Below are 57671 nucleotides of genomic sequence, written 5' to 3'. Positions count from 1 at the left end.
CTGGCGCGCCCGCGTGGGCGAGCTCAGCGGCGGCGACCCCGGAGAGCCGCCTCCGACCCTCACGCCGATCGGCCTGCAGTTCGAGCTGCGCCGCCTGGTCCGGCGCGCCGACGACCCGTGGCGCGCGCCGACGAGCGAGCGCGTCACCGCCGCGACCTACGACCCCGCCGAGCGCGACGACCACCGCCTCGCCACCCGCCCGGTCGTGCCCGGCCGCGGCGGCGCCTGGAACCGGACGACCCTCACCTGGAAGTCGCTGAACTTCCAGACCCACCGGCTCTCGCTGGATCCGGCGCACCAGCGCTGGTTCGCCGAGTTCGCCGCGCTGCACCGGGCCACCCGCACCGTGCACCTCGGCCAGGACCCGGACTGGATCCACCTCGACGACTACGAGAGCCCGCTGCTCTGGCGGCTGCTCGAGCAGGCGGAGGGCCTGCGCATCCCGCTGCTGACCACCGGCACGGGTGCTCTCGCGCGCTCCGCCTCCGCGCACGTCGCCCTGGTCGCCTCCGAGCTGGCGGGCGCCCTGGAGCTCACCCCCGTCCTCCGGCTCGACGCCGGCGAGCGCCCGCTCGAGGCCGCCAGGCCCATCGCCCGGCACGGCGTCTACCTGGTGGAGGCCGGCGACCCGACCGCGCTGCTGCTCGCCCCGACCCCGCAGCCGCTCGACGAGGAGGAGCTGCGGCTGCTCCGCCATCCCGAGCCGACGGGCATCCCGGCGGAGGACGTCGCCGAGTTCCTGGCGGAGCACCTGCCGACCCTGCGCGGCCGAGTCGCTGTGCGGGGCGCGGACGCCGGGATGGAGCTGGACGAGCCCGAGCCGCCCCGGCTGGTTTGCACCGTCTCGTTCGAGCCGCGCCGCGTCGTCCGCGTCGGCTTCCACTGGCGGCGCAGCGCCGACCGGGCGCGCGAGCTCGACGGTGCCGGCGACCACGCGCTCGAGGACTCGATCCTCCGCCGCGCCCGGACCGTCCTGGCGGCCGCGCAGTCGGACGTCGTCCCCGACGTCGACCGGCCCGCGGTCCTGCGCGGCGCGGCGGCGGCGGTCTTCGTCGTCGAGCAGCTGCCGCTCATGGAGGGCGTCGGCGGCGTGCGGATCGAGCGCGAGGGCAAGCAGCCCGACTACCGGCTGCTGAACGGACCGCTCACCCTCACGCTCACCGCGGCCGACACCGAGAGCGCCGACTGGTTCGATCTCGGCGTCGTGGTCACGATCGGCGACGCGAGCGTCCCCTTCGGCCCGCTGTTCCGCGCGCTCGCGAACGGCGGCGACCGGATCCGGCTCGTCGACCACTCCTACCTCTCGCTCGCCCATCCCGGCCTCGACCGGCTCCGCGAGCTGCTGCAGCGCGCCGACGAGCTCGAGGAGTGGGAGACCGGCCCGCGGATCGGCCGCCACCAGACCGCGCTCTGGGAGGAGCTGGACGAGCTCGCCGACGCGAGTACCCCCTCCGACGCCTGGAAGGTCGTGCTCGAGAACGCGCTGGCCGCGGGTGCGCCGGTCGACGTCGAGCCGCCGGCCGGCCTCACCGGCGAGCTGCGCTCGTACCAGCGCGAGGGCTACTCCTGGCTCGTGCACCGCCGCCGCCATGGGCTCGGCGGGATCCTCGCCGACGACATGGGGCTGGGCAAGACGCTGCAGACCCTCGCGATGATGCTGCAGGCGGTCGAGGAGGCGCGCGCCGCCGGAGTCCGCGCCGCGCCCTTCCTCGTGGTCGCGCCGACCTCGGTGCTGCCCGGCTGGCTCTCGGAGGCGGCCCGCTTCGCCCCGTCGCTCCGGGTCGCAGCGGTGACCAGCACCCGGGACGGGCGCGGCGACACCCTCGCCGCCCTGCCGGCCGACCTCGACGTCGTGGTCACCAGCTACGCGGTGCTCCGCCTGGCCGGCGAGCAGTGGGCCGAGCGGGAGTGGTCGGCGCTCGTCCTCGACGAGGCGCAGTTCGTGAAGAACCCGTCCTCGCAGGCGCACCGGGCCGCCCGCGGCGTCGGCGCGCCGATCACCCTCGCCCTCACGGGCACGCCGCTCGAGAACTCGCTCGACGAGCTGTGGGCCGTCCTCGCGCTGACCGCGCCCGGTCTCCTGCCGTCGCTCCGCCGCTTCCGCGAGGAGTTCACCCGCCCGATCCTGCACGCGGACGAGCCGGTCGGCATCGTCTCGCCGGACCTGTCGGCGGGGCGCACGGTCTCGCACTCCGAGGGTGCGCGGCGGCGCCTCGAGAGGCTGCGCCGCCGGATCCGCCCGTTCCTGCTGCGCCGGACGAAGGAGGCGGTGGCGCCCGAGCTGCCCGAGAAGCAGGAGCAGACCCTCGAGGTCACCCTCGCTCCGAGCCACCGCGTGCTCTACGACGGCTATCTGCAGCGCGAGCGGCGGAAGCTCCTCGGGCTCGTCGACGACCTCGACCGCCAGCGCTTCACCGTGTTCCGCTCCCTCACGCTGCTCCGGCTGCTCGCCCTCGACGCCTCGCTGGTCGATCCCGCGTACCGGCACGTGCCCTCGGCCAAGCTCGACGCGCTGATCGAGCAGCTCGACGACGTTCTGGCGGAGGGGCGCCGGGCGCTCGTCTTCAGCACCTTCACCTCGTACCTGGAGCGCGCGGCCGAGCGGCTGCGGCGGCGAGGGATCCCGTTCGTGCAGCTCGACGGCTCCACCCGCGACCGGGGTGCGGTGATCGACGAGTTCCGCTCCGGAGCCGCGCCGGTGTTCCTGATCAGCCTGAAGGCGGGCGGGACCGGGCTCACGTTGACCGAGGCCGACCACGTCTTCATCCTCGACCCCTGGTGGAACCCCGCCGCCGAGGCCCAGGCGGTGGACCGCGCGCACCGCATCGGCCAGGAGCGCCGGGTCAACGTCTACCGACTGGTCGCGAAGGACACGATCGAGGAGAAGATCGTCCGGCTGAAGGAGCGCAAGGCGCGCCTGAGCACCGCCGTCCTCGACGAGGGCGAGCTGTTCGCGCAGGCGCTCACCGCCGACGACCTGCGGGAGCTGCTGGGGGAGTGAGGCGGGCCCGGCACCCCCGGCGTGATCCGAGGACCTCGGACGAGCCCGGCGGCCCGGGAACCTCCTGCCCTGTAGCACCCCTGGCGGAGTGAGGGAAGAGACGGTCGCACCCAGGATCCGAGCGCAGACTCGATGGATGAGTCGACGCCGCCCCCGCCCCCGCCCCGACTGGGTCGCCGCCCTTGAGACGGGCGACGACGCGGGCCTCTTCGGCCCCGGCAGCGCCGTCTGGGCCGTCAACGGCGCGATGCCGACGATGGTCGCCGGCGTCCGCGCCCTGCTGATGCAGACGCTGCACGCGGGCGCGATGGCCGGCGTGCACGACCACTCCCGCTACCGCGAGGACCCGATGGGCCGCCTCGACAACACCGTGCGCTGGGTGCTCACCACCAGCTTCGGCGACACCGCCACCGCCTCCGGAGCCGCCCGCTGGGTGACCGGCGTGCACGAGCGGATCGTCGGCACCTACCAGGACGCGACCGACGTCGAGCGGCACTACTCGGCGCAGGATCCGCGGCTGCTGCTCTGGGTGCACGACGCCTTCACCGACGCGTTCCTCGGCGCGCACGAGCTTTGGGGCGGCCCGATCCCGGGCGGTGCCGACGCCTACGTCCGCGAGTGGGCCGCGTCGGGCCGCCTGCTCGGGGTGGAGAACCCGCCCGAGAGCGTCGCCGAGCTGCGCGAGCAGCTGGCCGGGTTCGCGGGGGAGCTGCGTCCCGACGAGCGCGTGCACGAGGCGGTCGAGTTCCTCCGGACGGTGAAGCTCCCCGGGGAGGCCGGGCTGATCTACCCGCTGCTCTTCGCCGGCGCCACCGCGTCGCTGTCGCCCGAGGTGCGCCGCCTCCTCGGCCTCCGCCGCCCGTGGTGGCCCGCGATCACCGCGACCCGCCTGCTGATGCGCTCCCTCGAGCTCTACCTCGGCACGGTGTCGCCCAGCGAGCGCGCGGCACGCACCCGCCTCGGCCGCCTCGCCGCGACCCGCACCGCTGCGAGCTGACCCGGGCTCGGACGCCGCCGTTCTGCCGCGGCCCATTCCGCGCACCTCCGGCTCGCGGAATCGCTCCCGGCACGCCGGAACCGCTCGTTCCCGTGTGCCGAACCCGCTTCTACGAGCCGGAGGTGGCGCGCGGAGCAGCCGACTGCCCGTTCGGCTCGCAGAATTACGTCCGGCACGTCGGATCGGCTCGTTCCCGCGTGCCGAAGCCGGTTTCGCGAGCCGGAGGTGGTGCGGGGAGTGGCCGCGTACCCGTTCGGCTCGCGGATTCACGTCTGGCACGTCGGATCGGTGCGTTCCCGCGTGCCGAAGGCGGTTTCGCGAGCCGGAGGTGGTGCGGGGAGTGGCCGCGTACCCGTTCGGCTCGCGGATTCACGTCCGGCACGTCGGAACTGCTCGTTCCCGCGTGCCCAACTCGGTCTCACGAGCCGGAGGTGGTGGGGGAGTAGCCGCGGGCAGGTTCGGCTCGTGGAATGGCGCTCGGCTCGCCGTACCTGCTGGTCTCCGCGTGCCGAGGCCGGTTCCGCGTGCCACAGGTGATGGCGCGAGCAGCCGCGCACGCCTCCGGCACGCTGAAACGCGTCGGGCACGACGGATCTACCGGATCCCGCGTGCCGAACCGCTTCTCGCGAGCCGGAGCCGACCGGCCCACCAGTCTCCGGGTTTTCCGAACACCTGTCCGGGAAGTGGTAGACTGCCGAAGATGTCTTCCGCTCGAGCCGCCTCTCCGCACGGAGTGGAGGCACCCGTCACCCCGGGGCCCGCGTCGGCCGATCCGCGCACGCGCCGCACCCGCCGCCGGGTCTTCGACGCAGTCGAGCGGCTCGTCATGCAGACCGACGGCGGCCGTGCCGAGGGCATCGCGGTCAGCGACATCGTCCGCGAGGCCGGTATCAGCCGCAGCTCGTTCTACTCGCACTTCGAGGACGCGGCGGCCGTCGCCTCCGCCCTCCTCCGCGAGGACCTCGTCGTCGCGGACGTCGCCGCTCCCGACCCCGCGGACGGCTCCGGCGCCCGCGCGCTCCGGCGCGGCTACGTCCGCCTCGTCGACCGGCTGGTCGACCGGCACGCCTTCCACGCCCGGCTCCGCGCCCGCGCCTCGGCCCGGGTCGCCTCGGACGACGCCGTCCTCGACACCGTGCTCGCCCTCCACCGCGAGGTGCTCGCTCGCGTCGACGCCCCCGCCGGCGTCGATCCCGAGCTGACGGCGACCTTCGCGGCCGGCGGCGTGCTCGCCGTGGTCGGCGCCTGGCTCGCGGGCGGACTCGACGGCACCGACGAGGAGCTCGTCGAGCAGCTCGTCGCGCTCCTCCCGCCCTGGCTGGCCGACGCGCCGCTGCGGGCCCCGGACTCCTCCTCCCTCCCACCACGCCCCACGACGAAAGGCACGACATGATGACATTCGAGGTCGGCGAGACCCTGGTCTACCCGCACCACGGAGCGGTGACGATCACCGGGCTCGAGAAGCGCTCGGTCAAGGGCGTCGAGAAGACGTTCATGACGATGAACGTGCACACCAGCGAGCTCACGATCACCCTGCCCGTCGAGAACGCCGAGCTCGTGGGGGTCCGCGAGATCATCGACGACGCCGGCGTGCAGGCCGTCTACGACGTGCTCCGCAGCGACGTGGCCGAGGAGGCCAGCAACTGGTCGCGCCGGTTCAAGGCCAACCAGGAGAAGATGGCGAGCGGCAGCGTCTACCGCGTCAGCGAGGTCGTCCGCGACCTCTGGCGCCGCGAGCAGGCCGGCGGAGTCTCGGCCGGCGAGAAGCGCATGCTGCTCAAGGCCCGCCAGATCCTGGTCTCGGAGCTCTCGCTCGCGCTGAAGGCCACCGACGAGGAGGCCTCCGCGAAGCTCGACGAGGTCCTCGCCTCGGCGATCTGATCCGCCCCGACGGCGCGTCCACCCTCCGGGGCGGGCGCGCCGTCGGCGTCTCCGGACCCCGGCTCGCCGCCGTCGTCAGCCGTCCTAGGCTGGTGGAGCCGGCCGGACGCGGTCGCGCGCAGGGGAGCGGACGGGAGCGCGGTCGATGACGGCATCGGACGAGGCGACGAGCGCCGCCGCCGCGCTGCAGGAGCTGCTCGCGCAGACCGTCGTCGAGCTCGAGCTCCGCGGTGTGCCCGATCAGGCCCTCGCCGAGCTCCGCCGGCCGCGCGCGATCCTCGGCTTCCGCCGCGCGCCCGTGATGGCCCCGGTCACCCGGGCCTGGCGACTCGGCGTCCTGCTGCTCGGGCACGACGGCGACGTCTTCGCGACCGGCTCGGTCACCCGCTCCGTCGCGCCGCTGCACGCCAACAACCAGTCGGAGTCGCAGGAGGCGCGCCGGGAGATCCGGAAGGCCGCCTTCGACGGACCCTTCCAGGAGGGCGAGATCGTCAACCACGGCTGGCGCCGCCTGGCGATCGACGCCGAGAGCCTCGCCGCCGGTCAGGAGCCGCTGTCGCTCCGCGGCGACCGGGTGGTGGTCCGCTGGGCACCCGGCCTCGGCGAGCAGGGCCTCATGCCGCTCGAGCGCTACCTCGCCGACCGGCTCGACCTGCTCGAGGGGGCGTAGGAGCCGACCGCTCCGGCCGACTCCGCCGCATCACTCCGCCGCGTCACTCCTCTTCGGCGACCGGGTGGAACCAGGGCGGGTAGACCGCGACGCGGGGAGAGGCTCCGCTGTTCTCGAACATCGCCTTGACCTTGTTCTTCATGGTGACCGACGGCACGCCGACGACGGCGATCTCCTCGATCGGGAAGCGGTCCGGCACGAGCGCCTCGGCGCTGCGCAGCGCGGGCTCGTCGACGAGGAGCCGCGCGAAGGTGCGCACGAGCGCGTCGCCCTCGGTGAAGCGGGTGAGCACGTGCGACGCGTCGCCGTCGCTCAGCACGGGCGCGGAGGACAGCGAGCCGACCAGGACGACGAACTGCGACGCGGTGGTGGTGTGCGCGCGGGGCGACCAGTGCGGGAGCACGCGGTCGCCGCGGAGGTCGGCCCAGAGCGCGGCGTCGGGGGAGAGGAAGAACGGCACGTAGCCCGCGACGCTGACCCCGTCCTTGACCTGGACGGCGCGGCGGTGCTCGCGGGTCGTCTCGGCGCTGACGTCGACCGCGGGGCGGCCCTCGAGGTTCTGGTCGGCCAGGACGGCGCCGGCGGCGACGATCGCCTCGAGGTTGTCGAGGTGGGTCACGTGGTAGATGCGCTGCGCGGTGATGTCCACCTGGGGGAGCGGCTTCTCGCGGGCGGTGCCGCGGGCGGCGGCGCGCGCGGTGGCCGCACGGGACGTCCCCGGCACGCGCACCGGTGCGCGCGTGCGCCCCTGCGGCTCGGGGAGCTTGGCGGGGGAGCAGACGTCGCAGAGGGCGATGTCGAGACCGTGGATGCATTCTTCGGGCACGCGTGTAATCCTTCTGCGCGCGGTCTCGGGATTCCGGCGCAAGGTCGACGTTACGCGACCGCGGCGACCCCGTGCCGTCCCGGCGGTGATCCGCGGACCTCCGACGTGCCCGGCCGCGCATCGCCTGGGAGCGGGAGAGGCGCCGCCGCCCGCCCGCGTAGCGTGGGCCGGATGAAGCGCACACCCCCCGCCGAGGGACAGGAATCCGTCTGGGACTACCCGCGACCGCCCAGGGTCGAGCCGACCGCCGAGCACGTCGTGGTCCGGCTCGGCGGCGTCGTCGTCGCCGACACCCGGGAGGCGTTCCGCGTCCTCGAGACCAGCCACCCGCCCGTCTACTACCTGCCGCGCAGCGCGTTCGCGGAGGGCGCGCTCGAGCCCGCCCCCGGTCGCAGCATCTGCGAGTTCAAGGGCGCGGCCTCCTACCTGACGATCCGCGGCGGCGGAGCGGTCGCCGAGGCGGCCGGCTGGATCTACCCGGAGCCGATGCCGGGCTTCGAGCAGCTCGTCGACACGGTCGCGCTCTACCCGGGGCGGATGGACTCCTGCACCGTCGACGGCGAGACCGTGCAGCCGCAGCCGGGTGACTTCTACGGCGGCTGGATCACCTCCCGCGTGGTCGGACCGTTCAAGGGCGCGCCCGGGACGATGTTCTGGTGACGCTCGGGCGTAACGCCGGGTAACGGCCGGACGCGCCGCCCTCCTCCTCTGCCACGGTGGTGCCCACTGCCGGAGGGCGGGCACGAGGGAGGCGGATCATGGCACGGCACGGGCACGCGAGCGAGGACGGCTGGGGCTTCTCGACCCGGCAGCTGCACGCCGGAGCGGTCGAGGACGCGCTGCACGCGCGGCGCACCCCGATCTACCTCACGGCCGGCTTCAGCTTCGACTCCTTCGACGAGGCGCGCGACCGCTTCGCCGGCGCGGACGGCTACACCTACACGCGGGTCGGCAACCCGACCACCGACGCCGTCGAGCGCCGCCTCGCCGCCCTCGAGGGCGGCGTCGACGCGCTCGTGGTCGGCAGCGGCCAGGCGGCCGTCTCGGTCGCCCTGCTCGCGCTCGCCTCCGCGGGCGATCACGTGGTCGCCGCCGCGAGCCTCTACGAGGGCACCCGCAACCTCCTGCTGGAGAACCTCGCCCGCCTCGGCGTCGGCGCCACGTTCGTCGAGGACGCCGACGATCCGCTCGCCTGGGCCACCGCGATCACCCAGCGCACCCGCGCCGTCCTGATCGAATCGATCCCGAATCCGCGCAACGACGTGGTGGACGTCCGGCTCGTCGCCGAGGTCGCGCACCGCGCCGGTGTCCCCGTGGTCGTCGACAACACCTTCGCGACCCCGTACCTCCTCCGCCCGCTCGAGCACGGGGCCGACATCGTCGTGCACTCGGCGAGCAAGTTCCTGGCCGGGCACGGCGCCGTGATCGCCGGCGTGATCGTGGACGGCGGCCGCTTCGACTGGCGCACGCCGCAGTATCCGCACCTCGCCGCCGCGATCGAGCGCGGCGGCGATCCCGAGCGCGCCTTCGCCGACTACGCCCGCCACGTCGTCGCCGGCCGGATGGGGCCGACCGTCTCGCCGCTCACCGCCTTCCTGCTCGAGCAGGGCCTCGAGACGCTGTCGCTGCGCGTCCGCCACCAGTCGCGCAGCGCCCTCGCCGTCGCGCGCTGGCTGGAGGAGCGGCCCGAGGTCGCGAGCGTCGACTACAGCGGACTCGCCTCCAGCCCCTCGCACGCGCTCGCCCGCCGCCTGCTGCCGCTCGGGCAGGGCTCGGTCTTCTCCTTCACGCTGCACGGCGGGGAGGAGGCGGCGCGCCGCTTCTCCGACGCGCTCGGCCTCTTCACCCGGATGACCCACCTCGGTGACGTCCGCTCGCTCGTGCTGCACCCGGCCTCCACCACGCACGTCGGCCGCACCGCCGAGCAGCTCGAGGCCGCGGGGATCGGCCCCGGTCTGCTGCGGCTCTCCATCGGCATCGAGGACGTCGAGGACCTGCTCGCCGACCTCGAGCTCGGACTGCGCGCCGCGGCCGTCCGGCCGCTCGTGCTGGCGGAGGCGTCGTGAGCCGGCCGCAGCACTTCGCCTGGTTCCTCTCCCGCGGCTTCGGGCCGCAGGCCTGGGGGCAGCCCGGCTGGGAGTGGGACCACTCCTGGACGACGGCGGAGGTCTACCGGCGAAGCGCCCGCGAGCTCGAGCAGGCCGGCTTCGACCTCGTCATCATCGAGGACGCGCTGTCGCTCGGGAACGCGAGCACCCTCGATCTCCGGATCCGCCGGGCCTACGGCGGACCCAAGCACGACCCGCTGCTGCTGGCGCCGTCGCTCTTCGAGGCGACGCGGTACCTCGGCGTCGCGCCGACCGTGAACCCGATGGCCTACAGCCCGTATCAGGCGGCGCGCCAGTTCGCCACGCTGCAGCACCTCAGCGGCGGCCGGCTCGGGCTCAACGTCGTCACCGACGTCGGCAGCAGCCGGCACTTCGGCCTCGAGCCGCTCCCGCACGACGGCGCCTACGACCGCGCGCACGAGTGGCTCGACTCCCTGCGCGAGCTCTGGCGCAGCTGGGACGACGGCGCGCTGATCCAGGACGAGGCGACCGGCCGCTTCGCCGACGGCGACCGGCTGCACGCGCTGCAGCACCGCGGGACGCACTACTCCTTCGACGGCCCGCTGAACGCGCTGCCGTTCGGCACCGGATCCTCAGCGGGGGCCGCCGCGGCACCCGGCGAGCCGGTCATCGTCTCGCCCGGCGGCTCGCCGCGCGGCATCGACTTCGCCGGCGCGCAGTCCGAGATCCAGCTGGCCCTCGCCTCGCTCGACACCGCGACGGTCCGCGCCTACCGCGAGCGGGCCCGCGCCGCGGCCGCCGCGCACGGCCGGAACCCCGACGACCTGACGATCCTGTTCGTCTTCAAGCCGATCATCGTCTCGAGCCGGGAGGAGGCGCAGCGCCTCGTCGACGCCTCCGCGCACCCCGACGACGCGGCGCTGCTCACCGCCGCGGCCGCCTGGTCGAGCGACCTCGAGACCGACCTGACCGCGCTGGACCTCGACCGCCCGGTCGACCCGGCGGTCTTCGGCGAGCACGTCTCGCGCGGCAGCATCGCCGGCCTCTACGGCGGTGCCGACGAGGACGCTCCGCTGCGCGCCCTTCTCACCGCGAAGGCCCGGCTCGGCCTGATCGCCGACCGCAGCGGAGTGGTGGGCACCGCGGAGGAGGTCGCCGACTTCGTCCAGGAGCTCGGCGACGACGCGGACAACGACGGCGTCGCGTTCTCCGGCGACTTCCACCCGGTGACGCTGCACCGGATGCTCGACGAGCTGGTGCCGATCCTGCGCCGCCGCGGGATCCTGCGGCGGGAGTACCCCGGGGGCGGCCTGCGCGGGAGCCTCGCGGAGTTCTGAGCGGCTCGGCTCGCCGGTTCTCGCTAGGAGTCCGCCGCCGGCTCGGCGATCAGGAGCGCGCGGGCCGCCTCGAGGCCGGACACCTCGAGCTCCCACTCCGGGCGGCGGAACGTCTCGGGCGTGACGCGGAACCGGATCTCCTCGACCGCCACTCCGTCGGCGCCGACCGTGCGCTGGGTGCCGTTGGGCTCGTAGCCGAGCCCGGTCGACACCCGGATCGACGCCGCGTTCCAGGCCAGCGCGCTGCTCTCCGCCACCTCCGCACCGAGGTGGTCGAAGGCGAGCAGCAGGGCCGCCGCCCGCATCTCCCGGCCGAGACCGCGCCCCTGCGCCGCGCGCGTGAGCCACGAGCCGGAGGAGACGGTGCGCCGCGCCGCGAACTCGTCGGCGAGCAGGTCCTGGCAGCCGATCACCGCGCCGTCCTCGACGATCGCGAAGGCCACGCGCCAGGAGTCCGGCCGCGTCGCCGCACGGAGCGACCACTGGTAGCGGGCGAGATCGGCGGGCAGCTGCTCGGCGGGCGCCTCGGCCCAGGCCGCGGGGAACGGCGATCGGCCGGGTTCGTGGATCCCGGCGACGGCGGCCGCGGCGAGGGCCGGCAGATCGGCGTCGCGGACCGGGTGCAGCTCGAGGCGCGGCGTGCGCAGCACGAGGGAGAAGAGCGGCCAGGCCGCCGAGGAATCGTCCATCCGACGACGCTAGCGAAGTGGCGACGCGCGCGGGGCGCCTGCGGTACCGGTGGTGGGACTCGAACCCACAAGCCCTCTCGGACAGAGCATTTTGAGTGCCCCGCGTCTGCCATTCCGCCACACCGGCTCATCACGAGCCTGTCGAGAATACCGTAGGCTCTTCGGCGTGACAGACCAGGAAACTCCGCAGACCGCACCCCGTCGGGTCGTCGTCGCAGAGGACGAATCGCTCATCCGCATGGACATCGTGGAGATCCTCCGCGACAACGGCTTCGAGGTCGTCGGTGAGGCGGGCGACGGCGAGACGGCCGTGGCCCTCGCCACCGAGCTGCGCCCCGATCTGGTGATCATGGACGTGAAGATGCCCCAGCTCGACGGCATCTCCGCCGCCGAGCGCCTCTCGAAGGCGCACATCGCTCCGGTGGTCCTGCTGACCGCCTTCAGCCAGAAGGAGCTGGTCGAGCGCGCGAGCGAGGCCGGCGCGCTGGCCTACGTGGTCAAGCCGTTCACGCCGAACGACCTGCTGCCGGCGATCGAGATCGCCCTCTCCCGCTACGCCCAGATCCTCACCCTCGAGGCCGAGGTCGCCGACATGGTCGAGCGCTTCGAGACCCGCAAGCTCGTCGACCGGGCCAAGGGCCTGCTCAACGAGAAGATGGGCCTCTCCGAGCCCGAGGCGTTCCGCTGGATCCAGAAGGCGTCGATGGACCGCCGCCTCACCATGCATGACGTCGCCCAGGCGATCATCGAGCAGCTCAGCCCCAAGAAGTAGGGCGGCGGCGGCCCGAGGGCCGCGCCGTCACGGCCAGAGGCGGGTGCGCTCCCACGGGGAGCCGCCCGCCTCCGTCGTTCCCGCCCCGGGTGCGCTGTACAGCAGGCGGGTGTGGTCCTGCTCCGCCCTGGTCGAGCCCTGCCAGAACTCGATCCGCTCGGGCACGACGTGGTAGACGGCCCAGTCGCGGTCGAGCGTCGCGGGGGAGCAGGCGACGGCGACGCCGGTCTGCAGCGTCACCAGGTCGAAGTCCTCGGCGCGCTTCATCGGCTCGCTCTGCCGGCCGACCAGCAGTGCCGTGCGCGCCGCCTCGGAGCGCCGCTGGAAGTCCTTCTTCGACTCCTCGGCGGACGCGCGCTCGACGCGGCCCTCCACCCGGACCTGCCGGCCCTGCACCGGCCAGAAGAAGGTCAGCGCGGCGTGCGGATTCGCCGCCATCGCCCGCCCCTTGGGGCTGGAGGCGTGGGTCGAGAACGCCCAGCCGGCGTCGTCGATGTCGCGCAGCACGAGCACCCGCGCCGAGACGGTCCCGTCGGCGTCGGCGGTCGACAGCGTCGCGCCGTGGGGGAGGAGCTGGCCGGCGTCCTTCGCCGCCTCCAGCCACTGCCCGAACAGCTCGACCGGGTCGGCCGGAGCCGCCTCCGCGTCGAAGTCGGGCAGCTCGGAGGGCATGGACGGCAGGGAGCGCAGCAGATCGCGGAAGGTCACGCCCCGAGCCTAGGTCGCCCGCCCCGCCGCAGCAGGGGCTTGCGGACCCGTCGCGGGCTCCTCGTCCGGAGCGGCTGACCATCGACCTGCGCCGGCTCTGTCGCGTGACGACCGGCACAGGGCGACAGCGGTTGCACCCGGTCGGATCTCGTTGCTATCAATGCCATACCAGGATGGTCGTGGGTCTCGCGGAAATGGTCCGCCTTCTCCGATGACGACACCGAGGCATCCGGGTGGAGAGATCATCGTTCGAGTTCGACGAGGCCCAGCGACCGCAGGTGCAAGCTTTCTCGTGCGATGTCGACGCAATGGAGCGCACGATGAAATCACTGACCAGGCCTTCCTCCGTTCTTCTCACCGCTCTCGTCTTCGCGGCCGCTGCGCTCGGGAGCGCCCCTGCGGAGGCGAGTCCACGGTCGCTGTCGGAGTCGTCGGCGGCGAGTACCGCCGAGGACGGCAGGGATGCGCTGAACGCCCTGGATGAGCGCGACCTCCTGGCTTCCGGAGTGACGGGACCCGAGGCGGGCATCGTCGCGGGCGAGTCCGTGCCCTCACACGAGGGGATCCACTCGGAAGGAGGGCGTGACCTCGCCTCCGAGGAACTCGACGATGTCGACGGACTGACGGTGTCCACACCGCAGGGGTCGCTCTCGCTGGCACCGGTGACGGAGTCGACCGGCGAGGAGGTGCAGCCCGGTGTCCTCCTCTACGAGGGCGAGCACGCCGACTACGTGCTCACCAGTTCTGAGAAGACCGCGGCCGCCGCCGGCTACGTGGTCGTCAAGGGAGCGGCGGCGCCGGAGGAGTACCGCTTCGCGGTCACCGCTGCAGGCGCTGACGCGCACCTCGAGCTCACGAGCAGTGGCGGCATCACCGTCTCCGACTCGCTCGGGAACGTCGTCAACACGATCGCGGAACCGTGGGCGGTCGACGCCGGCGGTGCTCCTGTCGACACCTGGTACGAGATCGACGGCGCCGTCGTCGTCCAGCACGTGCAGCACGCGGGAGCCACCTATCCCGTCGTCGCGGATCCGAGTGTGGAATGCGATGCGGCCTTCTGCACCTTTCTGCTGAGCCGTTCCGACTCTCACCGTCTGGCTAGCCAGTCCGGTGCCGTGACGGTCGTGTTGGCCTTCATCTGCGGTGGCGCCAGCTGGGCATGCGAGCTGGGGGCGGCGGTCGCGATCGATGCCGCCAATCGTGCCGAGGACGAGGGGAAGTGCGTCGGCATCCGTCATCTGCACTATGTGGCGGTGGCTTCGTTCCCCGTCAGCGAGCCCTGCAAGGAGTGATTCCATGAGGAAGACGTCGACGACACCCGAGGCACGGTGGGGTGCACCTCGATCGAGGCTCGGCTTGATCGTCTTCACGGTGTGCCTGGTTTCGTTCTTCATCATCGGGGCGTCGTTCCCCGAGGTGCGGCACTCCTCTCCGCTGGTGACGCTTCTCGTCATGGTCCCGCTGCTGGCGTTCGTTCCCCGAGCGATTCCGCTGGTCGAGAGATCGTGGCTGCTCGAACGGACGGCTCCACGAGTGACATCTGCTTCGTACTACTCCCAGGGTGCGGTCGGGCTAGTGGGGGCGACGCTGGCGCCCCTCATCGATTCTCAGACGCCGAACCTGGTCGCGGCGGGGCTGATGCTTCTCATCGGGTCGGTCGTCGTCGTGACCGTTCCCGCCGCGCCTTGAAGGAACGGCCAGCGTGTGAGGTCGCGCGCACGCTCACGCGTCACCCGTCGAAATCGCCCGGCCGGGGTCGGCGGCGCGGGCACGCCCTAGCGGAGCCCGTCGTCCGCCGGCCCGCGGGCGGCCCGCGCCATTCAGCTCACGTCCAACGACAGGGCGGTACGGCCGAGGCGGGCCGCCGCTAGAACGGACGAGGCACGGGTGCAGGACCCGTCCTCAGACGGGGGAGTCTTTCGTTGCGCCCTGCGAACCGATCACGGGAGTCGACCCGGCGCGCGTCCCGGTCCAGGCTCGGACTGCTGCTCGTCACGGCGACCGTGGTGCTCGAGCTCATGCTGGGCGCCTGCCTGCAGGAGCTGGGGCGGACACCGCCGCTGGTGCTCCTCCCGCTCGTCGTCTCCCTCCTCGCGCTCCTGCCTCGCGCCTTCCCGGTCGTCGAGGACTCGTGGCTGCTGGAGCGCACGGCGGCGCGGCCGATGATCGTCGCGTGCTCCGCGGAGGTGGCGGTCGGTCTCGCGGGGGCGCTCCTGGCGGTCGCCGTGGACTCGCCGAAGCCCCTCGTCGCGGCGGCGGGCACGGTCCTCGTGCTCGGCTCCGTCGTCGTCGCCGTCGTCCCCGGTGCGGACTGAGCGGAGCGGTCAGCGCGCGTCGCGGAGGATGTTCGTGATGCGGACCGTGCTGAGGCGGCGGCCCTGCTCGTCGCGGACGACGATCTCATGGGTGGTGAGGGTGGAGCCGAGGTGGATGGCGTCGCAGGTGGCGATCACGTGGCCGTGGGTGATCGAGCGGCTGTGGCTCGCGTTCAGCTCGATGCCCATCGCGAGGCGTCCCGCGCCGGCGTGCACGTTTGCGGCGATCGAGCCCATCGACTCGGCGAGGACGACGTGCGCGCCGCCGTGCAGGATGCCGACCGGCTGGCGGTTGCCCTCGACGGGCATCGACGCGACCGAGTGCTCCGGGGTGAGCTCGTGCCAGACGATGCCCATCCGCTCGGCGAGCTCGCCCATGCCGCGCCCGATGTGCGCCTCGAGATCGAGGACGGGCGGGCGGACCCAGGGGGCGGCGGTCGCGGCGGCGGGGGCGTATTCGGTCACGGTGCTCCTCGTGCTGGGCCTCCCGGAGGCCCTCCGCCGACGGGCGGGACCGGGCCCGAACCGGTGTCGGAGGCGCTGTGTAGTCTTGCCCTGTGTCAGATCCGGAACAGCCTACCCTCCTGCTCATCGACGGTCATTCGCTCGCGTTCCGGGCGTTCTACGCCCTCCCGGTCGACAGCTTCCAGACCCGCGACGGGCAGCACACGAACGCCATCCACGGCTTCCTGTCGATGCTGATCCTGCTGCTGAAGAACGAGAAGCCGACGCACCTCGGCGTCGCCTTCGACATCTCCCGCTACTCGTTCCGCACCCGCGAGTACCCGGAGTACAAGGGCACCCGCGGCGAGACCCCGCCCGAGTTCAAGGGCCAGGTCCCCCTCCTCGAGGAGGCGCTGCACGCGATGAACATCCGCACCGTCTCGAAGGAGGACTTCGAGGCCGACGACATCCTCGCCACGCTCGCCCGCCAGGGCGCCGAGGCGGGCTTCCGCGTGCTGGTCGTCTCGGGAGACCGCGACACCATCCAGCTGGTGACGCCCGACGTCACCCTGCTCTACCCGTCGACCCAGGGCGTCTCGCAGCTCACCCGCTACGACCGCGACAAGGTCTTCGAGAAGTACGGCGTCGAGCCGCACCAGTACCCCGAGATCGCGGCGCTCGTCGGCGAGACGAGCGACAACCTGCCCGGCGTCGACAAGGTCGGCCCGAAGACGGCCGCCAAGTGGGTCAACCAGTACGGCACCGTCGCGGACATCATCGCCCACGCCGACGAGATCAAGGGCGTCGTCGGCGAGAAGCTGCGTGAGCAGAAGGAGAACGCGCTCCGCAACCGCCGGCTCAACCGCCTGATCACCGACGTCGAGCTGCCGCTCGGCCCGAACGACCTCGACCGCCGTCCGATCGACCCGGACGCGGTCCGCGAGATCTTCAGCCGACTCGAGTTCAGGACGCTGCAGGAGCGCGTGCTCACGATCGCCGCCGACGAGGGCGTCGAGGGCGCGGCGGAGGCGCTCGCGGGCGACGCCGTCGTGACCGCGGCTCCGGCCGTGCGGAACCTGGTCGACGAGGAGCTCGCGCACTGGCTCGCCCGGGTCTCCGCGAACGGCACCGTGCCCGTCGCCGTGCAGGTGCAGCTCGGCGAGGGCGGCCTCGAGGGCATCGGCCTGTCGGTCGAGGCGGAGTCGGCCTTCGTGCCCTGGGCCGCCGGCCGGCCCGACTACACCGCGCTCGAGGAGTGGCTCGCGAGCGACGCCCCCAAGTACTTCGCCGACGCCAAGCCGCAGGTCAAGGCGCTGCGCCGGGCCGGGCTCCCGGTGGCCGGACTCGCCTTCGACACCCGCATCGCGGCGTGGCTCCTGCAGCCCACCGGTCACGCGGCGACGCTGCCGGCCCAGGTCCAGCAGTACCTCGACGAGGCGATGATCCAGGGCGACCCGAACCAGCTCGTCCCGACCGCCCCGCCGATCGGTCCCGCGACCGAGGCCTGGTACGCGCACCGCCTGGTCGGCGTGCAGACCGAGCTGCTCGGCGAGGGCATGCTCTCGGTGCTCGTCGACATCGAGCTGCCGATCGTGCAGGTCCTCGCAACGATGGAGCTCACCGGCGTCGCGATCGACGCCGAGGTGCTCGCGCGCCTCCGCGGCGAGCTCACCGCCACCTCCGTCGACCTCGCGAACCGCGCCTTCGCCGAGATCGGGCACGAGATGAACCTCGGCTCGCCCAAGCAGCTGCAGCAGGTCCTCTTCGAGGAGCTGGCGATGCCGCGCACCCGCGCGACGAAGACCGGCTACACGACCGACGCGTCCGCCCTGGCGGACCTGCAGGAGTCGCACCCGCACCCGTTCCTCGGTCTCCTGCTCGAGCACCGCGACGCGACCAAGCTCAAGCAGATCATCGAGACGCTGGAGAAGTCGGTCACCGCCGACGGCAGGATCCACACCAGCTACGACCAGACCGGCACCGCGACCGGGCGGATCTCGTCGAACGACCCGAACCTGCAGAACATCCCGGTCCGCAGCGAGGTCGGCCGCCGCATCCGCACCGCGTTCGTGCACGGCGAGCAGGCGAGCACCCTGATCACCGCCGACTACTCGCAGATCGAGATGCGGATCATGGCGCACCTCTCCGGCGACGCCGGCCTGATCGAGGCCTTCCACAGCGGCGAGGACCTGCACCGCTTCGTCGGCGCGCGGATCTTCGGCGTCGAGCCGTCGGACGTCACCTCGGCGATGCGCAACAAGGTCAAGGCGATGTCCTACGGGCTCGCCTACGGACTGAGCGCCTTCGGCCTCTCCAAGCAGCTGCGCATCTCCAGCAACGAGGCCAAGCAGCTGATGACCGACTACTTCGTCCGCTTCGGCGCGGTCCGCGACTACCTCCGCACGGTCGTCGAGCAGGCGCGGGAGACCGGCTACACCGAGACGATCTTCGGTCGCCGCCGCCCCTTCCCCGACCTCCAGAGCGGCAACCGCGTCCTCCGCGACAACGCGGAGCGCGCCGCGCTGAACTCGCCGATCCAGGGCTCGGCCGCCGACATCATGAAGATCGCGATGATCGGGGTCCAGGCCGACATCGGCGAGAAGGGCCTGGAGTCGCGGATGCTGCTGCAGGTGCACGACGAGCTGATCTTCGACGTGGCCCCCGGCGAGGAGGACGTGCTCGAGGAGGTCGTCCGCGCGCGGATGGCCGGCGCGGTCGATCTCTCCGTCCCGCTCGAGGTGCAGGTCGGCCACGGTTCCGACTGGGACGTCGCGGCGCACTGACGTCGCGCGGCGCCCGCCGGCCCGGGCCGTTCCGGACCGCTGGCTAGGCTCGAAGGCATGACCTCCGACATCTCCCGCGAGCCCACCGCCGTCGACCTCGTCGCCGAGCGCTGGGTCGACACCCTCGTCGAGCTCGAGCCCACCCTCGGCACCTCGATCGGCCGCGCCGAGGCGAACCGCCGACTCGGCGACCTGTCGCCGGAGGGCGTGGAGCGGGCGCGGGCGGCGACGGCCGCCGCGCTGGCCGAGCTCGAGTCCGCCGAGCCGGTCGACGCGGTCGACGCGGTGACGGTCGCCGATCTGGGGGCGGACCTGCGGCTGTCGCTCGAGGCGCACGCGGCGCAGCTGCCGCTCCGCGATCTGAACGTGATCGCCTCGCCCGCGCAGGAGCTGCGCGACGTCTTCGACCTGATGCCGACCGACTCCGTGAGCGACTGGGAGGACGTGGCGGAGCGGCTCCTCGCGGTCCCGGCCGCCCTCGCCGGCTACGCGGAGACCCTCCGCGCTGGCATCGGCGCCGGGGTGACGCCGGCGCGCCGCCAGGTCGGCCTCGTCGCCGAGCAGGCCGAGACGATCGCCGGTCCGCGGGGGTTCTTCGCGGCACTGGCCGCCGACGCGGCTCCGGCCACCGGATCGCTGCCCGCGTCGCTCTCGCTGCGGCTCGAGGAGGGCGCCCGTCGCGCCTCCGCGGCCTACGGCGGCCTCGCCCGGTTCCTCCGCACCGAGCTCGGCCCGGCCGCGACGGAGCAGGACGCGGTGGGCCGCGAGCACTACGCGCTGCAGTCGCGCCGCTTCCTCGGCGCGGTGGTCGACCTCGACGAGACCTACGAGTGGGGATCGAGGAGCTCGCACGGATGACCGCCGAGCAGGAGGCGATCGCCCGCGAGATCCTGCCCGGCGCGAGTGTCGCCGAGGCGATCGCGCACCTCGACACCGACCCCGCCCGCACCCTGCACGGCGTCGATGCGCTGCAGCGCTGGATGCAGGAGACCAGCGACCGGGCCGTGAGCGAGCTCGCGGGCACCGCCTTCGACATCCCGGACGAGCTCCGCCGCCTCGAGTGCCGCATCGCGCCGACCCAGGAGGGCGGCATCTACTACACCGGCCCGAGCGACGACTTCTCGCGCCCCGGCCGGATGTGGTGGTCCGTCCCGCCGGGCGTCACCGAGTTCGCCACCTGGCGCGAGCTGACGACCGTCTACCACGAGGGCGTCCCCGGTCACCACCTGCAGGTGGGTCAGGCCGTCTACAACCGCGCGAGCCTAAACACCTGGCGCCGCCAGCTCGCCGGCAGCTCCGGGCACGCCGAGGGCTGGGCCCTCTACGCCGAGCGGCTGATGGAGCGCTTCGGCTACCTGGACGACCCGGCCGACCGCCTCGGGATGCTCGACGGGCAGCGGATGCGCGCCGCCCGCGTCGTCATCGACATCGGCGTGCACCTGCAGAAGCGGATGCCCGGCTCCTCGGACGTCTGGACGGCCGAGTCCGCCCTCGCCTTCCTGCGCGCGAACGTCAACATGGACGACGCCTTCGTCCGCTTCGAGGTCAACCGCTACCTCGGCTGGCCCGGCCAGGCGCCCTCCTACAAGATCGGCCAGCGGATCTGGGAGGAGCTGCGGGACGAGGCGAGCGCGCGCGACGGGGCGGACTTCTCGCTCGCATCGTTCCACCGCCGCGCCCTCGATCTCGGCGGTGTCGGGCTCGATACCCTCCGCGCGAGCCTCGGCGCCGGGGCCTGACCTCCGTCGGGCGGCTGCCGACCGACGGAACCCGCCAGGACACGCGGAACGGGGCCCCTCGAGATTGCTCTCACCCCGGTCGGTTCGATAGTCTGGAACGTCACATTCGTGGCGCCGCCGTGCCCACGGTGCGCTGGAGATCCGGGATCACGGTCCGGGCTCTCGAGCTCCTCCCGGTCACGGCATCCCCATCACCTCCGCAGTGGTCACCACCGCGTCACGCCCTCGGGCGTGTCGGTGCCCGCCGCCCGATACCCATCCATCCTGGAGCATCCCTTAATGACAACCGCAACGACCGAAAAGGCAACCAAGCAGGTCGCGATCAACGACATCGGGTCTGCTGAAGACTTTCTTGCCGCGGTCGAAAAGACTCTGAAGTTCTTCAACGACGGAGACCTCATCGAAGGCACCGTCGTGAAGATCGACCGCGACGAGGTCCTCCTCGACGTCGGTTACAAGACCGAGGGCGTCATCCCCTCGCGTGAGCTCTCCATCAAGCACGACGTCGACCCCTCCGAGGTCGTCAACGTGGGCGACAGCGTCGAAGCCCTCGTCCTGCAGAAGGAGGACAAGGAGGGTCGCCTGATCCTCTCCAAGAAGCGCGCGCAGTACGAGCGTGCGTGGGGCGACGTCGAGAAGATCAAGGAGTCCGACGGTGTCGTCACCGGTTCGGTCATCGAGGTCGTCAAGGGCGGGCTCATCGTCGACATCGGCCTCCGCGGCTTCCTCCCGGCCTCGCTCATCGAGCTGCGCCGCGTCCGCGACCTCACGCCGTACCTCGGCCAGGAGATCGAGGCGAAGATCCTCGAGCTCGACAAGAACCGCAACAACGTGGTCCTGTCGCGTCGCGCGCTCCTCGAGCAGACGCAGTCCGAGAGCCGCACCACGTTCCTGAACAACCTGCACAAGGGTCAGGTCCGCAAGGGCGTCGTGTCCTCGATCGTCAACTTCGGTGCGTTCGTCGACCTCGGCGGCGTCGACGGTCTCGTCCACGTCTCCGAGCTCTCCTGGAAGCACATCGAGCACGCCTCCGAGGTCGTCGAGGTGGGCCAGGAGGTCACCGTCGAGATCCTCGAGGTCGACCTCGACCGCGAGCGCGTGTCGCTCTCGCTCAAGGCGACGCAGGAGGACCCGTGGCAGGTCTTCGCCCGCACCCACGCGATCGGTCAGGTCGCCCCGGGCAAGGTCACGAAGCTGGTCCCGTTCGGTGCCTTCGTCCGCGTCGCGGACGGCATCGAGGGCCTCGTCCACATCTCCGAGCTCTCGGGCAAGCACGTCGAGCTCGCCGAGCAGGTCGTGTCGGTCGGTGAAGAGGTCTTCGTCAAGGTCATCGACATCGACCTCGACCGTCGTCGCATCTCGCTCTCGCTCAAGCAGGCGAACGAGAACGTCGACCCCGAGGGCACCGAGTTCGACCCGGCGCTCTACGGCATGGCCACCGAGTACGACGACCAGGGGAACTACAAGTACCCCGACGGCTTCGACCCGGAGACCAACGAGTGGCGCGAGGGCTTCGAGTCCCAGCGCGAGGCCTGGGAGCAGGAGTACGCCGCTGCTCAGGCTCGCTGGGAGGCCCACAAGGCCCAGGTCGCCAAGTCGCAGGAGGAGGCCGCCACGGTCTCCGAGGGCGTCTCGGTCGGCGGCGGCTTCACCAACACCGAGTCGGCTGCCGGCGGCGGAACCCTCGCCGACGACGAGTCGCTCGCCGCACTGCGCGAGAAGCTGTCCTCGAACAACTGATCCGCGGTATCACCACGACGAACGGCCGGTCCCCTCGGGGGCCGGCCGTTCGGCGTTGCAGCAGGAGCCGACGGGGCGGGTCTCGATATGCCGCTGCGCGGCTACTCGACCAGCATGAGTGGAGCCGCCCACTGCATCCCTGGTGACCGACAAGCCCGCACTGCCCTCTCATGCTGATCGAGTAGCCCGCGGAGCGGGCGTATCGAGATCCACCCCCGTCCGGTCCACTGCGCCGCTCGTTAGGCTTGCCGGGTGCATCTCGCAGCCCTCACCGGAGGCATCGCCTCGGGCAAGTCCACCGTCGCCCGCCGTCTCGCCGAGCTCGGAGCCGTCGTCGTCGACGCCGATCGGCTCGCCCGCGAGGTGGTCGAGCCGGGGGAGCCCGCGCTGGCCGCGATCGTCGAGCGGTTCGGCCCGGAGACCCTGCGCGCCGACGGCTCGCTCGACCGGGCGGCGCTCGGCGCGATCGTCTTCTCCGACTCCGCCGCCCGCGAGGACCTCAACGCGATCACCCACCCGGCGGTGTCGCTCCGCTCGCAGGAGCTGTTCGCCGCGGCGGCCGCCGCCGACCCCGCGGCGATCGTCGTCTACGACGTCCCGCTTCTGGCCGAGTCGCGCGGCGCGGGGGAGTTCGACGAGGTGATCGTCGTCCACGCCCCGCAGGAGACGCGCGTCGAGCGCCTCATCGACCTGCGCGGCATGACCGAGGCCGACGCCCGCGCTCGCGTCGGCGCGCAGGCGAGCGACGAGGACCGCCTGGCCCTCGCGGACGCCGTGATCGACGCCTCCGGAACTCTGGAGGAGACCCTGAGCCAGGTCGACGCGCTCTGGGAGCGGCTGCGCCGCCCCTCAGCCTGAGTGCATCCGGCGGCGGGAGACCGTCAGGCCCTGCTCCTACAGTGGGAGGGCCGCAGCACGGGGGACGGCCCCAGCACGATCGCCGAGTCGAGGGGTACGACGCATGAGCGCTTCCGGAGCCCGCCCGCCCGCCTCCGACTCCCGGCGCCTCCTGCTCGCCTCCGGGGCGGGCGTCCTGCTCGGTGCGGGCGCGGGAGCCGCCGCCGGTGCGCTCACCGGCCGGACCGGACCGGCGCCGGTCCAGGTGATCAGCCGTCCCGCGGGCACGTCCCGCATCGTCGACGTGCACGACCACCTCGACGAGTCGCTCGCCGCGGGTGCCGCCCGCGACACCGCTGCCTGGCAGGCGGCGCTGGCCGCCGCCGCCGTGCCGGAGGACGGGGTCGACCCGGCCGAGCACCACGCCGTCGTCACCGCGCCCGGGGGGAGCTTCGTCGTCGACGAGACGCTGTCCTGGGACGCCAGGGTGAGCATCGAGGGTCGCTGCGAGATCCGCTACGTCGGCACGGGCCCTGCGCTGCAGACCGTCGGCCCCGTGCTGCAGTCCTCCGCCGCGGGCTACACCCGCCAGCACCAGACCGTGCTGAGCGATCTGCACCTGGTCGGCGACGGCTCGAACACCGGCATCGCCGTGAGCGCACCGTCCCACCTGCGCGAACCAGGGCCGAAGCCCGCCTACCTCTCCTTCGCGAACGTCGTCGCGCGGAGCTTCGACACGGCGGTCGAGCTCGGGTCGCACGCCTATCTGCTCGAGTTCCGCTCGTGCTCGTTCCAGGGGAACCGCGTGGGAGTCGTGGCGGTGGAGGACGCCGTCGACTCGGGCGAGCGCATCGCCTTCCAGGGCTGCGACCTGACCAGCAACACCGAGAGCGCACTCCAGATCCACGGCGACCAGGAGTTCTTCGTCGACCAGTGCTCGTTCGACACCTTCTCGACGAACCAGGGCCGCGCGGTCACGATCTCGCGCGGCCAGGCCCACTTCTCGCACTGCCACTTCGAGATGCAGATCCCCGACAACCACGGCTGGTTCGAGCTGGACGGCTGGGGCGCCCTGCTCTCGCTCACCGGCTGCCGCTTCCTCGTCCGGGCTCGGAAGGAGGTCGACGGTGACGCCGAGCGCGGACTGATCCAGTTCTCCGGGGCAGGGGGCCAGCGGGCGGTCGTCCGGGGCGGGCAGTTCCAGGGCGGCAACTCGCGGCTGCCCTTCCTGGCGCGCGGCGACGGCGTCCTGACGATCTCGGACACCTCGGCGCTGCCCTCGACCGCGCTGCGGTTCCACGCGGCCGAGCGGATACGCGGCGTGCTCGACCCGCACGGCTCGCGCTCGGTGCTCGCCGACGACTGGACGGCCGAGGGCGGGGCGTCCGTCGCGCCGGGGGACTCCCCGGTCGCGGGGCTCCGTGCGCTTGCAGTCGAGGACGGGTCGGGCTCCGGCGCGGTCCACCTCTTCGTGCCGATCGCCGCGGGAGCGCGGGTGCTCGCGTCGCTGGACGCGCTCTACGAGGGCTCCGGATCCGTCGCGATCGATCTCGGCTTCTCGACGGCGCGACGGGCCGACGGCCTGGGGCGGGACTGGTACTCGGTGACCGACGTCTCGGCCCGCGACTCCTTCGCCGGAGTCCGGCTCGACGACGCCTACTCCCTCCCCGCACCGGAGTGGGCGGTCTGCGCGGTGCTCCGCGTGCGCACCGACGGCATGGCCGCGGGCGACCGCCTCCACCTGCGCGACCTCCGCGTCTCCCGCCTCTGATCGGGCGCCCTCCTGCTGGTCGGTCTGCAGACTCGGCTTCCGGCGCCAGTGGATCTCGATACGCGCGCTCCGCGCGCTACTCGATCAGCATGCATGTGGCAGGGTGCTGGAAACCCATGCTGATTGAGCAGGCCTGCAGCGGCGTTCCGTCGGGCATGCGTTCGCCACGTGCTGGACGCCCCTGCTGGTCGAGTAGCCCCGCAGGGGCGTATCGAGACCCGGCGTCTCCAGCAGGGCGGGCCTGCGGACAGGATCGCCGCGAGCCCCGTTCGCCGTCGGCGCAGGCCCGCCCCGATGTCGGTGGTCGCGGTTACGCTTCGAGCATGGAGCCAACCCGTGCCGTGCACCCCTTCGAGGTCATCAGCGAATACCAGCCGAGCGGTGACCAGCCCGGAGCGATCGCCGATCTGAGCGCCCGGATCAACGCCGGCGAGACCGACGTCGTCCTCCTCGGCGCCACCGGTACCGGCAAGTCGGCGACGACCGCCTGGCTCGTCGAGGCCGTCCAGCGGCCGACCCTCGTGCTCGCGCACAACAAGACGCTCGCCGCGCAGCTCGCCAACGAGTTCCGCGAGCTCTTCCCCAACAACGCGGTCGAGTACTTCGTCTCCTACTACGACTACTACCAGCCCGAGGCCTACGTCCCGCAGACGGACACCTTCATCGAGAAGGACAGCTCGGTCAACGCCGAGGTCGAGCGCCTGCGGCACTCGACGACCAACTCCCTGCTCAGCCGGCGCGACGTCATCGTCGTCTCGACCGTCTCCTGCATCTACGGCCTGGGCCAGCCGGAGCAGTACCTCGAGGCGATGGTCGCGCTCCAGGTCGGCCAGCGGGTCGACCGCGACCGCCTGATCCGCAAGTTCGTCTCGATGCAGTACGCCCGCAACGACGTCGACTTCGCCCGCGGCACCTTCCGGGTCCGCGGCGACACGATCGAGATCATCCCGATGTACGAGGAGCTCGCGATCCGCATCGAGATGTTCGGCGACGAGATCGAGGCGCTCTACACGCTGCACCCGCTCACCGGGAACGTCGTGAAGAAGCTCGAGTCCGTCTCCGTCTTCCCCGGCTCGCACTACGTCGCCAGCCAGGACGTCATGCACCGCGCCATCGACACCATCCAGCAGGAGCTCGAGGTCCGCCTCGCCGACCTCGAGAAGCAGAACAAGCTCCTCGAGGCGCAGCGCCTCCGGATGCGGACCACCTTCGACCTCGAGATGATGCAGCAGATCGGCTTCTGCTCCGGCATCGAGAACTACTCTCGCCACATCGACGGCCGCGAGTCCGGTGAGGCGCCGCACTGCCTGCTCGACTACTTCCCCGACGACTTCCTCGTCGTCATCGACGAGTCGCACGTCACGGTGCCGCAGATCGGTGCGATGTACGAGGGCGACGCCTCGCGCAAGCGCACGCTGGTCGAGCACGGCTTCCGGCTGCCCTCGGCGATGGACAACCGCCCGCTGAAGTGGGAGGAGTTCAAGGGCCGTGTCGGTCAGACCGTCTACCTCTCGGCCACCCCCGGCCGCTACGAGATGGGCATCGCCGACGGCATCGTCGAGCAGATCATCCGCCCGACCGGCCTGATCGACCCCGAGATCGTCGTCAAGCCGACCAAGGGCCAGATCGACGACCTGCTCGAGGAGATCAAGCTCCGCACCGAGCGCGACGAGCGCGTCCTCGTCACCACACTGACCAAGCGGATGGCGGAGGAGCTCACCGACTTCCTCACCGAGGCCGGAGTCCGGGTGCGCTACCTGCACTCCGACGTCGACACCCTGCGACGGGTCGAGCTGCTCTCCGAGCTGCGCGCCGGCGTCTACGACGTCCTCGTCGGCATCAACCTCCTCCGGGAGGGCCTCGACCTGCCCGAGGTGTCGCTGGTCGCGATCCTCGACGCCGACAAGGAGGGCTTCCTCCGCTCGTCGACCTCGCTCATCCAGACCATCGGCCGCGCCGCGCGCAACGTCTCGGGCGAAGTGCACATGTACGCGGACAAGATGACCGACTCGATGAAGCTCGCGATCGACGAGACCGATCGCCGGCGCGAGAAGCAGGTCGCCTACAACCTCGACCACGGCATCGACCCGACGCCGCTGCGCAAGAAGATCGCCGACATCACCGACGCGCTCGCCCGCGAGGGAGCCGACACCGCGAAGCTCCTGGCCGGCCGCGACGCCAAGAAGAAGAGCCCGACGCCCAACCTGCGCCGCCAGGGTCTCGCCGCGAACGGCGGCAACGACCTCGAGGCGATCATCGCCGACCTCAACGGCCAGATGCTGCAGGCCGCCGGCGAGCTGAAGTTCGAGCTCGCCGCGCGCCTGCGCGACGAGGTCTCCGAGCTCAAGCGCGAGCTGCGGCAGATGGAGAAGGCCGGGCACCTGTCCTGACCGATCCGGGCCGGCCCACGCGGGCCGGCCCGCCGATGCCGGCGGGGTCGACGAGCGCAAGTCGCGGGGTGCGGGATCAGCGGCCAGCGAACGCCCCGGGCGATGTCGGTGGCTCCGCATACACTTTCGAGGTGTCGATCCTGAACGCCGTTACGGACCCTTCCACCACCCCCTCACCCTCCTTCCACCGCTTCGTCTCCTCCCTGGACGAATCGGTGTCGAAGCTGGTGGTGAGCGGGGCCAGAGTGCACAACCTGCGCGATGTCGACCTCGAGATCCCCCGTGACTCGATGGTCGTCTTCACCGGACTGTCCGGGTCGGGCAAGTCGTCGCTCGCCTTCGACACGATCTTCGCCGAGGGCCAGCGCCGCTACGTCGAGTCGCTCTCCGCCTACGCGCGGCAGTTCCTCGGCCAGGTCGACCGGCCGGACGTCGACTTCATCGAGGGCCTCAGCCCGGCGGTGTCGATCGACCAGAAGTCGACCAACCGCAACCCGCGCTCCACCGTCGGCACGATCACCGAGATCTTCGACTACATGCGCCTGCTCTGGGCCCGCATCGGGATCCCGCACTGCCCCGTCTGCAGCGAGCCGATCTCGGCGCAGACCGTGCAGCAGATCGCCGATCAGCTGATGGAGCTGGAGGAGGGCACCCGCTACCAGATCCTCAGCCCGGTCGTCTCGCAGAAGAAGGGCGAGTTCGTCGACCTCTTCAAGGAGCTGACCGCGGGCGGCTACTCCCGCGCCATGGTCGACGGCAAGCTCATCCAGCTGAGCGAGCCGCCGGTGCTCAAGAAGCAGTACAAGCACGACATCTCCGTCGTCGTCGACCGCCTCGTCGCCGGCCCGGACATCCTCGGCCGCCTGACCGACTCGCTCGAGACGGCGCTGCGCCTCACCGACGGCATCGTGCAGATCAACTTCGTCGACGGCGAGGGCGACGGCGCGTGGACGACGTACTCCGAGAAGCTGTCCTGCCCCAACAACCACCCGATCTCGCTCACCGAGATCGAGCCGCGCACCTTCTCCTTCAACGCCCCCTTCGGCGCCTGCCCCGAGTGCTCCGGCCTCGGCACGCGGATGTCGGTCGACGACGAGCTGCTGCTCGGCGACCCCGACCTCAGCATCGCCGAGGGTGTCATCATCCCGTGGACCACCCAGGGCAAGGGCCTCTTCCAGTACTACGAGAAGCTGCTCGACGGCCTCTCCCGCGACCTCGGCTTCAAGCTGACCACCCCGTGGAAGCGCCTCAGCTCGGAGGTGCAGCAGGCCGTGCTGCACGGCGACAACTTCGAGGTCAAGGTCAAGTGGAAGAACCGCTACGGCCGGGAGATGAGCTACACCTCCGGCTTCGAGGGCGTGGTGCCCTACATCGAGCGGCAGTACGTGCAGGCCGAGACCGATGTGCAGCGCTCGCGCTGGGCCGAGTTCCTCCGCGAGGTCGCCTGCCCCGTCTGCAAGGGCTCGCGCCTCAAGCCCGAGGTGCTCGCCGTGCTCGTGCACGGCGCGAGCATCGCCGACGTCGCCGACCTCAGCCTCGGCGACGCCCAGTCGTTCATGAGCGAGCTGCAGCTCACCCCGCGCGAGGCCACCATCGCCGCGCAGGTGCTCCGCGAGATCCGCGCGCGCCTCGACTTCCTGATCGAAGTCGGGCTCAACTACCTCAACCTCTCCCGTGCGGCCGGCTCGCTCTCCGGCGGCGAGGCCCAGCGCATCCGGCTCGCGACCCAGATCGGCTCCGGCCTGACAGGCGTGCTCTACGTCCTCGACGAGCCGAGCATCGGCCTGCACCAGCGCGACAACCGCCGGCTGATCGACACCCTGATCAAGCTGCGCGACCTCGGCAACACCCTCATCGTCGTCGAGCACGACGAGGACACCATCCGCACCGCCGACTGGATCGTCGACATCGGCCCCGGCGCCGGCGTCAACGGCGGCCAGGTCGTGCACTCCGGCTCCTACGAGTCGCTGCTCGAGAACACCCACTCGCTCACCGGCGACTACATCGCCGGCCGCCGCTCGATCGAGCTGCCGAAGAAGCGCCGCAAGATCGACCGCAAGCGCGTGATCAAGGTCGTCGGCGCCAACGCGAACAACCTGCAGAAGGTCGACGTCGAGTTCCCGCTCGGCACCTTCGTCGCGGTCACCGGAGTCTCCGGCTCGGGCAAGTCGACGCTGGTGAACGACATCCTCTACCGGGTGCTCGCCAACCAGCTCAACGGCGCCCGCAAGGTGCCGGGCAAGCACACCCGCGTCACCGGGCTCGAGAACCTCGACAAGGTCGTGCACGTCGACCAGAACCCGATCGGGCGCACCCCGCGCTCCAACCCGGCGACCTACACCGGTGTGTTCGACCGCATCCGCAACCTCTTCGCCGAGACCACCGAGGCGAAGGCCCGCGGCTACCTGCCCGGCCGGTTCAGCTTCAACGTCAAGGGCGGGCGCTGCGAGGCCTGCTCGGGCGACGGCACGATCAAGATCGAGATGAACTTCCTGCCCGACGTCTACGTCGCGTGCGAGGTCTGCGGGGGAGCGCGCTACAACCGCGACACCCTGACCGTGCACTACAAGGGCAAGAACATCGCCGAGGTGCTCGACATGCCGATCGCCGAGGCGGCCGAGTTCTTCGAGCCGATCACCTCGATCCACCGGTTCCTCAAGACCCTGGTCGAGGTCGGCCTCGGCTACGTCCGGCTCGGGCAGAGCGCGACCACGCTCTCCGGCGGCGAGGCGCAGCGCGTCAAGCTCGCCACCGAGCTGCAGCGCCGCTCGAACGGGCGCAGCGTCTACGTGCTCGACGAGCCGACCACCGGTCTGCACTTCGAGGACGTCCGCAAGCTCCTGCTGGTGCTCAACGGCCTCGTCGACAAGGGCAACACGGTCATCACCATCGAGCACAACCTCGACGTCATCAAGTCGGCCGACTGGCTGATCGACATGGGTCCCGAGGGCGGTGCGGGCGGCGGCCAGGTCGTCGCCATCGGCACCCCCGAGCACGTCGCGAAGGTCAAGGAGAGCCACACCGGCACCTTCCTCGCCGAGATCCTGCCGTGACGCGGCTCCGCCTCGCCGGTCGTCCCCGGAGGGCCGGGGGAGCGGGGGCGCGGGCATGACGCAGACCGTCGACTTCCGGCCGAAGCCGGGCGAGATCCCGACCCTCCCGGGCGTCTACCGCTTCAAGGACGCCCGGGGCCGGGTCCTCTACGTGGGCAAGGCGAAGAACCTCCGCGCCCGGCTCAGCAACTACTTCGCTCCGCTGCCGAGCCTGCACGAGCGCACCCGGCGGATGGTCACCTCGGCGTCCGGCGTCGAGTGGACCGTCGTCGGCACCGACGTCGAGGCGTTGCAGCTCGAGTTCACCTGGATCAACGAGTTCGATCCGCCCTTCAACGTCAAGTTCCGCGACGACAAGTCGTACCCGTACATGGCGGTGACCCTCGGCGACGAGGCGCCGCGGGTGATGGTGACGCGCAACTCGAAGATCCGCGGGGCGCGCTACTTCGGCCCGTACCCGAAGATCTGGGCGATCCACGAGACGATCGACCTGATGATCAAGGCGTTCCCGATCAGGACCTGCAACGACTCCAACTACAAGCGGGCGATGCAGAGCGGGAAGCCCTGCTTCGCCTCGCAGATCGGCCGCTGCGGCGGTCCGTGCTCGCATCGGGTCACCTTCGCGGAGCACCGGGCGATCGTCGACCGCTTCGTCGCGTTCATGGGCAGCCACGACCGCAGGATGATCGGCGAGCTCGAGCGCGAGATGCGCGAGGCCGCCGAGGCGATGCAGTACGAGCGCGCCGGCAAGCTCCGCGACCAGGCCGCGGCGCTCGACGCCGTGCTCGCCAAGAGCGCGGTCGTGCTGAAGGACAACGTCGACGTCGACCTGTACGCGATCGTGCACGACGAGCTGGCCGCCTCGGTGCAGCAGTTCCGCGTGCGGGGCGGCCGGATCCGCGGTGAGCGCGGCTGGGTCGTCGACAAGGAGCTCGACATGAGCACCGCCGAGCTCGTCGACACGGCCCTGCAGGCGGCCTACGAGGGCGGCGACATACCGCCGCGCGAGGTCGTCGTGCCCGAGCTGCCCGACGACTCCGAGGCGCTCGAGGAGTGGCTGGGCAGCCTCCGGGGGGCGAACGTTCGCCTGCGCGCGGCGCAGCGCGGCGACAAGGCGGCCCTCCTCGAGACGGCGACGCAGAACGCCAAGCACTCGCTGATGCTCTACAAGACCCGGCGGTCGGCGGACTTCACCGCCCGCACGCAGGCCCTGGAGGACATCCGCGACGCGCTCGGCATGGCCGAGGCCCCGCTGCGGATGGAGTGCTACGACGTCTCGCACCTCAGCGGCACGAACATCGTCGCGTCGATGGTCGTCTTCGAGGACGGCCTGGTGCGCAAGGACCAGTACCGCCGCTTCAGCATCGCGGAGTCGACCGACGACACCGAGTCGCTGCACCAGGTGCTGACCCGGCGCCTGGCGTACCTCAAGGAGCCCACTGAGCCCGCGGAGGTCGATCCCGAGACCGGGGAGGCGAAGCGGCGCAAGTTCTCCTACCCGCCGAACCTGCTCATCGTCGACGGCGGGCAGCCCCAGGTCGCGGCCGCACAGCGCGCGCTCGACGAGTCCGGCGTCACCGGGATCACGCTCTGCGGGATCGCGAAGCGGCTGGAGGAGATCTGGCTGCCCGACTCCGACTTCCCGGTGATCCTGCCGCGCAACAGCGACGCGCTCTTCCTGTTCCAGCGCATCCGGGACGAGGCGCACCGCTTCGCGATCACCCACCAGCGTCAGCGGCGCAAGCGCGACATCTCGTCGCAGCTGGCCGAGATCCCGGGGCTGGGCGGGACGCGGGTGCGCGACCTGCTGAAGCACTTCGGCTCGGTGACCCGCCTGCGCGAGGCGAGCGACGCCGAGATCGCGGAGGTGAAGGGCATCGGGCCGACGCTCGCCGCCGCGATCCACGGGCACCTGCATCCCTGAGGCACCACCTTCCGCCGGGTGCTCCGCTCAGGGCCACACCCTAGGCTGGAGGCCCGCCCTCCCCGAAGGAGGGTCCGCGACCACCCCACACGAGCACGGAGACCCCATGAGCACCGAGAGCGAGCAGCAGAACGTGCTGATCGTCACCGGGATGTCCGGAGCCGGACGATCCACCGCCGCCAACGCGCTGGAGGACCTCGGCTGGTACGTGGTCGACAACCTCCCGCCGCAGATGCTGCGCCCGCTGGTGGACCTCGCCCAGCGCGCGGGGGACACCGTGCCCAAGGTCGCGGCCGTCGTCGACGTCCGCGGGCGCGACTTCTTCGCCGACCTCGGCGAGATCGTGCGCGAGCTGCGCGTCGGCGTCGATCTGCGCGTCGTCTTCCTCGAGGCCGCCGACGCCGCTCTCGTCCGCCGCTTCGAGCAGGTCCGCCGCCCGCACCCGCTGCAGGGGCGCGGCACGCTCCTCGACGGCATCTCCGCCGAGCGGACCCGCCTGGCGCAGCTGCGCGAGTCGGCCGACATCGTGATCGACACCTCCGACCTCAACCCGCACCAGCTCGCGACCACGATCACCACGCGGTTCGCCGAAGCCGGCCGCGCAGGGCTGCAGATCACCGTGATGAGCTTCGGCTTCAAGTACGGCCTGCCGACCGACGCCGACATGGTCGCGGATGCGCGCTTCCTGCCCAACCCGTACTGGATCCCGGAGCTCCGCCCGCACACCGGTCTCGACGAAGAGGTGAGAGACTACGTGCTGGCCCAGCAGGGCGCGGAGGAGTTCATCGACTCCTACTCGCGCGCCCTCCGGCCGGTGCTCGACGGCTACCAGCGCGAGAACAAGCGCCACGCGACCATCGCCATCGGCTGCACCGGCGGCAAGCACCGCTCGGTCGCCGTCGCCGGCCGCGTCGCGGCCCGACTGGCCGAGCTGCCGGGTGTCGCCGTCAACGTGGCGCACCGCGACCTCGGCCGAGAATGATCCCCGCGCGCTCCGCCGCGCTCCCGACGTAAGGAAAGAAGACTCCGTGGCCCTCACTGCAGATGTCAAGGGCGAACTGGTCGCGATCGTCTCGCGCAAGAACACCGTCCGTGCCGCTGAACTGGCGACCATCCTCCGCTTCTCCGGAGGACTGCACATCATCTCGAACCGCCTCGCGGTCGAGGTCGAGCTCGACTCCGCCCCCCTGGCCACCCGCGTCCGCCGCGACCTCGCCGAGCTCTACGGCGTCCGCAGCGAGGGCAGCATCGTGTCGGCCGGCGGCTCGCGCCGCACCACCAGCTGGCTCGTCCGGGTGGTCGAGGGCGGCGACACCCTCGCCCGCCAGACCGGCCTGCTCGATCAGCGCGGCCGTCCCGTCCGCGGACTGCCGAACCGGCTGACCACCGGCACCCGCGAGGAGCTCGCCGCCGTCTGGCGCGGCGCCTTCCTCGCGCAGGGCTCGCTCACCGATCCCGGCCGCTCGGCCGCGCTCGAGGTGATCTGCCCCGGCAACGAGGCGGCGATGGCGATCGTCGGTGCGGCCGGGCGCCTCGGCGTCCAGGCCAAGTCGCGCGAGGTGCGCGGCGTGCACCGCGTGGTCGTCCGCGACGGCGAGAGCATCAGCGCGATGCTCACCCTGATGGGCGCGACCTCCACGGTCGCGAGCTGGGAGGAGCTGCGCCAGCGCCGCGAGGTGCGGGCGACCGCCAACCGCCTGGTCAACTTCGACGACGCGAACCTCCGCCGCTCCGCGCAGGCCGCCGTCGCCGCCTGCTCCCGGGTCGAGCGCGCGATGGAGATCCTCGGCGAGGACATCCCCGAGCACCTCCGCTACGCCGGCCGCCTCCGGCTCGCCCACCGCGACGCCAGCCTCGACGAGCTCGGCCACCACGCCGACCCGCCGATGACGAAGGACGCGGTCGCCGGCCGCATCCGCCGCCTGCTCGCGATGGCGGACAAGCGCGCCACCGACCTCGACATCCCCGGCACCGACGCGAACCTCCCCGCCGAGCTCCAGGACCTCTGAGCCCCGCGCGAGCCGAAGGGCCGTCGGGCGCACGAACGCTGAGTGTCTCCTGGTTGAACGGAGGAAACGCTCCGAGTGCGGAGGGCGGCTCTCACTAGACTGGAAAGGTCGCTCAGGACACCCCGGCACACCCTCCCGCACAGCGGTGAGGGGCCGTGAGACCCGGCGGATCACTGAGGTCGACGACCACGAACAGGAGATCGCACATGGCTGACTACACGCTCGCCGAACTGCCCTACGACTACTCGGCTCTCGAGCCGCACATCAGTGGACGGATCATGGAGCTCCACCACGACAAGCACCACGCGACGTACGTGGCCGGGGCGAACACCGCCCTCGCCGCGCTGCAGGAGGCTCGCGACAGCGAGAACCTCGCGAACGTCAACAAGCTCCAGAAGGACCTGGCGTTCAACCTCGCCGGTCACGTGAACCACACCGTGTTCTGGAACAACCTCTCGCCCGACGGCGGCGACAAGCCGACCGGCGAGCTCGCCGCGGCGATCGACGAGAACTTCGGCTCGTTCGACAAGTTCAAGGCCCACTTCACCGCCTCGGCCCTCGGCATCCAGGGCTCCGGCTGGTCGATCCTGGCCTGGGACTCCCTCGGCCAGAAGCTGCTCATCGAGCAGCTCTACGACCACCAGAGCAACCACGCCGCCGCGACCGTGCCGGTCCTGCTGCTGGACATGTGGGAGCACGCCTTCTACCTCGACTACGTCAACGTGAAGGCCGACTACGTCAAGGCGTTCTGGAACATCGTGAACTGGGCGGACGTCTCCGCGCGCTTCGAGAAGGCCCGCCAGAACACTTCCGGCCTCCTGCTACTGTCGTAGCGATTCCGGCGTCCCGGGTCCCGATCCGGGACGCCGCTCTCGCAGCGATCCACACCCTCCACTGCACCGTCGAGGTGCCCTTCCTCTCCAGGAGATATCTGTGTCCGTCAAGATCGGCATCAACGGCTTCGGCCGTATCGGCCGTAACTTCCTCCGTGCGGCCCTCGCCAAGGGCAGCGACCTCGAGATCGTCGCGGTCAACGACCTCACCGACAACAAGGCGCTCGCGCACCTCCTGAAGTACGACTCCATCACCGGCCGCCTCGACGCGACCGTGGAGCTGGACGGCGACAAGATCGTCGTCAACGGCAAGCCGATCATCGTGCTCGAGGAGCGCGACCCCGCGAACCTCCCCTGGGGCGAGCTGGGCGTCGACGTCGTCATCGAGTCGACCGGTCGCTTCACCAAGTCGGAAGATGCGCGCAAGCACATCACCGCCGGCGCCAAGAAGGTCATCGTCTCGGCTCCCGCCACCGGCGACGACGTCTCGACCATCGTCCTCGGCGTCAACGAGGGCACCTACGACCCCCAGGTTCACGACATCGTCTCGAACGCGTCGTGCACCACGAACTGCCTCGCGCCCCTCGCCAAGGTCCTGCTCGACAACTTCGGCATCGAGCGCGGTCTGATGACCACGGTCCACGCCTACACCGCCGACCAGAACCTGCAGGACGGCCCGCACAGCGACCTCCGTCGCGCGCGCGCCGCCGCGGTCAACATCATCCCGACGTCGACCGGTGCCGCCAAGGCCCTCGGCCTCGTCATCCCCGAGCTCGTCGGCAAGCTCGACGGCTACGCGCTGCGCGTCCCGGTCCCGACCGGCTCGATCACCGACCTCACGGTCGAGCTGTCGAAGTCGGCCACGGTCGAGGAGATCAACGCGGCCTACAAGGCCGCCGCCGAGGGCGACCTCAAGGGCATCCTCAAGTACACCGAGGACCCGATCGTCTCGAGCGACATCGTCACCGACCCGCACTCCTCGATCTTCGACGCCGGCCTGACCAAGGTCATCGGCAACCAGGTCAAGGTCGCCTCCTGGTACGACAACGAGTGGGGCTACTCCAACCGCCTCGTCGACGTCGCCGAGCTCGTCGCCGGCAAGCTCTGAGTCACGACTCCGTGACGAGTGACACCGTGACGCTCCGCACTCTGGACTCACTGGGCTCCCTCGCCGGCACGCGCGTCGTCGTCCGCTGCGATCTGAACGTCCCCCTGAAGGACGGAACGATCACGGACGACGGCCGCGTGCGCGCGTCGGTGCCCACGCTCCAGCGGCTCGTCGCCGAGGGCGCGCGAGTCGTGGTCGTGAGCCACCTCGGCCGCCCCGACGGCGCCCCCGACTCGAAGTACAGCCTCGCGCCGGTCGCGAAGCGCCTCGGCGAGCTGCTGGAAGCCCCCGTCTCGTTCGCCGACGACACGGTCGGCGACTCCGCCTCCGCCGCGGTGGACGCCCTCGAGGACGGCCAGGTCGTCGTGCTCGAGAACCTCCGCTTCAACCCGGGGGAGACCAGCAAGGACGCGGACGAGCGCCGTGCCTTCGCCGAGAAGCTCGCCGCCTTCGGCGACGCGTTCGTCTCCGACGGCTTCGGCGTCGTGCACCGCAAGCAGGCGAGCGTCTACGAGCTCGCCCAGCTGCTGCCCAGTGCCGCCGGAACGCTGATCGCCGCCGAGCTCGAGGTCCTGGACCGCCTGACCGAGAAGCCGGAGCGCCCCTACACGGTCGTCCTCGGCGGCTCGAAGGTCTCGGACAAGCTCGGCGTGATCGACCACCTGCTCCCGCGGGTCGACTCGATCCTCATCGGCGGCGGCATGCTCTTCACCTTCCTCAAGGCCCAGGGCCACGAGGTCGGCAAGAGCCTGCTCGAGGCCGACCAGATCGAGACCGTCCTCGGCTACCTCGCGAAGGCGAAGGAGCTCGGGGTGGAGATCGTCGTCCCCACGGACGTCGTCGTCGCCTCGAAGTTCGGAGCCGACGCCGAGTACGTGACGGCCCCCGCCGACGCGATCGAGGACACCGCCTTCGGGGCGGACGGCCTCGGTCTCGACATCGGGCCCGACACCGCGAAGCGGTTCGCCGAGGTCGTCGCGGCCTCGAAGACCGTGTTCTGGAACGGCCCGATGGGCGTCTTCGAGCTCGAGCCGTTCGCGGCCGGCACGAAGGCCGTCGCCCAGGCCCTCACCGAGGTCGACGGACTCAGCGTCGTCGGCGGCGGAGACTCGGCCGCCGCGGTGCGCGCCCTCGGCTTCGAGGACGGGCAGTTCGGCCACATCTCGACGGGAGGCGGAGCCAGCCTCGAATTCCTCGAGGGGAAGCGCCTCCCCGGACTGGAGGTCCTCGGATGGCAGTGACATCCCGCACCCCGCTCATCGCCGGCAACTGGAAGATGAACCTGGACCACCTCCAGGCCATCGCCTTCGTCCAGAAGCTCGCGTGGAGCCTCAAGGACGCCGACCACGACTTCGACGGCGTCGAGGTCGCGGTGTTCCCGCCGTTCACCGATCTGCGCCCCGTGCAGATCCTCGTGGACTCCGACAAGCTGCCGCTCAAGTACGGCGCGCAGGACCTGTCGAAGTTCGACAGCGGGGCCTACACCGGTGAGATCTCCGGCCAGTTCCTCAAGCAGCTCGACTGCGACTACGTCATCGTCGGCCACTCGGAGCGTCGCACGCTCCACGGCGAGACCGACGTGGACATCGCGGCGAAGACGGCCGCGGCCGTCAAGCACGGCGTCCCGCCGATCGTCTGCGTCGGCGAGACCGCCGAGGACCTCGAGAAGCACGGCCCGTCCGCGGTGCCCGTCGCGCAGCTGAAGGAGGCCCTCACCGGCCTGCCCTCGGACGCCGACCTCGTCGTCGCGTACGAGCCCGTCTGGGCCATCGGCTCCGGACAGGCCGCCACGCCCGAGCAGGCCCAGCAGGTCTGCAAGGCCCTCCGCGACGTCGTCGCCGACATCCTCGGCGCCGACACCGCGGCGAAGACGCGCATCCTCTACGGCGGCTCCGTCAAGTCCGGCAACATCGCCGGCTTCATGCGCGAGCCCGACGTCGATGGCGCCCTCGTCGGAGGCGCCAGCCTCCAGGTCGAGGAGTTCGCCGCCATCGCAAGGTTCCGCAACCACGTCGGAGTCTGACCTACTGCGACGAGAAGGCGGGCCCGAGAGGGCCCGCCTTCTTCGCGTTGAAGCCCGAAATCGTCTCGGCGTCTTCGCATGAGGCGACAGGCTCGAGGTCGGCGTCGTCGGGCAGGTGAACGACCAGTCTCTCGGCGGCGAGGCTAACCGGTGATTCGCGTGCCAGCGAATCGACGTAGACGGTCGGGAGTCGCTCCACGGGAAGCGACCCCGTGATTAGGCCGACTGCGCCACGCCGCGCAGGGAGCGGCGTGGGAGTGGGCGCAGCTCGGGTCTGGCGGGCGCCCGAAGGGCGCGGGAAGGCGCCGCGACGAGGCCATCCCCTCCGCCCCTCACCAGAAGTCGCACCCCCCGCGTATACAGCGAGACGAACACAGGGCGACGCGATTCCCCGGGGGTTCGCAGGCGCCGTTATACTCGTCGAGGCGTGCAACGCGCCAGAACTTCGAAAGGTACCGCGTGGACATCCTCCAGGTCGTGCTCCAGGTCGTCCTGGGCATCACGAGCCTCCTGCTCACCATGCTGATCCTGCTCCACAAGGGGCGCGGCGGCGGACTGTCCGACATGTTCGGCGGTGGAGTCACCTCGAACCTCGGTGCCTCGGGCGTCGCAGAGCGCAACCTGAACCGCATCACCGTGATCCTCGGCCTCGTCTGGCTGGCCTGCATCGTGGTGCTCGGTCTCATCACCAAGTTCGACACCGGAGCATAGGGGTAAACGGAATGGCATCAGGCGGCAGTGCAATCCGCGGTTCGCGCGTCGGCGCGGGACCCATGGGCGAGCAGGACCGGGGCTACCACGCCGAGCGCGTCGCGGTCTCCTACTGGGACGCCCTCGGCAACGAGACGGTGCGCCACTTCTCGGCGGCCCTCCCCGAGGACGAGATCCCCGAGGTGATCGACTCCCCGCAGTCCGGTCTCCCCGCCGGGCGCGACCGGGCGAACCCGCCCCAGGTCGCGAAGTCGGAGCCCTACAAGACTCACCTCGCGTACGTGAAGGAGCGCCGCACCGAGGCCGAGGCCGCTCAGCTCCTCGAGGAGGCGCTGCAGCAGCTGCGCGCCCGCCGGGGCACCGCGACCCCCTCCTGAGCACCGCCGGCCGCAGGGCCGGAGCAACGACGAAGGGCTCGTCCTCCAGAGGAGGCGGGCCCTCCGTCGTTCCCGGACGAGCCGGGGGAGAGATCAGTAGCTCGGCGCGATCAGCGACTCGGGCACCTCGGCCGCGGCCTCCTGGTCGACGAAGAACACCGTGCGCTTGCGGCCGAACGCGCCGGCTGCCGGCACCTCGTTCGTGCTCGCACCCGCGAGGGCGAGCCCGAGTGCGGACGCCTTGTCGGCGCCGGCGAGGACCATCCAGATCCGGTCGGACTGGTTGATCAGCGGCAGGGTGAGCGTGAGGCGCTCGGGCGGCGGCTTCGGGGAGTTGCGGACCGCCAGCACTCCCGGCTGCGGGTGGCGGATGGCCGAGCGCTCCGGGAAGAGCGAGGCGATGTGGCCGTCGGGGCCGACCCCGAGGAAGGTGATGTCGAAGCGCGGGTAGTCGCGGCCCTCGGTCGCGTGCGCGCGGAGCTCGGCGTCGTAGGCGGCGGCCGCGCCGTCGAGGTCGAGGCCCTCGTCGGACGCGGGGTACGAGTGCACGTTCTCGGCCGGCACCTCGAGGCGCTCGAAGAGGTCGCCCGCCTGCACGTCGTTGCGGTCCTCGTGGCCGCGGGGCACCCAGCGCTCGTCGCCCCACCAGAAGTGGACGCGGGTCCAGTCGACGTTGCCCGCGGCGGAGGAGCCGCCGATCTCCTTGAGGGTCGCCGCCCCCATCGTCCCGCCGGTGAGGACCACGTTCGCCGTGCCCAGGTCGTCGAGGATGTCGATCGTCTTCGTCAGGAAGCGCGCGGCGACCGAGCCTGCGAGGGTCTGCTTGTCTCGGTGGACGAGCACACGGCGGTCAGTGGTCATCGGGGTCTCCTTCGGGTCGGTCGCCATCGGCGGATGGCCGTCTCCCCGGCCGCCGCGCCTGATGTGCAGGGTGCGGCGGCCGGGGAGTGCGGCGGTGTCAGGACGCGCTGCGAGCGTCGTTCTTCTCGGTGAGCATGTCCACACCGCGCGAGATGACTTCACCGTACAGGTCATCCGGGTCGAGCCTGCGCAGCTCCTCCGCCAGGCAGTCGCGGAGGCTCCGGCGCGGCAGGGAGATGTCGTGGACGGGCTGGTCCGGCTGCGTCAGCGTCGCGACGTTCGGGATCGAGCGCTCGAGCTCGATCACGCCGGACTCGCGGAAGAGGCGCACCCCGTGGATCCCGCTGGACCCGGTCGCGCTGATGGTGAGCTCGTGGTCGACGGGGATGTCGAGCTCGAGCTGCAGCCAGGCCGCGAGCAGGATCGTCGAGGGGGAGTCCGGCGCGCCGGAGACCTCGACGGCCGTGATCGGCTCGTACGGCGGCTGGTCGAGCACCGCGGCGAGCTGGGCGCGCCAGAGGGTGAGGCGGGTCCAGGCGAAGTCGGTGTCGCCGGGGGCGTAGGTCGAGGCGAGGTGGTGCAGAGCCTCGGCCGGGTTGGACTGCGCGGAGGCGTCGGTGATCCGGCGCGTGGCGATGCGGCCGATCGGCGACTTCGAGGCGCTGTCCGGCGCGCTGTTCGGCCACCAGGCGACCACGGGGGCGTCCGGGAGCAGGAGCCCGGTGACCAGGCTCTCCTCGTCGGTCGCCGCGTCGCCGAAGGGGCGGAGGACGACGACCTCGCTCGCGCCGGCGTCGCCGCCGACGCGGATCTGCGCGTCGACGCGCGGGGTGGCGTCGACGGGGACCGTCGTCAGCCCGTCGTCCTTCGAGACGACGATGACGCGCATCGGGTGCTCGCGGGACGCGTCGTTGGCGGCGTCGATCGCCTCCTCCTCCTGGCCACGCGAGGTCGCGATGATGAGGGTGAGCACGCGGCCGAGGGCGACGGCGCCGCCCTCCTCGCGGATCTTGACGAGGGTCTTCGAGACCTCGCTCGTCGTGGTGTCGGGCAGATCGACGATCACGGGCGCCTCCAGGTGCGGCCGTCGCGAGCGAGGAGCTCGTCGGCGGAATCGGGGCCCCAGGTTCCGGGGCGGTACTGCTCGGGCTGGCCCTGCGTGCTCCAGTACTCCTCGATCGGGTCGAGGATCTTCCAGGACAGCTCGACCTCCTCGTGCCGCGGGAAGAGCGGCGGCTCGCCGAGGAGGACGTCGAGGATGAGGCGCTCGTAGGCCTCGGGGCTCGCCTCGGTGAAGGCGTGGCCGTAGCCGAAGTCCATCGTGACGTCGCGGACCTGCATCCCCGCGCCGGGAACCTTCGAGCCGAAGCGCATGGTGACGCCCTCGTCGGGCTGGACGCGGATGACCAAAGCGTTCTGGCCGAGCGAGGTGGTCTGGCTCTCGGCGAAGAGCTGCTGCGGCGCGCGCTTGAAGACCACGGCGATCTCGGTGACGCGGCGGCCGAGGCGCTTGCCCGCGCGCAGGTAGAACGGCACACCGGCCCAGCGGCGGGTGCCGATGTCCAGGCGCATCGCGGCGAAGGTCTCGGTCGTCGAGGTGGGGCTCATGCCGTCCTCCTCGAGGAAGCCGAGCACCTTCTCGCCGCCCTGCCAGCCGCCGGAGTACTGCCCGCGGGCGGTGACGGTCGACAGGTCCTTCGGCAGGCGGACGGCCGCGAGGACCTTCTCCTTCTCGGCGCGGAGGTCCGCGGCGTCGAACGAGATCGGCTCCTCCATCGCGGTGAGGGCGAGCAGCTGCAGCAGGTGGTTCTGGATGACGTCGCGCGCGGCGCCGATGCCGTCGTAGTAGCCGGCCCGGCCGCCCACTCCGATGTCCTCGGCCATGGTGATCTGCACGTGGTCGACGTAGTTCGAGTTCCAGAGGGGCTCGTACATCATGTTGGCGAAGCGCAGCGCCAGGATGTTCTGGACCGTCTCCTTGCCGAGGTAGTGGTCGATCCGGAAGACGGAGTCCGGCGGGAAGACCGACTCGACGACCGCGTTGAGCTCGCGGGCGGTCTTCAGGTCGCTGCCGAAGGGCTTCTCGATGACGACGCGGCGCCACTGGCCGTCCTTCTGCTCCGCGAGGCCCGAGTTGCGCAGCTGCTCGGTGACCTGGGGGAAGGACTTCGGCGGGATCGAGAGGTAGAAGGCGAAGTTGCCGTTCGTTCCGCGCTCGCGGTCGAGCTCGTCGACCGTCGTCTTCAGGCGGCTGAAGGCCTCGGGGTCGTCGAACTCGCCCTGCACGAAGCGGATGCCCTGCGCGAGCTGCGTCCAGACCTCCTCGTGGAACTCGGTGCGGGCGTGCTTCTTGACCGAGTCGTGCACGACCTTCTCGAAGTCCTGGTCGTCCCAGTCGCGCCGGGCGAAGCCGACGAGCGCGAATCCGGGCGGCAGCAGGCCGCGGTTGGCGAGGTCGTAGACCGCCGGCATGAGCTTCTTGCGGGAGAGATCGCCGGTGACGCCGAAGATGACGAGGCCGCTCGGCCCCGCGATCCGGTTCAGCCGGCGGTCGAAGCTCAACCGCAGCGGATTGAACTCGGGAGTGATGTCCACAGACATGTGCAGTGTCCTTCTGTGTGCCGCGGGCCGGCGGAGCCGGCGCCTCGGCGCACTGCTATCGGTGACGGAGGGGGAGTGGTGACGCGTGCCCGCTCCGCTGAGGGCTTGCGAGCGCGGTCGTGGCGGACCGCGCGGACGACCGCGGGCGCGGCGCCCCGCCTCCGCGAGGAGGCCGGGACGCCGCGCCCGGCGGATCAGGTGTTGAGCGCCTCGAAGAGGGCCTCGAGGTCGGCCTCGGGGTCCGTCAGCGTCAGCGTCAGGACCGGGCGGCCGTGCTCGGCGAGCACGCTCGCGTCGCCCGCGGCCTGGGCCTGGATCAGCTGGCCGAAGGTGAACGGGCTCTCGGGGATCTCGAGATCCGTGCTCGCGCGCTCGGCGATCTGGAGGAAGACGCCGGTCGGCGCTCCGCCCTTGTGGTACTGACCGGTCGAGTGCAGGAAGCGCGGGCCCCAGCCGAAGGTGACGGGGCGCTGCGCCTGCGCGGCGAGGAGGTCGCGGACGCCCTCCAGCTGCGGCAGCGCGAGGCGGTCGACGTAGGCCTGGATCGACACGTAACCGCCCTCGCCCAGCTGGGCGAGGAGGCGGTCGACGGCGGCGGCGACGGTCGAGACGCCCTCGGTGACGTCCGACGTGCCGGTCACCTCGATGCCCGCGTCCGTGAAGGCCGGGGTCGCCGGCTCCGGGCGCTTCTCGAGCAGGGCCCGGGTCGCGACCTTCGCCGACTCGACGTCGGGCTGGTCGAACGGGTTGATCCCGAGCAGGCGCCCGGCGACCGCGACCGCGTACTCCCAGGTCAGCATCTGCGCGCCGAGCGAGCCGGACAGGAGGATCTCGCCCTCGTGCCGGTCGCGCGGGAACAGGTGCAGCGCGCTCGCGTCCTCGACCAGGCGGACGACCTGCACGTCGGCGAGGTCCTCCGACAGCTCGGGGGCGAGGGTGCCGAGGACGACGGGGAGGATGCCCGTGCCGTCCTTGCCGGTGGACTCGGCGATGAGCTGCTCGGCCCAGTCGGCGAAGCCCACGATGTGCGTGCCGTCGGCCACGATCGCGAGCTTGTCGCGACGGGGGCTGGTGGCGGCGATCGCGGCGCCGAGGAGCAGACCCGGGTTCTCCGGGGTGTCCACGGCCAGGCCGAGGGAGGCCTCCGCCGCCTCGTCGAGGAGGGCCTCGATGTCGGCGCCGGCGAGTCCGGACGGCACGAGGCCGAACGCGGAGAGCGCCGAGAAGCGGCCGCCGATGTTCGGGTCGGCGTTGAAGACCCGGTAGCCCGCCTCGCGGGACGAGGTGTCCAGCGGCGAGCCGGGGTCGGTCACGATGACGATGCGGTCGAGCGGGTCGATGCCGGCCTCGGTGAACGCCTTCTCGTAGGCCTTCTTCTGGCTGGCGGTCTCGACCGTCGAGCCGGATTTGGACGAGATGACGACCGCGGTCGACGCGAGACGGTCGTTCAGGGCCGCGAGGACCTGCCCGGGCGCGGTGGAGTCGAGCACGGTGAGCTCGACGCCGGCGGTCCGGGTGATGACCTCGGGCGCGAGCGAGGAGCCGCCCATGCCGCCGAGCACGATGTGGTCGATGCCCTTGGCCTGGAACTCCTCGCGGAGCGCCAGGATCTCGGGGATCAGCGGGCGGGAGACCGTGGTCGACTCGGTCCAGCCGAGGCGCTTCGCCGACTCCTCCTCGGCCGCCGCACCCCAGAGGGTGGGGACCTGGGCGGTGATGCCCGAGGCGACCTCGTCGGCGACGAGCTCCGGCACGACGCGGTCGGCGGCCTTCTCGGCGTCGCCGCTGAGGTGGATCTGGATCGTCATGCTCAGGCCTTCGCCTTCGCGCCCTCGAGCGCGGCGGTGACGGTGTCGAGCAGCTCGTTCCAGGAGACGACGAACTTCTCGACGCCCTCCTTCTCGAGCAGCTCGGTGACCTCGGCGTAGGAGACGCCCTGCGCGACGACGGCGTCGAGGACGGCGTTGGCGTCGGCGTAGGAGCCGGTCACCGTGTCGCCGGCGATGACGCCGTGGTCGAAGGTCGCCTCGAGGGTCTTCTCGGGCATGGTGTTGACGACGCCCGCGGCGACCAGCTCGGTCACGTAGAGGGTGTCGGGCAGGTCGGTCGACTTGACGCCGGTCGAGGCCCACAGCGGCCGCTGGCGGTTGGCGCCGGACTCCTGCAGGAGCAGCGCGCGCTCGGTGGCGAACGCCTCGACGAAGACCTCGTAGGCGAGCTGCGCGTTGGCGACGCCGGCCTTGCTCTTCAGCGCGAGGGCCTCGTCGGTGCCGACGGCCTCGAGGCGCTTGTCGATCTCGGTGTCGACGCGCGACACGAAGAACGAGGCGACGGAGTGGATCGTCGACAGGTCGATGCCGGCGTCCTTGGCCTTCTCGAGGCCGGCCAGGTACGCGTTGATGACGGCGCGGTAGCGGGCGAGCGAGAAGATCAGCGTGACGTTGACCGAGATGCCGGAGCCGATGGCCTCGGTGATGGCCTCGAGGCCCTCGACGGTCGCGGGGATCTTGATCATCGCGTTCGGGCGGTCGACCTTGGCCCAGAGGGCCTTGGCCTGCTCGATGGTGCCCTGCGCGTCGTGCGCGAGGCCCGGCTCGACCTCGATCGATACGCGGCCGTCGTAGCCGTTCGTCGCGTCGTAGATCGGGCGGAAGACGTCGGAGGCGGCGGCGACGTCGTCGGTGGTGATCGCGAAGACCGCGTCGGTCACCGAGGTGTCGGCGGCGGCGAGCTCCTCGACCTGCTCGTCGTAGGACTCGCCCTTGGCGAGGGCCGCGGCGAAGATCGTGGGGTTGGTCGTGACGCCGACGACGTTCTTCTCGTCGATGAGCTTCTGCAGCCCGCCGCTCGAGATGCGCGAGCGCGACAGGTCGTCGAGCCAGATGCTGACGCCGGCGGCGGAGAGGTCTGCGGTGGGGGTGTTCTCGGTCATGTCTCTTCTTCTCGCTAGATGGTGCGGGTCGGTGGGGAGTCGTGGGCCCGACGGCGAAGGCCGCGCCCGGGTGGACGCGGCCTTCGTGGTCAGGACGCCGCGAGCGACTCCTTGGCGGCGGTGATGGCCGCCTCGGTGGTGATCCCGAACTCGCGGAACAGGGTCTTGTAGTCGGCGGAGGCGCCGAAGTGCTCGATGGAGACCGAGCGGCCGGCGTCGCCGACGTACTTCTGCCAGCCGAGGCTGAGGCCGGCCTCGATCGAGACGCGCGCCTTCACGGAGGAGGGCAGCACCTTCTCGCGGTACTCGGCGTCCTGCTCCTCGAACCACTCGAGCGACGGGGCCGAGACGACGCGGGCGTTGACGCCCTCGCCCTTGAGCAGCTCGCGCGCCTCGACGGCGATCTGCACCTCGGAGCCGGTGGCGATGAGGATCACGTCGGGGGTGCCGTTCGGCGCCTCGGCGAGGATGTACGCGCCGCGGGCGACGTTCGACGCGTGGGCGAAGGTCTCGCCGGTGGCGTCGCCCTCTCCGCGCTCGAAGACGGGGATGTTCTGGCGGGTCAGCGCGAGGCCGGCCGGGCCCTCGCGGCGCTCCAGGATGGTCTTCCAGGCGTAGGCGACCTCGTTCGCGTCGCCGGGGCGGACGATGTCCAGTCCCGGGATCGCGCGGAGGGCCGCCAGCTGCTCGACCGGCTGGTGCGTCGGACCGTCCTCGCCGAGCGCCACGGAGTCGTGGGTCCAGACGTAGATGGCCGGCGCCTTCATGAGCGCGGCGAGACGGACCGCCGGGCGCATGTAGTCGGAGAAGATCAGGAAGGTGCCGCCGAAGGGGCGGGTGTTGCCGTGCAGGACGATGCCGTTGAGGATCGCGCCCATGGCGTGCTCGCGGATGCCGAAGTGCAGCACGCGGCCGCCCTTCTTGCCGGTCCACTCGTGGGTCGAGAACTCGCTCGGCACGAAGGAGCCGGCGCCCTCGATGGTCGTGTTGTTCGACTCGGCGAGGTCGGCGGAGCCGCCCCAGAGCTCGGGCACGACGCCGGCGAGGGCGTTGATGACCTTGCCGGACGCGGCACGGGTCGACACCTCCTTGCCGGGCTCGAAGACCGGGAGGGCCTCCTGGACGCCCTCGGGGAGGTCGCCGCTCAGGACGCGATCGAGCAGGGCCTTCTTCTCGGGGTTCGCGGTCGCCCACGCCTCGAGGGTCTCGTTCCACTCGGCGTGCTGCGCCTGGCCGCGCTCGACGGCCTTGCGGGTGTGCTCGAGGACCTCGTCGGCGACGTCGAAGGTCTTCTCGGGGTCGAAGCCGAGCACCTCCTTGAGGCCGCGGAGCTCGTCGGCGCCGAGGGCGGAGCCGTGGATCTTGCCGGTGTTCTGCTTCTTCGGCGAGGGCCAGCCGATGATCGTGCGCAGGATGATGAGCGACGGCTTGTCGGTCTCGCCCTTGGCGGCCTCGATCGCGGCGTGCAGCTCGGCGACGTCCTCGTGGTACTCGCCGGTCTTCTTCCAGTCGACGACCTGGACCTGCCAGTCGTAGGCCTCGTAGCGCGCCTTGACGTCCTCGGTGAAGGCGATGTTGGTGTCGTCCTCGATCGAGATCTGGTTGGAGTCGTAGATGACGACGAGGTTGCCGAGCTGCTGGTGGCCGGCCAGCGAGGAGGCCTCGCTGGTGATGCCCTCCTGCAGGTCGCCGTCGCCGGCGATGACGTAGACGAAGTGGTCGAACGGCGAGGTGCCCGCGGCGGCCTCGGGGTCGAACAGGTCGCGCTCGAAGCGCGCCGCGTAGGCGAAGCCGACGGCCGAGGCGAGACCCTGGCCGAGCGGGCCGGTGGTGATCTCGACGCCGTCGGTGTGGCCGTACTCGGGGTGGCCGGGGGTCTTCGAGCCCCAGGTGCGCAGCGCCTTGAGGTCGTCGAGCTCGAGGCCGTAGCCGCCCAGGTAGAACTGGACGTACTGCGTCAGCGAGGAGTGGCCGACCGACAGGATGAAGCGGTCGCGGCCGATCCAGGTGGCGTCGGACGGATCGCGGCGCATGACCTTCTGGAACAGGAGGTACGCGGCCGGCGCGAGGCTCATGGCGGTGCCGGGGTGGCCGTTGCCGACCTTCTCGACCGCGTCCGCGGCGAGAACCCTCGCCGTGTCGACTGCCTTCTCGTCAATGGAATCCCATTGCAGTTCTGACACTAGGTACTGACCCTTCTCGAGACGTGGGGCAGACGGGGACCGTCCGCCCTCTCGCATGGTGGAGCGCGCATGACGACTTCGACACGATGCTTCCGACGACGCCCCGTTCGGCCTCGCGCGACTGATCAGTCGGGCGGAACTCGGGTGCGGGCCGGGCGCTCTGGCGAGCAGTTCCGAGTATACGGAGGGGGGTGCGCCGGGGATCGGGGGTTGCGCCTCGCATATGTCGGCGTCCGATTGGACAAGCGTGCACTCCGGGCCCGCCCCCATCCGGCGCGCATTACACTCGTTCGGGATCATCGATCGTTAGAGGAGCAATGGACGTAGTCGCAGAGACCACCGCGATCGAGCGGGGAGGGCCCGTCCGGTCGCCCCTGTCGCGCAAGGTGAGGGCGTACGTCGCGCTGACGAAGCCGCGGGTGATCGAGCTTCTGCTCGTGGTCACCGCGCCCACGATGATCCTGGCGCAGAACGGGATCCCGAACCTGCTGCTGGTCCTCAACGTCCTCATCGGCGGGGCGCTCAGCGCCGGGTCGGCCGGCGCGTTCAACTGCTACATCGACCGCGACATCGACCGCGTGATGAAGCGGACCCGCAACCGCCCGCTCGTCACCGGCGAGGTCTCCGACCGGGAGGCGCTGGTCTTCGCGACCACGATCGGCGTGCTGTCGATCGTCTGGCTCGGCCTGACCGCCAACTGGCTGGCCGCGTCGCTCTCGCTCGCCGCGATCCTCATCTACGTGCTCTTCTACACGCTGTTCCTCAAGCGCCGCACGCCGCAGAACATCGTCTGGGGCGGCATCGCGGGCTGCATGCCCGTGCTGATCGGCTGGGCCGCGGTCACGAACTCGCTCGACTGGGCTCCGATCATCCTGTTCTCGGTCATCTTCCTCTGGACGCCGCCGCACTACTGGCCGCTCTCGATGAAGTACCGCGAGGACTACCGCGCCGCCGGCGTGCCGATGCTCGCCGTCGTCCGCGGGCGCAGCATCGTCGGTCTCCAGGTCATCCTCTACGCGTGGGCCACCGTCGCGTGCTCCCTGCTGCTCATCCCCGTCGCCGGGATGGGCGTCGTCTACACGGTCGTCGCCCTCGCGAGCGGTGTCTGGTTCATCGCCGAGACGCACCGCCTCTACAGCCTCGCGATCCGTCACGAGCACGTCTCGCCGATGCGCGTCTTCCACGGCTCGATCGGATACCTCACGCTGCTGTTCCTCGCCGTCGGCATCGACCCGCTGCTGCCGTTCTGATGGTGACGCCGTTCTCGTTCCTCGCCGAGCGGGTCACCCTGAGTCCCCGCGCCCTGCGCTGGGGGACGACGGCCGCCCTGGTCGCGAGCATCCTGATCATCTTCTTCGGCGGCGTCGTGCGCCTGACCGGCTCGGGCCTCGGCTGCCCGACCTGGCCCGCCTGCGACGCGGGCTCGCTGACCTCGACGCCCGAGCTCGGGATCCACGGCTTCATCGAGTTCACCAACCGCGCCTTCACCGGCGTGCTGATCGTCGCGGTCGGCTGGGCCATCACCGCGGCCCGGCTGCAGAAGCCGCGCGACCGCACGATGACCCGCCTGGCCTGGTCGCAGTTCTGGCTCGTAGTGGCGAACGCACTCGCGGGCGGCGCGACCGTGCACTCGGGCCTCAACCCCTACATCGTCGCCGGTCACTTCATGCTCGCGATCGCCCTGCTGACGACCACGGCGCTGACCTGGCACCGCGCGCACCGCTCGCAGTCCGTCGCGTTCGAGCCGGACGCGCTGACGCGAGGGGTGAGCATCGCGCTCGTCGCGGTGACGCTGGCCGTGATCGCCGTCGGCACCCTGGTGACCGGCACCGGTCCGCACGCGGGCGACTCGGCCGAGGTCCCGCGGATGCGGTTCCACTGGGAGAGCGTCACCGTCGTGCACGGGGTCCTCGGGACGGCCACGCTCGTGCTCGGCCTCGCGCTGCTGGTGCTGCTGGCGCGCGTTCCGGGCTCCGAGCTGGCACGGCGCCGCGTGATCACCTTCCTCGTCGTGGTGGGGGTGCAGGCGCTGGTGGGCGTCGCCCAGTCGCTCCTCGCCCTGCCGGAGGCGCTCGTCGCCGTCCACCTCCTCGGCTCCGCGTTCGTGTGGGTCGGTGCGCTGCGGGTCCTGCTCGACGTGAATCCGCGGCTCTTCACGGTGCGCGCTCAGCGTCGGCAGGCCGTCGAGGAGCTCGCGCCCGCGCTCTGACTCGGACGGTGGCCGGCTCGGGGGCCCTTCCCGCCCGACCGCAGGTGCCGGCGCAGCCGGACCAGTGCGAGCACGAGCCGCGGCAGCGGGAGGCACCGCGCGAGCGGCTCGGCCAACGAGCCGAAGTCGCGGGCGAGCTTCGGCTCCAGGCCGGTGCGCGCAAGCGCGAGGAGGAGGCGGGGAAGTGTCGGGATGCTGTCGTCGTTCGTCATGCGGACACTTCAGCACGGACCACCGACACGGGTGTGGTCATGCGGGTCTGGCGGCGCGGGCTCCGGTGCCCGGGCGACACCCAGGTGCAGAGGTTCCACTGGGAGCACGGCTTCCGTAGGATGAGTAGTTGGTTCAGGTTCGACGCGGGACGCGTCGGTCGCCGTGACGGCGAGACCCGGACCTCGGCCCGATGGAGCGCCACCGCAAGCCTCAGGACTTCCCGGGACGCACCGCTCCGCTCCGCCCATCGACTCGATGGCGTGATCGGCCCGGATGCGCTCCTCGGATCCCCCTCGGGGAATGACTCCGGAACCCGACCGGTTACCAGTGGGTAGGAAACGAGGTACTTATGTCAGACATCCTGATCGACCGCCCCGAGCTCGCGAGCCTGGGCGTCTACGAGTTCGGCTGGTCCGACTCGGACTCCGCCGGCGCCTCCGCGCGCCGCGGCATCTCGCCCGAGGTCGTCTCCGACATCTCCGCGCTCAAGAACGAGCCGGCCTGGATGCGCGAGCGGCGCATGAAGGCGCTCGCCCTCTTCGAGCGCAAGCCGATGCCCACCTGGGGCGCCGACCTGTCGGACATCGACTTCGACAACATCAAGTACTTCGTCCGCTCCACCGAGAAGCAGGCGCAGACCTGGGAGGACCTCCCGGACGACATCAAGAACACGTATGAGAAGCTCGGCATCCCCGAGGCGGAGCGCCAGCGCCTCGTCGGCGGCGTCGCCGCGCAGTACGAGTCCGAGGTCGTCTACCACCAGATCCGCGAGGACCTGGAGGAGCAGGGCGTCATCTTCATGGACACCGACACCGCCCTCCGCGAGCACCCCGAGATCTTCGAGGAGTACTTCGGCACCGTCATCCCGGCCGGCGACAACAAGTTCGCCGCGCTGAACACGGCGGTCTGGTCCGGCGGCTCGTTCGTCTACGTCCCCAAGGGCGTGCGCGTCGACATCCCGCTGCAGGCCTACTTCCGGATCAACACCGAGAACATGGGCCAGTTCGAGCGGACGCTGATCATCGCGGACGAGGGCAGCTACGTCCACTACATCGAGGGCTGCACGGCGCCGATCTACAAGTCGGACTCCCTGCACTCGGCCGTCGTCGAGATCATCGTGAAGAAGAACGCCCGCGTGCGCTACACGACGATCCAGAACTGGTCGAACAACGTCTACAACCTCGTCACCAAGCGCGCGATCGCTCACGAGGGCGCGACGATGGAGTGGATCGACGGCAACATCGGCTCCAAGGTCACGATGAAGTACCCGTCGATCTTCCTGGTCGGCGAGCACGCCAAGGGCGAGACCCTCTCCGTCGCGTTCGCGGGCCCCGGCCAGCACCAGGACGCCGGCGCGAAGATGATCCACATGGCTCCGTACACGCAGTCGTCGATCGTCTCCAAGTCGATCGCCCGCGGCGGCGGCCGAGCCGGCTACCGCGGCGAGGTCCGGGTGGACGCCAACGCGCACCACTCCGCGAACACGGTGCGCTGCGACGCCCTCCTGGTCGACACGATCTCGCGCTCGGACACCTACCCGGCGATCGACATCCGCGTGGACGACGTCCAGCTCGGCCACGAGGCCACGGTCTCGAAGGTCAGCGAGGAGCAGCTCTTCTACCTGATGTCCCGCGGCATGCCGGAGGACGAGGCCATGGCCATGATCGTCCGCGGCTTCATCGAGCCGATCGCGCGCGAGCTGCCGATGGAGTACGCCCTCGAGCTCAACAAGCTCATCGAGATGGGGATGGAGGGCAGCGTCGGCTGACGCTCGCCCCACCGGCCCCGAGGCCGCCCGAGTCGGGCGGCCAGCACCCTTCGAAAGGAACCACCGCCTGATGACGGTCCCCACGAGCGCCCCGACGTCCCCTGCGATCGACGGCGCGGACGCCGCCGCGCGCCTGGGCATCGCCGCGCACTCCGACGGGGCGTTCACGCCCGTGCAGACCCGCTCCGAGCGCTTCGCGTCCACCGACGTCGACGCCTTCGAGACGGTCACCGGTCGCGAGATCGCCTGGAAGCTGACCCCGGTCGCCCGCCTCGGCGACCTGATCGACGGCCCCCTCGACGGCTCGCCGACTCCGCTGGAGTCGGCGGCGGTCGAGGGCGTCGACGTCTCCTGGGTCGGTCGCGACGACGCGCGGATCGGCACCGCCGGCCTCCCCGAGGACCGCGCCGCCGCGAACGCCTGGTCGCAGTTCGAGCAGGCGCTCTCGATCCGGGTGACCGGCGAGGACGAGAAGGTCGCGACGCTCGTCCGCACCGGTCTCGGCTCCGCTCCCCGTGCCGCGCACACGATCATCGAGGCCGCGCCGTACGCGCGCGGCGTCGTCGTGCTGCAGAACGAGGGCGAGGCGACTCTCGCCGAGAACGTCGAGGTCCTCGTCGGCGAGGGCGCGCAGCTGACCATCGTCACGCTGCAGGAGTGGGCCGACGACGCCCGCCACCTCGCGAACCACTTCCTCCGCGTCGGCCGCGACGCGAAGGTCAAGCACATCGTCGTCACCCTCGGCGGCTCGATCGTCCGGGTGAACCCCTCGGCGCACCTCGTCGAGCGCGGCGCCGACGGCGAGCTCCTCGGCCTGTACTTCGCCGACGGCGGCCAGCACCTCGAGCAGCAGGTCTACGTCGACCACGACGCCCCCGACACCCGCAGCCGCGTCACCTACAAGGGCGCGCTGCAGGGCCAGGGCGCGCGGACGGTCTGGATCGGCGACGTGCTGATCCGCCAGAGCGCGAACGGCACCGACAGCTACGAGCAGAACCGCAACCTTGTCCTCTCGGACGGCACGCGGGCCGACTCGATCCCGAACCTCGAGATCGAGACCGGCGACATCGCCGGAGCGGGCCACGCCTCGGCGACCGGCCGCTTCGACGACGAGCAGCTCTTCTACCTGCAGTCGCGCGGCATCCGCGAGGACGAGGCGCGCCGCCTGGTCGTCCGCGGCTTCCTCAGCGAGATCGTGCAGCAGATCGGCGTGACCGAGCTCGAGGACCGCCTCCAGCTCGCGATCGAGGCCGAGCTGGCCGGCAGCGCCGGGCAGACCGGCGCGTACATGCCGGAGGTGTCCGCATGAGCGACGCCGCGAAGATCTGCGCCGCCTCGGAGCTGATCCCCAATCAGGCCGTCCGCTACGTCGTCGACGGCATCGCCATCGCGATCGTGCAGGACACGGCCGGCGAGATCCACGCCATCGGCGACACCTGCACGCACGGCGAGGTCTCCCTCGCCGAGGGCTTCGTCGAGGACGACACCCTCGAGTGCTGGGCCCACGGCTCGGCGTTCTCGCTGCGCACCGGCGCCCCCCTAAACCTGCCGGCCTTCGAGCCGGTTCCCGTCTTCGTCGTCGAGGTCATCGACGGCGACGTCTACATCGACCCGACCGTCACGAAGGAAGTCTGAATGTCCGTTCTCCAGATCAGCGATCTCCACGTCAGTGTCGAGACCGAGCAGGGGACCAAGCAGATCCTCCGCGGTGTCGACCTCACCATCAACCAGGGTGAGATCCACGCCGTGATGGGCCCGAACGGGTCCGGCAAGTCCACCCTCGCGTACACGATCGCGGGCCACCCGAAGTACCACGTCGACGGCGGCTCGATCACCCTCGACGGCGTCGAGGTCCTCGACATGACCGTCGACGAGCGCGCTCGCGCCGGCCTCTTCCTCGCCATGCAGTACCCGGTCGAGATCCCCGGCGTGACCAACACCAACTTCCTCCGCACGGCCAAGACCGCGATCGCGGGCGAGGCGCCGGCGATCCGCACCTGGACCAAGGACGTCAAGAAGGCCATGGCCGACCTGCGCATGGATCCGTCCTTCGCGGCGCGCAACGTCAACGAGGGCTTCTCGGGCGGCGAGAAGAAGCGCAACGAGATCCTCCAGCTCGAGCTGCTCGCCCCGCAGTTCGCCGTCCTCGACGAGACCGACTCCGGCCTCGACGTCGACGCGCTCAAGATCGTCTCGGAGGGCGTCAACCGCGCCCACGCCTCGACCGGCCTCGGCGTCCTGCTGATCACGCACTACACGCGGATCCTGCGCTACATCCAGCCCGACTTCGTGCACGTCTTCGTCGCCGGCCGGATCGCCGAGCAGGGCGGCAAGGAGCTCGCGACCCGCCTCGAGGACGAGGGCTACGACCGCTTCCTCGCCCCGGCGACGGCCTGATCATGGCGGTCACCACGCTCGACCCGAAGCTCTTCGACCAGGTCGAGGAGGCGCTCAAGGACGTCATGGACCCCGAGCTCGGCGTCAACGTCGTCGACCTCGGCCTCATCTACGACCTGGGCTGGGACGACGAGAACGACGCCCTGGTCATCCACATGACGCTGACGTCGGCGGGCTGCCCGCTGACGGACGTGCTCGAGGAGCAGACCGCGGAGTCGCTCGACGGCGTCGTGGAGGCGTTCCGGATCAACTGGGTCTGGATGCCGCCGTGGGGTCCGGACCGGATCACCGAGGACGGCCGCGACATGATGCGCGCCCTCGGCTTCTCGATCTAGAGCCGCGCCGCTCGATCGGCGTCAGGTACGGGGAAGGGCCCGGAGGATCATCCTCCGGGCCCTTCGCCGTGCGTGCGGGGCGGGTCAGCCCTTGCGGCGGCCGAGCATCGCCCACGTGGTGGGCAGGAGCGCGGCGGCCAGCAGGATCTTGAGGGTGTCGCCGACGAGGAAGGGCACGAGGCCGGCGGTCAGCACCGAGCCGAGGTCGGCCGGGTAGCCCATCGAGCCGAGCGCGGTGGCGAGCCAGGGGAGTCCGACCAGGTAGATCGTGGCGGTGCCCGCGAGGAAGGTCACGGCGGTGCCGACGACGCGGCGGTCCCACTGGCGCTGCGCGAGCCATCCGGTGACGATCGAGGCGAGGACGAAGCCGACGATGTAGCCGCCCGTCGGGCCGGCCAGGACGGCCCAGCCGCTCGAGCCCTCGGTGAAGATCGGGGCGCCGAGGGCGCCGACGAGCGCGTAGACGCCCATCGAGAGCGCGCCGCGGAGGGCGCCGAGCGTGGTGCCGACGAGCAGGACGGCGAAGGTCTGGCCCGTGATCGGGACCGGCCACATCGGGATGTACAGCTGCGCCATGCCGGCCGTGAACGCGGCGGCGGCGAGGACGAGCACCAGATCGGTGACCAGCGAGCGGGTGAGCAGCCGGTCCGCCAGGACCGGTCGCGACGGGGCGAGAGAGTAGCTGGACATGTCTGTTCTCCAAAGACCGTGTCGCCCGAGAGCGAGGAGCGAGCGCGTCCGCGGTGAGCGGACGTGGATCCGCCCCGCGGCTCAGGAAATATACTAGGGGGCTGCCGCTCCGCGGCCTCTTGCCCCACACCTCCCGAACCGAACGCCATTTCTTGGCGGGAACGGACAGCACAGTGCTCAGCGTGCACGACCTCGAACTCCGAGTCGGCGCCCGACTCCTGATGGAGAACGTGTCCTTCAGAGTCGGCGACGGCGACAAGGTCGGCCTCGTCGGCCGCAACGGCGCGGGCAAGACGACGCTGACCAAGGTCCTCGCCGGCGACCTCATCGCCGCGAAGGGGTCGGTCGACCGCGGCGGCGAGATCGGCTACCTGCCGCAGGACCCGCGCTCCGGCGACCCGGAGGAGCTGGCGCGCACGCGCATCCTCGACGCCCGCGGCCTCGGTCAGCTGGTGCTGGGCATGCAGGAGGCCACCGTCGCGATGTCGAGCAGCGACACGGCCGTCAGCGAGGCCGGGATGAAGAAGTACGGCAACCTGACCGACCGCTTCCTCTCGCTCGGCGGATACGCGGCGGAGGCCGAGGCGGCGTCGATCGCGAGCAACCTGAACCTGCCGGACCGGATCCTCGACCAGCCGCTGAAGACGCTCTCGGGTGGTCAGCGCCGCCGCATCGAGCTCGCCCGCATCCTCTTCTCCGACGCGCAGACGCTCATCCTCGACGAGCCGACCAACCACCTCGACGCCGACTCCGTGGTCTGGCTCCGCGAGTTCCTGAAGAACTACCGCGGCGGCTTCATCGTGATCAGCCACGACATCGAGCTGGTCGGCGAGACCGTGAACCGCGTCTTCTACCTGGACGCCAACCGCCAGGTCATCGACGTCTACAACATGAACTGGAAGAACTACCTCCGCCAGCGCGCGGCCGACGAGGAGCGCCGCAAGAAGGAGCGCGTCAACGTCGAGAAGAAGGCCGGGGCACTGCAGCTGCAGGCCGCGCGCTTCGGCGCGAAGGCCTCGAAAGCCGCGGCCGCGCACCAGATGGTCGCCCGCGCCGAGCGGATGCTCAGCGGCCTCGAGGAGGTCCGCGCCGTGGACCGGGTCGCGAAGCTCCGCTTCCCGACCCCGTCCGCCTGCGGCCGGACCCCGCTGCAGGCGCAGAACCTCTCGAAGAGCTACGGCTCGCTCGAGATCTTCACCTCCGTCGACCTCGCGATCGACCGCGGCTCGAAGGTGGTCATCCTCGGGCTGAACGGTGCGGGCAAGACGACTCTGCTGCGCATCCTCGGCGGCGTGGACGCGCCGGACACCGGCGTGATCGAGGCAGGCCACGGGCTGCGCATCGGCTACTACGCCCAGGAGCACGAGACGATCGACGTCAAGCGCTCGGTGCTGGAGAACATGGTCTCCTCGAGCCCGAACCTCACCGAGACCGAGGCCCGCCGCGTGCTGGGCTCGTTCCTCTTCACCGGCGACGACTCGCACAAGCCGGCCGGCGTCCTCTCCGGCGGCGAGAAGACCCGCCTCGCTCTGGCGATGATCGTCGTCTCGGGCGCCAACGTGCTGCTGCTGGACGAGCCCACCAACAACCTGGACCCGGCCAGCCGCGAGGAGATCCTCGACGCGCTCGCGCACTACGAGGGCGCGGTCGTCCTGGTCAGCCACGACGAGGGGGCCGTGGAGGCGCTCAACCCCGAGCGCGTGCTGATCATGCCCGAGGGCACCGAGGACCACTGGACCGCGGACTACCTCGACCTGATCATGCTGGCCTGACCCGCGGCGTCCAGGGATCCCCGAGTCCCGGCGCCGTGGGTCTCGATACGCCGCGTGCCGCGGCTACTCGACCAGCATGTGGCTCACGTGGGTCCCGATACACCGCGTGCCGCGGCTACTCGGCCAGCATGCATGCGGGCGGGCGTCATCTCGGTGGATCCCGCTCCGTCAGCGGGCGTCGAGCAGCTCGTCCTCGATCTCGGCGTCGGTGCGGCCGCGGCGGAGGCGGCGCTGCTCGCGGCGCTCCTCAGCGGCGATGACCTCGGGGTCGTCGGCGTTGCGGATCCGGTACTCGTGCCGGATCGCCCAGGCGAGACCGCCGAAGCCCATGATCGCGAAGAGCACCCACTGGATCGCGTAGCTGATGTGCAGGCCCTCGTCGGCGACCGGCTTGATCGCGGCGAGCGGCCGCTCCTCGATCGGTGCCGGGTCCTCCTGGACCAGCAGCCCGTAGCCGGCGGTGCGCAGCGGCTCGTCGAGCTGCGCGGAGAGGTCGTCGAGCTGGATCGTGGCGATCTGGCCGGCGGGGGCGCCGCGGCCCTCGATGCGGCCCTCGCCGGGCTTGAGCCGGGCCGTCACCGTGACCTCGCCCTCGGGCGGGGCCGGGACGACATCGGGGGAGTCCTGGGTGGAGCCGACCGGGACCCAGCCGCGATCGACGACGAAGACGCTGCCGTCCGCGAGGCGCAACGGCGTGAGGATC

General features: G+C 71.2%; 47 protein-coding genes, 1 tRNA gene and 1 pseudogene (2 of these 49 cut by a window edge). 36 read left to right on the top strand and 13 right to left on the bottom strand.

Annotation, left to right across the window (positions count from 1 at the left end; translation table 11 throughout):
* The 5 genes from EDF45_RS08710 to EDF45_RS08690 form a co-directional block, all read left to right on the top strand.
* A protein-coding gene (locus EDF45_RS08710) for a DEAD/DEAH box helicase (RefSeq protein WP_123735813.1) crosses the window boundary here: on the top strand, positions 1–3001 show its 3' portion. It extends 26 nt beyond the left edge of the window; only the last 3001 of its 3027 coding nucleotides appear in the window; the start codon falls outside the window, past its left edge; the stop codon is at positions 2999–3001.
* A 136-nt stretch (positions 3002–3137) separates the two neighbouring features.
* On the top strand, positions 3138–3998 hold the full coding sequence (locus EDF45_RS08705; RefSeq protein WP_123735812.1) for an oxygenase MpaB family protein: 861 nt from the start codon (positions 3138–3140) through the stop codon (positions 3996–3998).
* 700 nt (positions 3999–4698) lie between these two features.
* Positions 4699–5391, top strand: a complete 693-nt coding sequence (locus tag EDF45_RS08700; RefSeq protein WP_148060249.1) for a TetR/AcrR family transcriptional regulator — start codon at positions 4699–4701, stop codon at positions 5389–5391.
* The gene (locus tag EDF45_RS08695) at positions 5391–5879 is read left to right on the top strand and encodes a CarD family transcriptional regulator (protein WP_123446565.1); all 489 of its coding nucleotides are present in this window, start codon (positions 5391–5393) and stop codon (positions 5877–5879) included. Before EDF45_RS08700 ends, EDF45_RS08695 begins: the two co-directional genes overlap by 1 nt.
* A 145-nt stretch (positions 5880–6024) precedes the next feature.
* The gene (locus EDF45_RS08690) at positions 6025–6549 is read left to right on the top strand and encodes a hypothetical protein (RefSeq protein ID WP_123735810.1); all 525 of its coding nucleotides are present in this window, start codon (positions 6025–6027) and stop codon (positions 6547–6549) included.
* Positions 6550–6592: 43 nt separating this feature from the next.
* Here EDF45_RS08690 and EDF45_RS08685 read toward each other — a convergent pair whose 3' ends face one another.
* Positions 6593–7375 (bottom strand): DarT ssDNA thymidine ADP-ribosyltransferase family protein, encoded by a 783-nt coding sequence (locus EDF45_RS08685; protein WP_159422559.1) that lies wholly within the window; start codon positions 7373–7375, stop codon positions 6593–6595.
* Positions 7376–7546: 171 nt separating this feature from the next.
* On the opposite strand from EDF45_RS08685, the gene EDF45_RS08680 reads away from it, so the two are divergent.
* The 3 genes from EDF45_RS08680 to EDF45_RS08670 all read left to right on the top strand — a co-directional run bounded on the left by EDF45_RS08680 (position 7547) and on the right by EDF45_RS08670 (position 10781).
* Entirely contained in the window at positions 7547–8035 is a 489-nt protein-coding gene (locus tag EDF45_RS08680) for a DUF427 domain-containing protein (protein WP_123735808.1), read from the top strand.
* A gap of 98 nt (positions 8036–8133) precedes the next feature.
* Complete coding sequence (locus EDF45_RS08675) at positions 8134–9441, top strand: O-acetylhomoserine aminocarboxypropyltransferase/cysteine synthase family protein (RefSeq protein ID WP_123735807.1); 1308 nt, start codon at positions 8134–8136, stop codon at positions 9439–9441.
* Entirely contained in the window at positions 9438–10781 is a 1344-nt protein-coding gene (locus tag EDF45_RS08670; protein ID WP_123735806.1) for an LLM class flavin-dependent oxidoreductase, read from the top strand. The genes EDF45_RS08675 and EDF45_RS08670 overlap by 4 nt, the downstream gene beginning before the upstream one ends.
* Before the next feature lie 23 nt (positions 10782–10804).
* On the opposite strand, the gene EDF45_RS08665 is transcribed toward EDF45_RS08670, so the two are convergent.
* Both EDF45_RS08665 and EDF45_RS08660 read right to left on the bottom strand, forming a co-directional pair.
* Positions 10805–11470, bottom strand: a complete 666-nt coding sequence (locus EDF45_RS08665) for a GNAT family N-acetyltransferase (RefSeq protein ID WP_123735805.1) — start codon at positions 11468–11470, stop codon at positions 10805–10807.
* Positions 11471–11514: 44 nt separating this feature from the next.
* Positions 11515–11597: transfer RNA gene (locus EDF45_RS08660), tRNA-Leu, on the bottom strand.
* Positions 11598–11636: 39 nt separating this feature from the next.
* Between EDF45_RS08660 and EDF45_RS08655 the strand changes: the two genes are divergently transcribed.
* Positions 11637–12242: an ANTAR domain-containing response regulator gene (locus tag EDF45_RS08655; RefSeq protein ID WP_123446252.1), complete on the top strand. Its 606-nt coding sequence runs from the start codon at positions 11637–11639 to the stop codon at positions 12240–12242.
* A gap of 27 nt (positions 12243–12269) precedes the next feature.
* Here EDF45_RS08655 and EDF45_RS08650 read toward each other — a convergent pair whose 3' ends face one another.
* Entirely contained in the window at positions 12270–12950 is a 681-nt protein-coding gene (locus EDF45_RS08650) for a pyridoxal 5'-phosphate synthase (protein ID WP_123735804.1), read from the bottom strand.
* Between the two features lie 626 nt (positions 12951–13576).
* Here EDF45_RS08650 and EDF45_RS21025 point away from each other — a divergent pair.
* The 3 genes from EDF45_RS21025 (at position 13577) to EDF45_RS08635 (ending at position 15265) form a co-directional block, all read left to right on the top strand.
* Complete coding sequence (locus EDF45_RS21025; RefSeq protein WP_148060248.1) at positions 13577–14242, top strand: hypothetical protein; 666 nt, start codon at positions 13577–13579, stop codon at positions 14240–14242.
* 4 nt (positions 14243–14246) lie between these two features.
* Positions 14247–14639, top strand: coding sequence for a hypothetical protein (locus EDF45_RS08640; RefSeq protein ID WP_148060247.1), 393 nt, complete (start codon positions 14247–14249; stop codon positions 14637–14639).
* Between the two features lie 314 nt (positions 14640–14953).
* Positions 14954–15265: a hypothetical protein gene (locus tag EDF45_RS08635; RefSeq protein WP_123735801.1), complete on the top strand. Its 312-nt coding sequence runs from the start codon at positions 14954–14956 to the stop codon at positions 15263–15265.
* Positions 15266–15274: 9 nt separating this feature from the next.
* On the opposite strand, the gene EDF45_RS08630 is transcribed toward EDF45_RS08635, so the two are convergent.
* Positions 15275–15730 carry a PaaI family thioesterase gene (locus EDF45_RS08630; RefSeq protein ID WP_374204775.1) on the bottom strand — a complete coding sequence of 152 codons (456 nt, stop codon included), beginning with the start codon at positions 15728–15730 and terminating at the stop codon, positions 15275–15277.
* A 92-nt stretch (positions 15731–15822) separates the two neighbouring features.
* Here EDF45_RS08630 and polA point away from each other — a divergent pair, with 92 nt between their 5' ends.
* The 16 genes and pseudogenes from polA (at position 15823) to EDF45_RS08545 (ending at position 39007) form a co-directional block, all read left to right on the top strand.
* Entirely contained in the window at positions 15823–18492 is a 2670-nt protein-coding gene (gene polA, locus EDF45_RS08625; protein WP_123735800.1) for a DNA polymerase I, read from the top strand.
* A 57-nt stretch (positions 18493–18549) separates the two neighbouring features.
* Positions 18550–20231: pseudogene (locus EDF45_RS08620) on the top strand (DUF885 domain-containing protein).
* A 279-nt stretch (positions 20232–20510) separates the two neighbouring features.
* Positions 20511–21971, top strand: a complete 1461-nt coding sequence (gene rpsA, locus EDF45_RS08615; protein ID WP_123446259.1) for a 30S ribosomal protein S1 — start codon at positions 20511–20513, stop codon at positions 21969–21971.
* A gap of 252 nt (positions 21972–22223) precedes the next feature.
* Positions 22224–22829 (top strand): dephospho-CoA kinase, encoded by a 606-nt coding sequence (gene coaE / locus EDF45_RS08610; protein WP_123735799.1) that lies wholly within the window; start codon positions 22224–22226, stop codon positions 22827–22829.
* A 103-nt stretch (positions 22830–22932) separates the two neighbouring features.
* The gene (locus EDF45_RS08605; protein ID WP_123735798.1) at positions 22933–24579 is read left to right on the top strand and encodes a hypothetical protein; all 1647 of its coding nucleotides are present in this window, start codon (positions 22933–22935) and stop codon (positions 24577–24579) included.
* A gap of 323 nt (positions 24580–24902) precedes the next feature.
* Positions 24903–26969, top strand: a complete 2067-nt coding sequence (gene uvrB, locus EDF45_RS08600; RefSeq protein ID WP_123446262.1) for an excinuclease ABC subunit UvrB — start codon at positions 24903–24905, stop codon at positions 26967–26969.
* A gap of 35 nt (positions 26970–27004) precedes the next feature.
* Positions 27005–30022: an excinuclease ABC subunit UvrA gene (uvrA, locus tag EDF45_RS08595; RefSeq protein WP_397460044.1), complete on the top strand. Its 3018-nt coding sequence runs from the start codon at positions 27005–27007 to the stop codon at positions 30020–30022.
* Positions 30023–30077: 55 nt separating this feature from the next.
* Entirely contained in the window at positions 30078–31946 is a 1869-nt protein-coding gene (gene uvrC, locus EDF45_RS08590) for an excinuclease ABC subunit UvrC (protein ID WP_123735797.1), read from the top strand.
* 106 nt (positions 31947–32052) lie between these two features.
* A complete protein-coding gene (rapZ, locus tag EDF45_RS08585; protein WP_123446264.1) occupies positions 32053–32928 on the top strand; it encodes an RNase adapter RapZ in 876 nt (291 codons plus the stop codon).
* A 46-nt stretch (positions 32929–32974) separates the two neighbouring features.
* Positions 32975–33955: a DNA-binding protein WhiA gene (whiA, locus tag EDF45_RS08580; RefSeq protein WP_123446265.1), complete on the top strand. Its 981-nt coding sequence runs from the start codon at positions 32975–32977 to the stop codon at positions 33953–33955.
* Between the two features lie 206 nt (positions 33956–34161).
* Positions 34162–34788, top strand: coding sequence for a superoxide dismutase (locus EDF45_RS08575; protein ID WP_123704313.1), 627 nt, complete (start codon positions 34162–34164; stop codon positions 34786–34788).
* Between the two features lie 100 nt (positions 34789–34888).
* Complete coding sequence (gene gap, locus EDF45_RS08570) at positions 34889–35896, top strand: type I glyceraldehyde-3-phosphate dehydrogenase (RefSeq protein ID WP_123735796.1); 1008 nt, start codon at positions 34889–34891, stop codon at positions 35894–35896.
* A 26-nt stretch (positions 35897–35922) separates the two neighbouring features.
* Positions 35923–37137, top strand: coding sequence for a phosphoglycerate kinase (locus EDF45_RS08565; RefSeq protein ID WP_123735795.1), 1215 nt, complete (start codon positions 35923–35925; stop codon positions 37135–37137).
* Entirely contained in the window at positions 37128–37919 is a 792-nt protein-coding gene (tpiA, locus tag EDF45_RS08560; RefSeq protein ID WP_123735794.1) for a triose-phosphate isomerase, read from the top strand. Before EDF45_RS08565 ends, tpiA begins: the two co-directional genes overlap by 10 nt.
* A gap of 459 nt (positions 37920–38378) precedes the next feature.
* A complete protein-coding gene (gene secG, locus EDF45_RS08550; RefSeq protein ID WP_123733087.1) occupies positions 38379–38630 on the top strand; it encodes a preprotein translocase subunit SecG in 252 nt (83 codons plus the stop codon).
* Positions 38631–38641: 11 nt separating this feature from the next.
* On the top strand, positions 38642–39007 hold the full coding sequence (locus tag EDF45_RS08545; protein ID WP_123446271.1) for an RNA polymerase-binding protein RbpA: 366 nt from the start codon (positions 38642–38644) through the stop codon (positions 39005–39007).
* Positions 39008–39100: 93 nt separating this feature from the next.
* Here the strand turns inward: EDF45_RS08545 and pgl are convergent, their stop codons facing one another.
* The 6 genes from pgl to tkt all read right to left on the bottom strand — a co-directional run bounded on the left by pgl (position 39101) and on the right by tkt (position 47584).
* Positions 39101–39868, bottom strand: coding sequence for a 6-phosphogluconolactonase (pgl, locus tag EDF45_RS08540; protein ID WP_123735998.1), 768 nt, complete (start codon positions 39866–39868; stop codon positions 39101–39103).
* A gap of 97 nt (positions 39869–39965) precedes the next feature.
* On the bottom strand, positions 39966–40934 hold the full coding sequence (locus tag EDF45_RS08535; protein WP_123735792.1) for a glucose-6-phosphate dehydrogenase assembly protein OpcA: 969 nt from the start codon (positions 40932–40934) through the stop codon (positions 39966–39968).
* Complete coding sequence (gene zwf, locus EDF45_RS08530; protein WP_123446273.1) at positions 40931–42469, bottom strand: glucose-6-phosphate dehydrogenase; 1539 nt, start codon at positions 42467–42469, stop codon at positions 40931–40933. The genes EDF45_RS08535 and zwf overlap by 4 nt, the downstream gene beginning before the upstream one ends.
* A 194-nt stretch (positions 42470–42663) precedes the next feature.
* Complete coding sequence (locus tag EDF45_RS08525; protein WP_123735791.1) at positions 42664–44277, bottom strand: glucose-6-phosphate isomerase; 1614 nt, start codon at positions 44275–44277, stop codon at positions 42664–42666.
* A gap of 2 nt (positions 44278–44279) precedes the next feature.
* The gene (gene tal / locus EDF45_RS08520; RefSeq protein ID WP_123735790.1) at positions 44280–45401 is read right to left on the bottom strand and encodes a transaldolase; all 1122 of its coding nucleotides are present in this window, start codon (positions 45399–45401) and stop codon (positions 44280–44282) included.
* A gap of 89 nt (positions 45402–45490) precedes the next feature.
* Complete coding sequence (gene tkt / locus EDF45_RS08515) at positions 45491–47584, bottom strand: transketolase (RefSeq protein WP_123735789.1); 2094 nt, start codon at positions 47582–47584, stop codon at positions 45491–45493.
* 317 nt (positions 47585–47901) lie between these two features.
* Here tkt and EDF45_RS08510 point away from each other — a divergent pair, with 317 nt between their 5' ends.
* The 7 genes from EDF45_RS08510 (at position 47902) to EDF45_RS08475 (ending at position 54506) form a co-directional block, all read left to right on the top strand.
* Complete coding sequence (locus tag EDF45_RS08510; protein ID WP_123735788.1) at positions 47902–48834, top strand: heme o synthase; 933 nt, start codon at positions 47902–47904, stop codon at positions 48832–48834.
* Positions 48834–49793, top strand: coding sequence for a heme A synthase (locus tag EDF45_RS08505; RefSeq protein WP_207901647.1), 960 nt, complete (start codon positions 48834–48836; stop codon positions 49791–49793). The genes EDF45_RS08510 and EDF45_RS08505 overlap by 1 nt, the downstream gene beginning before the upstream one ends.
* Before the next feature lie 562 nt (positions 49794–50355).
* Positions 50356–51774: a Fe-S cluster assembly protein SufB gene (gene sufB, locus EDF45_RS08495; RefSeq protein WP_123446280.1), complete on the top strand. Its 1419-nt coding sequence runs from the start codon at positions 50356–50358 to the stop codon at positions 51772–51774.
* Positions 51775–51844: 70 nt separating this feature from the next.
* A complete protein-coding gene (sufD, locus tag EDF45_RS08490) occupies positions 51845–53083 on the top strand; it encodes a Fe-S cluster assembly protein SufD (protein WP_123735786.1) in 1239 nt (412 codons plus the stop codon).
* The gene (locus tag EDF45_RS08485; protein WP_123735785.1) at positions 53080–53409 is read left to right on the top strand and encodes a non-heme iron oxygenase ferredoxin subunit; all 330 of its coding nucleotides are present in this window, start codon (positions 53080–53082) and stop codon (positions 53407–53409) included. The genes sufD and EDF45_RS08485 overlap by 4 nt, the downstream gene beginning before the upstream one ends.
* Positions 53410–54171: a Fe-S cluster assembly ATPase SufC gene (sufC, locus tag EDF45_RS08480; RefSeq protein WP_123446283.1), complete on the top strand. Its 762-nt coding sequence runs from the start codon at positions 53410–53412 to the stop codon at positions 54169–54171. It begins immediately after the preceding gene.
* Between the two features lie 2 nt (positions 54172–54173).
* Positions 54174–54506 carry a metal-sulfur cluster assembly factor gene (locus EDF45_RS08475; protein WP_123446284.1) on the top strand — a complete coding sequence of 111 codons (333 nt, stop codon included), beginning with the start codon at positions 54174–54176 and terminating at the stop codon, positions 54504–54506.
* A gap of 84 nt (positions 54507–54590) precedes the next feature.
* Here the strand turns inward: EDF45_RS08475 and EDF45_RS08470 are convergent, their stop codons facing one another.
* Positions 54591–55196 (bottom strand): biotin transporter BioY, encoded by a 606-nt coding sequence (locus tag EDF45_RS08470; protein ID WP_123735784.1) that lies wholly within the window; start codon positions 55194–55196, stop codon positions 54591–54593.
* 173 nt (positions 55197–55369) lie between these two features.
* Here EDF45_RS08470 and EDF45_RS08465 point away from each other — a divergent pair, with 173 nt between their 5' ends.
* Entirely contained in the window at positions 55370–56968 is a 1599-nt protein-coding gene (locus EDF45_RS08465) for an ABC-F family ATP-binding cassette domain-containing protein (RefSeq protein ID WP_123733093.1), read from the top strand.
* Positions 56969–57136: 168 nt separating this feature from the next.
* Here the strand turns inward: EDF45_RS08465 and EDF45_RS08460 are convergent, their stop codons facing one another.
* Positions 57137–57671: the 3' portion of an SURF1 family protein gene (locus EDF45_RS08460; protein ID WP_123735783.1), read on the bottom strand. Its footprint extends 326 nt past the window's final position; only the last 535 of its 861 coding nucleotides appear in the window; the start codon falls outside the window, past its right edge; its stop codon occupies positions 57137–57139.

The sequence above is a fragment of the Rathayibacter sp. PhB186 genome (assembly GCF_003751825.1).
GTDB lineage: Bacteria > Actinomycetota > Actinomycetes > Actinomycetales > Microbacteriaceae > Rathayibacter > Rathayibacter festucae.
Note: the sequence above shows the minus strand (reverse complement) of the source record. Positions and strands in the feature narration are given on the sequence as shown.

Bases quoted from the DNA above. Each gene is read 5' to 3' on its own strand.
- EDF45_RS08680 (WP_123735808.1), top strand. From the start codon at position 7,547: ATGAAGCGCACACCCCCCGCCGAGGGACAGGAATCCGTCTGGGACTAC.
- zwf (WP_123446273.1), bottom strand. From the start codon at position 42,469: ATGTCTGTGGACATCACTCCCGAGTTCAATCCGCTGCGGTTGAGCTTC.
- EDF45_RS08525 (WP_123735791.1), bottom strand. From the start codon at position 44,277: ATGACGATCCAGATCCACCTCAGCGGCGACGCCGAGAAGGCCGCCGAC.
- tal (WP_123735790.1), bottom strand. From the start codon at position 45,401: ATGACCGAGAACACCCCCACCGCAGACCTCTCCGCCGCCGGCGTCAGC.
- EDF45_RS08485 (WP_123735785.1), top strand. From the start codon at position 53,080: ATGAGCGACGCCGCGAAGATCTGCGCCGCCTCGGAGCTGATCCCCAAT.
- tpiA (WP_123735794.1), top strand. From the start codon at position 37,128: ATGGCAGTGACATCCCGCACCCCGCTCATCGCCGGCAACTGGAAGATG.
- EDF45_RS08605 (WP_123735798.1), top strand. From the start codon at position 22,933: ATGAGCGCTTCCGGAGCCCGCCCGCCCGCCTCCGACTCCCGGCGCCTC.
- uvrA (WP_397460044.1), top strand. From the start codon at position 27,005: ATGCCGGCGGGGTCGACGAGCGCAAGTCGCGGGGTGCGGGATCAGCGG.
- EDF45_RS08545 (WP_123446271.1), top strand. From the start codon at position 38,642: ATGGCATCAGGCGGCAGTGCAATCCGCGGTTCGCGCGTCGGCGCGGGA.
- EDF45_RS08505 (WP_207901647.1), top strand. From the start codon at position 48,834: ATGGTGACGCCGTTCTCGTTCCTCGCCGAGCGGGTCACCCTGAGTCCC.
- EDF45_RS08695 (WP_123446565.1), top strand. From the start codon at position 5,391: ATGACATTCGAGGTCGGCGAGACCCTGGTCTACCCGCACCACGGAGCG.
- sufB (WP_123446280.1), top strand. From the start codon at position 50,356: ATGTCAGACATCCTGATCGACCGCCCCGAGCTCGCGAGCCTGGGCGTC.
- EDF45_RS08510 (WP_123735788.1), top strand. From the start codon at position 47,902: ATGGACGTAGTCGCAGAGACCACCGCGATCGAGCGGGGAGGGCCCGTC.
- EDF45_RS08705 (WP_123735812.1), top strand. From the start codon at position 3,138: ATGAGTCGACGCCGCCCCCGCCCCCGCCCCGACTGGGTCGCCGCCCTT.
- rapZ (WP_123446264.1), top strand. From the start codon at position 32,053: ATGAGCACCGAGAGCGAGCAGCAGAACGTGCTGATCGTCACCGGGATG.
- EDF45_RS08470 (WP_123735784.1), bottom strand. From the start codon at position 55,196: ATGTCCAGCTACTCTCTCGCCCCGTCGCGACCGGTCCTGGCGGACCGG.
- EDF45_RS08700 (WP_148060249.1), top strand. From the start codon at position 4,699: ATGTCTTCCGCTCGAGCCGCCTCTCCGCACGGAGTGGAGGCACCCGTC.
- uvrC (WP_123735797.1), top strand. From the start codon at position 30,078: ATGACGCAGACCGTCGACTTCCGGCCGAAGCCGGGCGAGATCCCGACC.
- EDF45_RS08475 (WP_123446284.1), top strand. From the start codon at position 54,174: ATGGCGGTCACCACGCTCGACCCGAAGCTCTTCGACCAGGTCGAGGAG.
- sufC (WP_123446283.1), top strand. From the start codon at position 53,410: ATGTCCGTTCTCCAGATCAGCGATCTCCACGTCAGTGTCGAGACCGAG.
- EDF45_RS08665 (WP_123735805.1), bottom strand. From the start codon at position 11,470: ATGGACGATTCCTCGGCGGCCTGGCCGCTCTTCTCCCTCGTGCTGCGC.
- uvrB (WP_123446262.1), top strand. From the start codon at position 24,903: ATGGAGCCAACCCGTGCCGTGCACCCCTTCGAGGTCATCAGCGAATAC.
- rpsA (WP_123446259.1), top strand. From the start codon at position 20,511: ATGACAACCGCAACGACCGAAAAGGCAACCAAGCAGGTCGCGATCAAC.
- EDF45_RS08640 (WP_148060247.1), top strand. From the start codon at position 14,247: ATGAGGAAGACGTCGACGACACCCGAGGCACGGTGGGGTGCACCTCGA.
- sufD (WP_123735786.1), top strand. From the start codon at position 51,845: ATGACGGTCCCCACGAGCGCCCCGACGTCCCCTGCGATCGACGGCGCG.
- EDF45_RS08675 (WP_123735807.1), top strand. From the start codon at position 8,134: ATGGCACGGCACGGGCACGCGAGCGAGGACGGCTGGGGCTTCTCGACC.
- EDF45_RS08690 (WP_123735810.1), top strand. From the start codon at position 6,025: ATGACGGCATCGGACGAGGCGACGAGCGCCGCCGCCGCGCTGCAGGAG.
- EDF45_RS08575 (WP_123704313.1), top strand. From the start codon at position 34,162: ATGGCTGACTACACGCTCGCCGAACTGCCCTACGACTACTCGGCTCTC.
- pgl (WP_123735998.1), bottom strand. From the start codon at position 39,868: ATGACCACTGACCGCCGTGTGCTCGTCCACCGAGACAAGCAGACCCTC.